Here is a 57,671-nt window from a genome sequence, read left to right on the forward strand (position 1 = left end):
CCGTGTTCGAGCAACACAGCATAAGCCATTTCCAAAGGATTGGTTTCGACACGCATCGCCATGATGGGCATACTCCTTTCTCGAAGTCATGGCGTCAGACCGAGCGCCGCGCGCTTCCTGCCATAGGCGCTAAACGGAATTTACAGAAAGGATGGTACACAACCCACCCACACCGACGGTATCGTTTTTGGTCGACCTCAATCGTCGGGTACAACAAGACATCGCTTATACGATCCGTCTCGAACCGGGTGTACAGACACCAGAGGAAACGCTGGCCCTGGCTTCGGGTTCCTGCCGTGATTCGGCCTGGTTGATGGTGCAGCTGCTGCGCCATTTGGGTCTGGCAGCGCGCTTCGTCTCTGGATATCTGATCCAGCTCAAACCCGACGTCAAGAGCCTGGACGGCCCTTCGGGACCGGAAGAAGATTTCACCGATTTGCACGCCTGGTGCGAGGTCTATCTACCCGGAGCAGGCTGGGTGGGACTCGATCCGACGTCGGGCCTGTTCGCCGATGAAGGACACCTTCCGCTCGCCTGTACGCCAGAACCCTCTTCGGCTGCACCGATCACCGGTTTGGTCGACCCGTGTGAAGTCGAATTCGACCATACGATGACGATCACCCGTATCCTCGAAGCGCCCAGGGTCACCAAACCCTATACCGAGGAGCAGTGGTCGCGCATCGAAGAAGTAGGCTGGGAGATAGACGCCACGTTGGAACGGTTGGACGTACGCCTGACGATGGGTGGAGAACCGACTTTCGTCTCCATGGACGACCGGGACGGGGAAGAGTGGAATACCGCGGCGATGGGACCGACCAAGCGTCGCCATGCGGATCGGCTCATGCGCGAACTCAAGGGTCATTATGCTCCCCAAGGCTTGATCCATCTCGGCCAGGGAAAATGGTATCCAGGCGAGCAGCTGCCGCGCTGGAGTCTCAACTGCTTCTGGCGCAGCGACGGCGAACCGATGTGGGCAGATCCGGCGCTTTTGGCCGACGAGGAAACGACCTATGGCGTGAGCGAAGCCGATGCGCAGCGTTTTCTGATCGAGGTGGCGCGTCGTCTCGGGCTCGATCCGCGCCATGTCTTTCCTGGCTACGAGGATACGCTCTATTACCTCTGGCGCGAACGGCGCTTGCCGGTCAACCTCGACCCCTTCGATGCCCGTCTCGACGATCCCCTCGAACGCGAGCGTCTGCGCCGCGTGTTCACCCAAGGACTGTCGACGCCCACGGGCCATGTCTTGCCCGTACGCAAAGACCCGGAAGCAGGGGCATGGCGCACGGGGCCGTGGTTCCTGCGCGAAGAGCGCTGCTACCTCATTCCGGGCGATTCGCCGATGGGTTATCGTTTGCCGCTCGATTCCCTGCCCTGGGTGGCGCCGCTCGATTATCCCTACATCCATCCCCTCGATCCGGCGAACCCTTTTCCTTCCTTGCCCTCACACGCCACTCTGAAGCACCAGTGGGAGAGCGTGAAGCCCTCGGGACCGGTCGATACCACGCCCCCCAAACCCTTCGCCTCGGCGGCCAACGTGGTGCGTCTTGCGATGTGTGCCGAACCGCGTGAAGGTCGGTTGTACATTTTCATGCCCCCCACCGCGACACTGGAAGAGTACCTCGAATTGCTCGCGGCGGTCGAGGCGACGGCTGCACAGCTGAACCTGCCGGTGGTCATCGAAGGATATGAACCGCCGCTCGACCCCCGTCTGTCCCATTTTCGCATCACGCCCGACCCCGGCGTCCTCGAAGTCAACATTCATCCGGCAAGCAACTGGGCAGAACTCGTCGAACACACCACCTTCCTCTATGAAGCCGCGCATCGCTGCCGGTTGACCACCGAGAAATTCATGCTCGATGGTCGCCATACCGGTACCGGCGGCGGAAATCATTTCGTGCTCGGCGGGCCAATGCCGCTCGAATCTCCTTTTCTGCGCCGTCCCGACCTGTTACGTAGTCTGGTGGCCTATTGGATCAACCATCCCAGCCTATCGTATCTCTTCTCCGGTCTCTTCATCGGCCCCACGAGTCAAGCCCCCCGCGTCGACGAAGCGCGCAACGACAGTCTCTACGAACTCGAGATCGCGTTCCGGCAGATTCCCGAACCCGGCGGAGAGGTGCCACCATGGCTCGTCGACCGGATTTTCCGTAACCTGCTGATCGACGTCACCGGCAACACCCACCGGGCGGAATTTTGTATCGACAAACTCTACGCCCCCGAAGGGCCAGCCGGACGGCGCGGGCTGCTCGAGCTGCGCGCATTCGAGATGCCGCCGCACGCCCGCATGAGTCTGACGCAGCAGCTGCTGCTGCGCGCCTTGATCGCCCGATTTTGGGACGAGCCGTATCGGCCGACCCGACTCGTGCGCTGGGGTACCGAATTGCACGACCGCTTCATGCTGCCGCGCTTCGTCGAATACGACTTCCGTGACGTGCTCTCCGAACTGCAGCAGGCCGGTTTCCCCTTGGAGTTCTCCTGGTTCGCGCCACATTTCGAATTTCGCTTCCCCAAGTATGGGGATTTGGCCGTCGGTGGAATCGAACTAGAGTTGCGCCAGGCCCTGGAGCCATGGCACGTGATGGGCGAGGAAGGAACGAGCGGAGGAACGGCGCGCTACGTCGATTCTTCGGTGGAACGCCTACAAGTGTTGATCACCGGTATGGCACCGGAGCGCTACGTCCTCACCTGCAACGGCATTGCCGTACCCTTGCAGCCGACGGGACGGCGCGGTGAATTCGTTGCCGGCGTACGTTATCGCGCCTGGCAACCGGCTTCGTCCCTGCACCCTTTGATCGGCGTGCACAGCCCCTTGACTTTCGATCTGGTCGATACCTGGATGCAGCGTTCGATCGCCGGCTGCCAATACCATGTGGCGCATCCGGGCGGACGGAATTTCCAGACCTTGCCGGTCAATGCCTTCGAGGCGGAAAGCCGGCGCCTGGCGAGATTCTTCCGCATGGGGCACACGCCGGGACAGATGCGGGTCTCACCTCCGGTGGTGGACGCCGAGCATCCTTTCACCTTGGACCTGCGCCAGCATCTTTGGTCCTGACGATGCATCCCCGAAGAAGGACAGGATAGAATGGCAACGATCTAGGTCTTGGGATGCGGCCGCATGTCGACCTCTGTAAATGCCCCGCTCGAGCTGTATCCTCTCCATCTCGGGCGTTATGATGAATCGCGCGATGTCACAGGCCGGATGCGAGCCGGTTGGCGTGATCTCCTGACACGGCTGCAGAACATGGCGCCGAAGGCGCTGAACCAGCGCCTAGCCTGGATCGATCACAGTCTGCAGGAAAACGGAGTGATCTTCCGGCCGCACGGCGAAACCGAGTCCCATCCGTGGCTCCTCGATCCTCTACCGCTCATCCTATCGTCCAAGGAATGGGGCGTGCTCGCGCAAGCGGTGGCCCAGCGCGCCCGCCTCTTCGATGCAATCCTCGCCGATCTCTACGGGCCCCAGCGCTTGCTGACACAAGGCTTGTTACCCCCTGCCCTTATATTCGGGCAACACGGTTTCCTCTGGCCCTGTTTCGGTCTGCGCCCCGTCGCTGGCGTCTTCTTGCACCGCTACGCGGTCGACCTCGTACGCTCCCCCGACGGACGGTGGTGGGCGATCGCCGATCACACCCAGAGCCCGGTCGGTCTGGGTTATGCTCTGGAAAATCGTCTCCTCGTCTCGCGGGTATTCTCCGAGGCGTTTCGCGAATTACAGGTCCAACGGCTGGCTGGCTTCTTTCGGGAGATGCAGCAGTCGATGGCAACCTGGGCACCCGTTGAGCCGGGCGAGCAACCTTTCGCGGTCATGCTCACCAACGGCCCCAGCGATCCGACCTATTTCGAACAAGCCTACCTGGCACGCTACCTCGGCTATCCCTTGGTCGAAGGACAAGACCTCACGGTGCGCGCCGAAACGGTCTTCCTCAAGACCCTAAATGGGCTCAAACGCGTGCACACCATCGCGCGCCGCGTACCCGATGAAAACTGTGACCCCCTGGAATTGCGTTCCGAGTCGCTGAGTGGAATCCCCGGGCTGCTCACGGCGCTGCGCGCCCAGCGGGTGATGGTGGCCAACGTCCCGGGCAGCGGCGTCCTGGAATCGACGGCACTCATGGGCTTCCTGCCAGCGATCGCAACGAGTCTCCTGGGTGAACCCCTGAAATTGCCCTCGGTGGCGACTTGGTGGTGTGGCGAAGCACCTGCGCTCGACTACGTGTGCAAGCACTTGGATTCGCTGGTACTCAAGCCCGCCTATCCAGGACAGGACTTTCCAACGACTTTCGGACCGGCTCTCGGCGAAACCGAGCGGGCGCGCCTGCTCGAACGCATCGCGGCGCAGCCCCATGCCTACGTGGCCCAGGAATTGATCACACCCTCGCTCGCACCCGTGTTCGATCGACGCAACAAGGGACGCCTCGAACCCTGGCAGGTCGGTCTGAGGCTCTTTGCCATCGCCACACCGCAAGGTTATCGCGTCATGCCCGGAGGATTGACACGGGTAGGACCGATAGAGCGGCTGCCCTTGATTCCGATGCGTCGCGGAGGGGCGACCAAGGATACGTGGGTGCTCACCGAGGGCATGGTCGAATCGCTCACCTTGATCAAGAATCGCCTAGGGCCGGTCGATCTGGTACGCAGTGGCAAGAATCTTTCCTCGCGCGTGGTGGAAAATCTCTTTTGGTTCGGACGTTACTGCGAACGCATGGATGTGGCCGCCCGGCTGCTGCGCCTGATGCTGCTGCGCGTGGTCGATGTCGATGAAGTGCATGACCACGAGATCGAGTCTCTGGCACGCATCGGTGTCGAACTCGAGATCCTCGCTCCAACACAGGCAGACCGCCCCCTCCTCCAGCGCATGCTCGATACACTCTTCGGGCTCGAGGAAGAGAACGGCGTATTGCGCTCGATCCAGAACGTCTTGCGCACCGCGGGCCAGATGCGCGAGCGATTTTCCGCCGATCACTGGCATTCACTCAATCGCCTTCAGCGCAGCCTGCAGGTTCGTCGCGACGACCTCAGCGACGTCCTGGAAGGGCTGGATCGCGTTGTAATGCTTTCGGCATCCATTGCGGGTTATTCGTTCGACAACATGACTCGAGACCCTGGATGGCATTTTCTCGTCATCGGACGGCGTCTGGAGCGCCTGACCCACTTGTGCCGCACGCTGGCAAGGATCCTGGACGATCCCGACTCGGGACGACTGGGAGGACTGGACTGGCTGCTCGAACTCACTGACAGCCTCATCACTTACCGTTCCCGCTACTCTCGACAAGCGGAATGGCTGCCGTTGCTGGATTTGATCCTCTTCGACGCGACCAACCCACACGCCATGGCATTCCAAGTGCGTTCCATCGGCCGTTACCTGTCGGTCCTCGATGCGGAAGTCCCCTTGGGACCGGAAGTAGGCGAGACGGCGCTGCCAAACTTGGAGCGGATCGCCGCACGTATCCTCGCCTTCGACCCGATGCGGCTCATCGCTCTCGATCGGGAAAGCGCCGTGGCGTTACGCACCGAGTTGGAGGCTCTGCTCCAGGCTGCCTATGCGCTCTCCGATGCGCTGAGCCGAAAATTCTTCAGCCACATCGAAGCACACGGGCACCAGACGTTGGGAATTTGACCATGGTCCGCTATCGAGTAGAACACACGACGCGGTACGAATACGGTGGAAGCGTCATCCTGTCGCAGCAGCTCGCCCATCCCAGCCCTCGCGCGTGGCCCTGGCAAGAAACTTTAAACGCATGCTGGCAGCTGGAGCCGGAGCCTTCTTGGCGACACCGCGGTTTCGATGCCTTCGACAACCCGGTCGAATGGTTTGCCTACTACCTGCCGCACACCGAGTTACACGTGCACCTGAGTCTCGACGTGGCCGTGCATGCCCATCGCCCCCCCTGTCTCGAAGGGGGGATCGACGTGCACACGCTGCGCGAGCGCCTGAGTTATCACGGCACACAGCCTCTACCCGAAGACGTGGTGGCCCAGCGCTATGCTTTCGAATCGCCACACATTCGCATCAAACGGGAGTTGGCAGCCTATGCCGCCGAGTGTTGCCCCCCCGATGTTCCAGTGGCACTGGCGGCCGCCGCGCTGATGCACAAAATTCACGAAGAATTCACCTTCGACCCCACCGCGACCACGGTCTCGACGCCCGTCATGGAGGTTCTGGCGCAGAAACGCGGAGTCTGCCAGGATTTCGCCCATCTGATGATCGCCTGCCTGCGCAGTCTGGGGATTCCGGCGCGCTACATGAGCGGCTATCTGCTCACTCAGCCACCGCCGGGTCAGCCTCGCCTGGTCGGCGCAGATGCTACGCACGCCTGGGTGGCCGTATATGCACCTGGCGTATGCGACCACGACTGGATCGAATTCGACCCGACCAACGACCTGCTGCCCGATACTGAACACATCGCCATGGCCTATGGGCGAGATTTCTCCGATGTCTCCCCCTTGCGCGGCATCATCCTGGGCGGAGGTGACCATCGACCGCATGTGGCAGTGACGGTCACCCCATGGTCCGATTTCTCAGAAGAAGGTCCTGATATCTCTGGATGATCTCTGGATGATTTCCTGGCCGGGCCCTACCCCGGTGCGGCTTGCGGACGCAAAATCCCGCTTCATGGTCCCGTCACAAACGCATCTTCGGATCGGTCCGATCGAGGCGGGCAAACTCCAGTATCCATTTCGAATAGAGTCGCGGCAAGGCCGAAACCTCGTCGAGCGCGCGTATTTCTTCCTCGGTCAGCGTCCATTGCACCGTCGCAAGGCTGTCCTGCAGCTGCGCGGGCTGGGTTGCGCCGATGATGACCGAACTCACGGCCGGTTTGCGCAGCATCGAGAAACGAAACGATTCATCCATCGGGGTGGTGGTTGATATATACTTTACGGTAATTTGTATATTGCCTGAAACCCTAACAAGGAAGCTGGATCCATGGACGAGACGATGCGTCGCAAAGGATTTTCTCCCTATGGTCCATCCAAGGTGGCCGTGGAATCCGAAACCGCCATCTGGGCTCAAGACCTCGCGGACACCGGCGTCACCGTCAATGCGCCGCTCCCCGGCGGCGAGAGCGCTACGGGCATGATCCCGCCCGACGTGCCCGAAGCGATCCAGGCCCAACTATTGCCGCCCGAGATCATGGTTCCGCCTCTACTTTGGCTCGTCTCGCGGGCGGCCGACCAGGTCACCGGCAAGCGGGTGATCGCACGGCAATGGACGCCGTACGCACCCAAGGACGCACTCGCAGACGCAGGATGGGAACTGAGATGAACGGCTTGTCTCAACGGGCACCGGCCCTGCACGGTTTGCTCTTCGTCGCCCTCTTCGCCCTAGCGGCGTTGCAGATGGCACAATTCCCCGCCATATCCCGCCTAGGTCTCAGTCCGCTCATCGTCGGCATCCTCTTGGGCATGGTCTACGCCAACACCCTACGACGCCACTTGCCCGAATCCTGGGTGCCCGGCGTCCTCTTCAGTTCCAAACATCTGCTGCGCGCGGCCATCATCCTCTACGGCTTTCGCGTCACCTTCCAGCAGATTGCCGCCGTGGGCTGGGCCGGCCTGGGCGTGTCGGTGACCATGGTGGTGAGCACCCTCGCTCTCGGCGTATGGATGGGTACCCGCCTCTTCAAGCTCGACCGGGATACCGCCATTCTGACGGCAGCCGGCAGCGCCATCTGCGGCGCGGCGGCGGTCGTGGCCACCGAGTCCGTCTTGGAATCCAATCCTGCCAAGAGCGCCGTGGCGGTGGGAACCGTCGTCCTCTTCGGCACCCTCTCCATGTTTCTTTACCCCGCCGTCTATGCCACGGGACTGCTGCATCTCACACCCCAGATCTTCGGCCTCTATAGCGGGGGCACCATCCACGAGGTGGCGCAAGTGGTCGCGGCCACCGGCGGGATCGCCGGGGCTGGGGAAGTTGCCGTGATCGTCAAAATGGTGCGGGTGATGCTGATCGCCCCCGTGCTGCTCGCTCTGGGTTGGCTCACCCTGCGTCACAAAACCAAGACGGAAAACGCCGGCGTTCGACTCGTCATTCCTTGGTTCGCCGTCTGGTTCGTCGTTGCCAGCGCCATCAATTCGCTCGGTGTGCTACCCAATTGGCTGGTGCAAGATCTGATCGGGGTCGACAATTTCCTCCTCACGATGGCGATGACGGCCATCGGCATGGAAACGAACGTGGTCAAGTTTCGCCAGGTCGGCCCCGGACCGCTCTACCTCGCCGCCGCGCTCTTCCTCTGGCTCGTGTTCGGCGGCTACGGCGTCACCCGTGTTTTTGCGGCAATGCTGGGATAAGCTGTACGGCAACGAAAAACGCTGCGCGAGAACACCCATGCCGAACGATGCCTGTTTGCCCCTGCATCGAACCAAAGAAAAAGGACGCAACCGGGTCGTGGTGGAGGCCAAAGCCTGGCAGAAGTAATCTACCGCTGGCCCCCCTGATCGACCTCAGGTCTCCAGCGGATCCACCTCCAGACGCCAGCGCAACGAACGCGGATGGGGCAAGCCCCGCAGCGCCTCGACCCAGCGCTCGAGGAAAGCGTGCAGCGCAGGACGGCGACCCCCTTCGACGAGCAGCTGGGCCCGTTCGCGGCGCGCGAGGCGCACGAGGCGCATCGGGACCGGATCGAACACCTTCACCGGCCAACCTTCCCGGCCCGCAATCTCACGCCCCGTGGTGCGCGCCGCCTCCAGGAAAGCGAGCGCCGGCTCCAGCGCCTCGTCGTCGGCGCGCAACAACGCCTGAAAAGCGAAAGGCGGCAGCCGCAGCGCCCGACGCTCGGCGAGCGTCCTCGCGGCGAAGGCGGCATAGTCGTGCGCCGCGAGCTCGCGAAAGAGCGGATGCTGGGGAAACTCCGTCTGCACCAGCACCCGACCTGGCGCGCCCGCCCGACCGGCCCTGCCGGCCACCTGTATCAGCTGCTGGAACATCCGCTCCGTGGCGCGCACCTCGGCGGCGTAGAGCCCGGCATCGGCCCCGATCACGCCGACGAGCGTGAGCGACGGAAAATCATGCCCCTTGGCCATCATCTGCGTGCCCACGAGCAGGTCGTAGCGTCCCGCGCGCACCTCCTCGAGCAGCGTTTCCCATTGAGCCAGGGTCCTCACCGCGTCGCGGTCGATGCGCGCGATCCGCGCCTGGGGAAACAGCGCCTGCAACCGCTCCTCCAGCCGCTGCGTGCCCCGGCCGACGGGCTGCAGGTCGAGCGCGCCGCACTCGGGACAGGACCGCGGCGGGGTCTCGCGATAACCGCAGTGATGGCAGTGCATCCGGCCGTCGTCGCGATGGAAGACGAGATTGACCGAACAGTTCGGGCAGCGGCTCACCCAGCCGCAATGGCCGCAGCGTACCACCGGCGCGTAACCCCGGCGGTTGAGGAAAACGAGCGCCTGCTCGCCGCGCGCGAGCGTGGCTTCGATCGCCTGGGCGAGCGGCGCGCTCACCCCCTCCTCGGCCGGCGTCTGCGCCGTGTCGATGAGCTCTATCGTCGGCAAGGGTTGGCCGCTCGCGCGGGCGGACAAAGCCACGCGGCGATAGCGGCCCGCCTCGCAGGACGCCCAGCTCTCGAGCGAGGGCGTGGCCGAACCGAGCACGATCGGCACGTTCCAACGGCGAGCCCGCCAGACCGCCAGGTCGCGCGCCGAGTAGGGCACCCCTTCGAACTGCTTGTAGGATGGATCGTGCTCCTCGTCCACCACCACCAGCCCCAGCCGCACGAAAGGCGCGAACACGGCGAGCCGCGTGCCGAGCACGACGTCGATCTCGCCGCGCATCGCCGCCACGAAGGCCGCGGAGCGCTCGCCGGCAGGCGCCTCGGAATGCAGGCACACGATGCGGGCCGAAGGAAAACGGGCATGCACCCGCTCGGTGAGCTGCGGCGTGAGGGCGATCTCGGGCACCAGGAGCAGCGCCTGCCGCCCCTGGGCGAGGCACTCCGCCACCAGGCGTAGATAGACCTCCGTCTTCCCGCTGCCGGTGATGCCGTGCAGCAAGGTTGCCGAAAATCCGTCCCGCGGCACCGCCTCGAGCGCTGCCCTTTGCCCTTCCGTGAGTTCGGGTAGCGGCCCGGCCGGCTCGGTGGCCCCCTCCTCGCCCCTTCCCTTGCTCCGGGGTTCGCGCTTGCGCCGGCGCAGCGCCGGAGGCAACATCGCCGCCACGACCTCGCCGAGCGGGGCAAGGTAATAGCGGGCGGTGAATTCGAGCAACTCCCGGTCCGCCTCGGGTAGCGGCGGCAGGCCCTCCCAGATCGCATCCACCGGTTTGATCCGCTCGTCCGGGACGGACGGATCCGCCTTAAGCGACCAGACGATGCCCAGCTTCGCCCCCCGGCCGAAGGGCACACGCACGATCTGCCCGGGAACGACCGCTTCGGGAACCCAGTAATCGAAAAGGCCTTCACCAGGGAACGGCAGTAGCACCTGGGCCCGGCGCATCCCCTCGCTCATGCCTTCTGGTGATATTTCACGCTCTCGGTCTGGACGGCGTGGACCAGCGCCGCCACGTGCTCCGGCGGCGTATGCTGCGAAATGCCGTGCCCCAGGTTGAAGACATGCCCCGAACCGTGGCCGAAGGCTTCGAGCACCTTGCAGGCCTCGCGCACCACCACGTCGGGCGGCGCAAAGAGAATCGCCGGATCGAGATTGCCCTGCAGCGCCACCCGGTCACCGACCAAGGTCCGCGCCCGGCCGATGTCCATCGTCCAATCCAGCCCCACGGCATCGGCGCCGATACTGGCCAAATCTTCCAGCCACACGCCACCCCCCTTGGTGAAAACGATGGAGGGGACGATCCGGCCTTCCGCCTCGCGGCGCAAGCCCGCGACGATGCGTGCCAGATACGGCAGGGAAAACGTCTTGAAGGCTTCCTCGGCGAGCACCCCGCCCCAGGAATCGAAGAGCATCACCGCCTGCGCCCCCGCCTCGATCTGGGCATTGAGGTAATCGATCACCGCCTGCGTCGTCACTTCGAGGATGCGGTGCATCAGGTCGGGGCGCGTGTAGAGCAGCGTCTTGACCGTGCGGTAATCCTCGCTCGCTCCCCCCTCGACCATGTAGCAGGCGAGCGTCCAGGGGCTGCCGGAGAAGCCGATGAGGGGCACCGAACCGTCGAGCGCCCGCCGGATCTGGCGCACCGCATCGAGCACGTAGGCAAGCTCCACCGTCGGATCGGGGGCCGAGAGATTGCGGATCTCCCATTCGCTGCGCAGCGGCCGCTCGAACTTTGGCCCTTCTCCTTCGACGAAATACAGCCCCAGGCCCATCGCATCGGGCACCGTCAGGATGTCGGAAAAGAGGATCGCCGCATCGAGCCCGAAACGCGCGATCGGCTGTAAGGTCACTTCGGTGGCGAGCGCCGGATCCTTGCACAAGGCAAGGAAACTACCAGCCCGTCGGCGCGTCTCGCGGTATTCGGGCAGATAGCGCCCGGCCTGCCGCATCAACCAGATCGGCGTGCGATCCACGGGCTGGCGCAGCAGCGCCCGCAGGAGACGGTCGTTTTGCAAAGAGGGCATGAGAGGGCGACTCCGTAAGGCGACAGGACAGCCGCCATTATACGGAGCTCAGTCGGCATCCTGGACGCGCTTGAGCGACAGGCCGAGCTGCTTGATCTTGCGGTAGAGGTGGGTGCGTTCCAGACCGGCGAGTTCCGCCACCCGGCTCATGGGCAAGGCTTCACGCTCGAGCAGGCGCTCGAAGTACATGCGCTCGAAGGCTTCGCGCGCCTCGCGCAGCGGCAGGGTGAGCAGACGCTCCAGCGTGGGCTGATCCGGCAGGCCGAAGATGCGCTCGATCGCTGCCTGGGGCACGACGCCGTCCTCCTGGGCGTCCAGCAAGGCTTCGGCCAGGCCGAAGAGGTCGAGCTCGGCCGGCAGCATCCCTTTGGGCATGCGCGTCAGGCCACTCGGCGGAAGCTGGGGTACGGCCGCATCGCCGTGCCGCTGCGCCACCTCGGCAAGCGCCAGCGGCATGAGGGTGTCGAGCGCACGCAAGGCTTCATCCCGCTGCGGTACCTCGACGCGGCATTGGGCGAAATCAGCCACGAGCGTCTCGGGCCATCCATCCTGTTCCAAGACTTCCGTCTTCACCGCACTGAAGACGATCACACGGGCGGAATATTCTCCCCGGCGTTCGATGGCGAAGCAAAGGTTTTTTTGCTGCAAGCGGGTCAGGTTCTGCAGTTCGTATACATACCAATGCCCGCCGCGCGCCCGCTGCAGCTTGTCGAGCGAAAGCGGCTGGGTTTCGGCACCGAGATCGAGCCTCGGCCCATCCCCCAAGCTCAAGGCATGCGCCAGAGCCTGGACGAGAAAAGAGTCGCTCACCTGAAAGTAGAGGAGTCCCTGGCGCTGCAGATGGTTTTTGGCCCGGTCCAACACCGGCGCAAGCAGGGGATGCTCTCCCAGACGGCCGATCGCCACCTCGCTGGGCGCCTTCGCCTGCCGGGATCGCGCCACCGCCTCCTTGATGGCCGGCAGCAGTTTCTGCATCGAAATCGGTTTTTCGAGAAAATCGATCGCGCCGATGCGCGTGGCCTCTACCGCCGTGTCGATCGTGGCGTGCCCCGACATCATGATCACCGGGGGTGCCGGCGGCTGCCGTCCCATCCACTGCCGCAAGAGGGTAATGCCGTCGACATCGGGCATCCAGATGTCGAGGAGGATGACGTCGGGCCGCTCCGCCTCCAGGCGCTCGTTCGCCTGCAGGCCGTTCTCGGCCGTCTCGACGGCATAGCCCTCGTCTTCGAGGATCTCGCGCAGCAGCTCACGGATGCCGACTTCGTCGTCGACGATGAGCACTTTAGCCATCGCGGCCTCCTTCACGCACCTCGTCGCCGAGCGGGAATTCGATCTCTACCATCGCCCCTCCTTCGGCCCGGTTGACCAAACGCACCCGCGCCCCATGGTCGTCGAGGATCTTCTTGATCACAGCCAGTCCCAGCCCCGTTCCCTTGGGTTTGGTCGTGAAATAGGGCTCGAATGCGTGGCGCAGCAGCTCCGGAGGAAACCCGGGGCCATTGTCGAGGACGCGCAGGATCAGCGTGTCGGCATTGCGCCGGACCTCGATGCGGATCATACCGTCCTGCCGCCCCTCCAGCGCATCCTGGGCATTCTGGATGAGATTATGCAACACCTGCCGCATTTGGGAAGCGTCGGCCCGCAACGCCGGCAAAGGCTCTTGCGGCAAGTCGAGCTCCAGGCGCGCCGGAGAGGATTCGTACAAGACCAGCACGCTGCGAAGCAGCGCCTGCAGTTCGATCCAATCTTTCTTCGGCGCGGGCAGGCGGGCATAGTCGCGGAAGGCGTTGACGAGGTTTTTCATCGCCTCCACCTGATCGATGATCGTCTGCGTGGCGCGTTCGAGCATCTGACGCTCCTCGGGGCCCAGACGGTCGGCAAGCTTGTAGCGCAAGCGCTCGGCCGAGAGCTGGATCGGGGTGAGCGGATTCTTGATCTCGTGCGCCAGGCGCCGGGCCACTTCGCCCCAGGCCGCAGTGCGCTGCGCCTGCACCAGGTCGGTGACGTCGTCGAATACGACCAGACGGCCGCTGCCGTGACGCGTCGGTAGAGAAGCCACGTGCAGCAGCAGCACCTGGGTATGTCCGTCGGCGCAGCGACGGCGCCACTCGGTGGGGCCCACCGGCTCGCGACCGATGAGCTCGGTGATCAAGGTGGCAAATTCCGGCTCCATCGTCCAGCAGGAAGGGGGCTGGCCCGTGCACCCTTGCAGATCGATTTCGAGGATACGTGACGCCGCGGCATTGGCGATCGTCAACTTCCCCTCCGTGTCGAACGCCAGCACGCCGGTGCTCAGGTTGGCGAGGATCGTCTCCAGGTAGGCGCGTGCCGCCTCGATCTGGGCGTGGGATTCTTCCGCCGCCTGCCTCGCCTGGGCGAGCTGCTGCGTCATCGCGTCGAACGAGCGCGTCAGCACCCCAAGTTCGTCGCGGGCCGCGATCGGCGCAAGCGGCCGGTAATCGCCGGCCGCCACCGCCCGCGTTCCTTCCGCGAGCACCATCAGCGGTGCGATGAACTTGCGCGACAGGTACATCGCCAGCGCGAGTGCCGCCAGCAAAGACAGCAGGACGGTGATGGTGAGCGTGAGCGCATAAATGCGCTGCAGACCTTCCTTGCCGACCACGATCTGCTGGTAGTCGCGATAGGCCGTCTGCACCGCCTCGATCTGCTCGACGATGTTCGCCGGTACCCGTTGCACCAGCTGCAGGTAGGCCGCATCCGTCGTACTGCCCGGCATCGTCGCGCCGAGCACGGCGATCACCCGGATCACCGGAACCCCCTCAGGAGAGGTATCGACCCGGTGAAAAAGCCCCGTACTGCGGGCCGCCTGCAATTCGATTGCGGTGGGCAACACCGAGCTCAACCAGCGATCGTCCGGGCTCACCGTCACCAGTGGCGTTCCCTTGGCGTTGAGCACGGTGATGGAGCTCACCCCCAGATTCTCGCGCAGGGGCGTGAGTGTGGCGATGTCCACTGCCCCTGCCTGAGCGAGCTGCCCCCGCAGCGTCTCCGCATCGTGCCGCGCCTTCAGCACCAGGTTGTCGAGCGTGTTGCGCGCGAGCGCCACCCCGCTCTCCAGCGCCCGCTCGACCCGGATGTCGAACCAGGTCTCGATCGAACGCACCACGAAGAAGATCGAGACGAGATAGAGGATCACCGCCGGGATCAGGGCCATGGCGGTGAACATGAGCGTGAGCCGCACGCGCAGACGCGTGCCGAATTTCCGGCGCCGATACTGCCGGTAGAGATGCCAGGCCTGACGGCCAAGCAGCACGCCGAGTCCGGCCACCACCGCTGCATTGAGCGTCAGGAAATAAGGAAAGGCGGAACCAAAGACGTCGGTGTTGCTGCTGGCAGTGGCGAGCAGGAAGATCGAGATCGCCACTACCGCCAGGATCACCACCACCAGGCCGCGGTTCATCGCTTCCTCCAGGGATACCAGCGATAAGGCCCCACCTCCCAGGCATAGGCGTCGTTCCCCAACGCACTCGCGCGCAGAGTCTGCGGCAATTGCGACAGATCGACACTCAGCCGCAATTCGGCCCGTACGTCCGACAACGGGTTGAACACGTCAGCGGCCACCGGCCAGCCGCGGATCGAACGCAAGGATTGCAGCAAGGTCTCCCGGTCGTAGAAAACGTGCGTCGCATCTCCCACCGTCAACAGCCAATCCTGCGTCACCGGCTGGTGCCGTATGGTGATGCGCCAGAATTTGCCGAAGACCAGCTGATCGCTCCAGTACCAGCGCTCGCGGTAGAGCATCAGCTCCAGGCGCAGGGGCATGGCGATGCCGCGCTGCAGCAGATCTTCCCATACGGCGGGAAAGCGCTCGAACCCCAGATCGGCGTCGAGAAACCAGTTCCCCTCACCGTCGCGCCACAGTCGCGCCCGTGATGCGGCATCGGCCACCGCCGTCCCGTCATTGGTCAGCAAGCCCAAAGCGCCCAAGGGGAGCGCGCCCAAGGCAAACAGCAGTCGCCGGCGCAGTGGATCAAGCGGTTTTGCGCAGCAGCGCGTAGAAGAACCCATCGTGCGTCTCGTCAGGAAGCAATGCGAGCGTCTCGCGCTCGCCATCGAGGGGAACGAGCCGGGCGTCGCGATGGCGCTTCACGAACACCCGCACCTGTTCCTCGTTTTCTTCGGCGAAGATCGAGCAGGTCGCGTACAAAAGCCGTCCGCCCGGTTTGAGCAGCGGCCACAGGCCATCGAGGATCTCGCGCTGCTGCTGGGCGAAGCCGGCGACGTCCTCGGTGCGGCGCAGCCATTTGATGTCGGGGTGGCGCCGCGCCACGCCGCTGCCCGAGCAGGGCACGTCGGCAAGGATCGCATCGAATGGCCGGCCATCCCACCAGCGGGCCGGATGGCGCGCATCGCCGCGCAGCACCTTCGCCGCTACGCCCAGCCGCGCCAGAGCACGGCGCAGTGGCGCAAGCCTCGTCTCCTCGACGTCGATGGCGGTGAGTTCGATGTCGGCCAATTCCAGCAGATGGGCGCTCTTGCCACCGGGAGCAGCGCAGGCGTCGAGCACGCGCTCGCCGTCGAGCGGAGCGAGCAGCCGCGCCGCGAGCTGGGCCCCCACGTCTTGGGGCGAGACCCAACCCTCGGCAATGCCGGGGGCTTTGGCCACGGGCATCGGTCGCTCCAGCAGCAGCGCCATCGGACCCACCTGACGCACGGCGATGCCGGCCGCGGCAAACCGCGCGAGCGCCTCGGCTTCATCGATGCGGCGGCGGTTGAGCCGCAACCCCATCGGCGGATGGGTGTTGCCCGCATGCAGGATTCGCTCCCAGTCGAGCGGATGCTGCGCGCGCACCTTGTCGATCCACCAGCGCGGATGGCGGAAATGCGCCACGGCGGCATCCTGTACCTCCGGCATGGAGGCGGGCACGGAGGCACTCGCACGCGCCGCCTCGGCGAGCGCCTCGGGATGCAGCGCCTCACGCTCACGCAGGAAAGTGCGCAGCAGGGCATTGGCGAATCCCGCCAAGCGTTCTTGCCTCAGACGCACGCAGCTCACGCTCTGGTGCGTGAGCGCATGCGCATCGCGCGGGCCGTCGCGCAGCGCCGACAGCGCCACCAGCAAAGGCGCGAGCACCGGCTCGGGCACGCCGCGCGGCGCGAGCCGCGCCAGCACCCAGCGCCCCCAGCCGTAATCGCGCAGCGCGCTCCAGGCCAGGTCCCGCACCCGCCCCCAGGCCCCAGGCTCGGTCACGGGATGCGCCGCACGCAAGGCGTGATAATGCTCCAGCGCATTGTGTCCCGCGACGACCTGGTCGATGACCTGCGCCGCGAGTTCGATCGCGCCGGCCAGGGTACGCGGATCGACTTCGGCTTCGCGAGTCGCCTCGCCTCTTCCGTGCCGGGCGCTCGATCCTTCCCGCGCGCGCGAGGGTTTGTCGCGGCGACCCGATGTTTCACGTGAAACATTCCTGTCGGTCGAAGCGCGCGGTCGCTCGTTCACGGCTGCACGATCTCCCGCAGATAGCGCGGCAGCACCAGGCGCGCCCGATAGGTTTCCCCATCGAGGTAGCGCAGCTCGCCCAGCCCCCGCTCGGCGATGCGCGCGTCCACCGTCGCCGGATCGAGCGACACCGGATCGAGCGCGTCGGAGGCGCAGGCAAGCATCCAGTTCGCCCCGTAGAGCGGGATGTAGTGCAGATGCGGCCGAACGCAGGCGAAGACCGCACGCAGGCGCCGCAGCAGCTCGCGCACCCGCTCGGGCTGATGGTCTGGCGCCCCCACGTGCAGCGACAGCGCTCCCCCCTCGGTGAGCAGCGCTTTGCACGCGCGGAAGAACTCTTCCTGGTAGAGTGCGGCCGCCGGCCCCACCGGATCGGTGAGGTCGAGCACGACGAGATCGAATTTCCTTCCCTCGGCCGGGGCCACGCGGCGCACGTAGTCCATCCCGTCCTGCACCCGCAGCTCCAGACGCGGATCGTCGAGGGCACCGCGATGCACCGCGGGGAAATACTTGCGCGCGAGCTCGATCACCTTCTCGTCGAGCTCGACGAGCACCACCTGCTGCATCGTGCGGTACTTGAAGAGCTCCTCGGCCGAGCCACCGTCGCCCCCGCCAATGACGAGCGCCGAGCGCGGCCCTGCATGCGCGAGCCCCGGCACGTGGATGAGATTCTCGTGATAGATGAACTCATCGGCCTCGCTCGTCATCGCGCAGCCGTCGAGGCGGAACATGCGTCCGAAGAGCGGCGAATGCCACACCTCGTATTCCTGGTAACGGCTACGGCCGCGTTCCAGGCACTCGGTCACGTCGAAATAATAGCCGCTCCAGCTGCTCAAGGACTCCCACAGCCGCGTCGTCCGTTCGCTCATCGCCTCACTCCCGCGGCGCGATCTTGCCGCGCACCACCGAATGGCTCACTACCTCCATCGGGTTGAGCGTCTCGATCACGCGGCGAAAAACCCGCCGCGCGAGCTCGGAGTTGTCCTTGGAAAAATTGCACACGTACACGTCCAAGGTGACGTTGCCCGTTTCGGGCCAGGTATGGATGGCCAGGTGAGACTCGGCCAGCACCACGGTACCGGTGACGCCGGCATTCTCGCCGTTGTCGTGTCGGAACTGGTAGAAATAAGCGCCCAGCGGCGTCAGTCCTGCCTCACGGCATTCCTGCACGCACAAGGTCTCCAACCGTTCCCGGTCGGTGAGCAGAGCGACATCGCAGCGGCAATCATAGAGATCCGCAATCAGATGAAGACCGTTCATCTCCACTTCTCCCGGCCAGCCATGGAAAACCGAAAATTATACAACGAACTGCACGAAAACCGTTCGCTGCCCCAACCGCGGGGACCCGCAATCAGAACAAATATGGGGACACTTGTTCCCAACTCAAGCGCGCGATCAACACCGCCACCACGACGAGAAAGAGCTTGCGCACGAAACCGGAACCATGACGCAGCGCCAGGCCGCTGCCCACGCGCGAACCCAGCACGTTGCACAGCGCCAACCACCCCCCCAAAGCCCAGGCGATGTGCGCATGGCCCCAGAAATAGGCGATGGCCGCGAGGTTGGTCGCCACGTTGCCAACCTTGGCCAGGGCCGACGCATGGAGAAAATCCAATCGCAACAGACGCACGAACGCGAAGATGAAAAAACTGCCCGTGCCGGGGCCGAAGAATCCGTCGTAGAAGCCGATGACCAAACCGATACCCAGCGCCCGCGCCAGATCGGCCCGTCCCCAAGCCGCGGTGCGGGCATGCAGGCCGAACTCCTTCTTGGCAAAGGTATAGACCGCGACCAGGCTCAACAGCACCAGCACCAGCGGACGGGCCCACTCACGCGGGAAATGCGTCACCGCACTCGCCCCGAACCAGCTACCCATCGCGGCCGCGCCAGCCACCGTCGCCAACAGTACGCCCGGCAGAGCGATGCGCCGAAGATATTGCCGCGCCGCTGCCGCCGTTCCCACCACGGAAGCGACCTTGTTCGTCCCGAAGAGATCGGCGAGCGGCGCCTGCGGGAAAGCGAGCAGCAGGGCGGGCACCTGGATGAGGCCACCTCCCCCCACCGCCGCATCGATGAGCCCCGCGAGAAAGGCCGCCCCACCCAGGACGAGCCATATCCAGCTCAAATCTTCGAGCCCCATTGCTCCTCCTTGCCAATGTTCCACGTGGAACATTCCGGCGATATTCTCATTTGCCGATGCAGAAGCGGCTGAAGATCTCGCCGAGCAAGTCCTCTATGTCATATTCTCCAAGGATTCTGCCGAGCGCCCGGTGTGCGGCGCGCAGCTCTTCGGCCAAAAGCTCCAGCGCCTCGCCCGTCTCCAGTGCCGCCTCCAGCGCCCGGCGCGCCTCGCGCAGCGCCTCCAGATGGCGTTCGCGCGCGAGCACCACGTCTTCACCGTGGGCGTGCCAGCCGGCCACCTCCAGCAGCGCCGCCCGCAGCAGCTCCAGCCCCTCGCCGGTGCGCGCCGACAGCCACACGCGTTCGCGAATGCGTCCGTCCTCCCCCGCCTCGCGTCGCGGCGCCTCGCCCGTCAAGTCGATCTTGTTGACCACTTCGATCACCGGCACCTCGGGTGGCGCGAGCGCCAATACCTCCTTGAGCGGGGCCGCCTCGGGGCGATCGAGCGCGCGCAGCGCCAGCACCGCATCGGCCTGGGAAATCGCCTCGCGCGTACGCGCCACGCCGATGCGCTCCACCGGATCGTCGGTGGCTCGCAGCCCCGCCGTATCGATCACGTAGAGCGGAATGCCTTCGATCTGGATCGCCTCGCGCAACACGTCGCGGGTGGTACCGGCGATGTCGGTGACGATCGCCCGCTCCTCGCCCATCAAGGCGTTGAGCAGGCTCGACTTGCCGACATTGGGCGCCCCGGCGATCACCACGTGCAGACCCCGGCGCAGCAACGCCCCCTGACGCGCATTTTCCAGCAGCCGATCGAGGGCGGACAAGGTCTCACCCACCTTCTCGCGGATACGCGCGGCGGCGATGAGCTCCAGATCCTCTTCGGGAAAATCGAGCGACGCCTCGACCCACATGCGCGCCTCGATCAGGCGCTCCTGCAGCGCGCGCACCGCGCGGGAAAATTCCCCCGTGAGCGAACGCGCCGCCCCTCGGGCCGCCGCTCGGGTGGAGGCGTCGATCAGATCGGCCACGGCCTCCGCCTGTGCCAGGTCGATCTTGCCGGAAAGAAAGGCGCGCTCGGTAAACTCGCCGGGACGGGCGAGCCGCGCGCCCAGCCCGAGGCAGCGCTCGAGCAGAAGCTGCAGCACCACAGGCCCGCCGTGCCCGTGCAGCTCCAGCACGTCTTCGCCGGTAAACGAATGCGGCGCAGGGAAGAAGAGCGCCAGCCCCTCGTCGATCACCGCCCCATGGGCGTCGTGAAAGCGTGCGAACGTGGCCATCCGCGGCGCCGGCACCCGCCCGAGCAGCGCCTCGACGAATGCTGCGAGCGACGGTCCCGAGACCCGCACCACGCCGATGCCGCCGCGCCCCGGCGCAGTGGCAATCGCCGCGATCACCTCGCGCGGCGCCTCCCCTTTCTGCACCCCGCTCACGCCACCCACCCTCCAGTACCAGGTAGCGCTACGATCCGCTGGCGCAACCGATCTTTCGCCAGACCCTTCACTTTCCTGCCTTGGCCGGCTCCATCTGGCGCGTGATCCACCACTGCTGGGCGATCGACAGCACGTTGTTCGTGAGCCAGTAGAGCACCAGACCGGAGGGGAACCACAGGAACATCACCGTGAACACGATGGGCATGGCGAGCATCAGCTTCGCCTGCATCGGATCGACCGGCTGTGGATTGAGCTTCATCTGCACCAGCATCGACGCACCCATGAGGATGGGCAGCACGAAGTAGGGATCACGCATCGACAGATCCTGGATCCACAGGATCCACGGCGCCTGGCGCATCTCCACGCTGTTGAGCAGCACCCAGTAGAGCGCGATGAAGACCGGGATCTGCACCAGGATCGGCAGGCAGCCGCCCAGCGGATTGACCTTCTCCTCCTGGTAGATGCGCATCATCTCCTGCTGCATGCGCGCCTTGTCGTCGCCGTAGAGCTCCTTGAGGCGCTGCAAGCGCGGGGTGAGCGCGCGCATCTTGGCCATCGAACGGTAGCTCGCCGCCGACAAGGGGAAGAAGATCGCCTTGAGCAGCACGGTCACCAGCACGATCGCCCAGCCCCAGTTCCCCGTGAGCTTATGGAGCCAGGACAGCACCCAGAAAAGCGGCGCGGCGATCACCGTGAGCCAACCGTAATCGACCACCAGGTCGAACCCCGGTGCGAGCGAACCCAGCACGCTCTGCGTCTGCGGCCCTGCATAGAGACGGACGGATCCTTCCTTCGCCTCTCCCGGCGCCACCGCCCCCAGCGGCAGGATCACCCCCATCTGGAACAATCCTCCCTCCACCGGCCGGACATAGAACTCGCGCTGCACCCCCTCCTGCGGCAACCAGGCCGCGACGAAGTAATGCTGCACCATGGCGATCCAGCCATCCTGCGCGAGCCGCGGAAACTCCGCCTTGCCCTTGAGCACGTCCTCGAAATTGATCTTCTTGTACTTGCTCTCGGCGGTATAGACTGCCGGACCGGTGAACGTGCGAACCCCGAAGAGCGAGTGCTCCTCGGCCGGCAAACCATCGCGCAGGAATTGATAATAGGTCGACGCTTCGATCGGTTCCGTGCCCGCGTTGGCAACCTCGTGGCGCACCTCGACCAGATATTCACCGCGCTTGAAGCGCAGCACTTTGGTCACGAGCGCTCCATTGTCCGCCTGGGCCGTGAGCCGAACCTCCAGCACGTCCTGCCCTGGCGCAAGCCGCACGGCCTCGGCCGGCAGCTGCCATTGCGAACGATGGTTCGGCAGGCCCGCGCCGATCAGCCCCGACTGCACGCGATAGACGTGGCCGGCACGGCCATCGTCGAAGAGCACGAAGGGTTTGCTGCGGTCTTCGCGCGCGGCGTAGTCCTTGAACGCGAGGAAGACGATGTCGCCGCCACGCTCCGAGATCTCCGCGGTGAAGCGGTCGGTCTCGACCACCATGCGCCGCGCCTGCGCCTCTTCGAGCGCCCCGGAAGCCGGAGCGACGGCGGCCCGCTGCGACTGTGGCACCTCGCCCAGACCGGCCCCTTGCTGCGTTGCGACGGCTCGCTCGGCCTGCGGCTGCGGCACCGGCTGGTTGTGACGCAACCAGGCCTCCCACAGCATCACCAGCGAGAACAGAAACACCAACAACGGGATCAGGCGGCGTTGTTCCATGGAACCATCCTGGGAAAACGGGCAAAAGAATCGGCGAATTATGGCACAGGGTCGTGCCCGCCGGGATGAAAGGGATGGCAGCGCAACACCCGTCGCAGCCCCAGCCACAGGCCCTTCAGGGCCCCGTGGCGCTCGATCGCCTCCAGCGTATACTGCGAGCAGGTGGGATGGAAACGGCAGTTGCGCCCCAGCCAGGGGCTGATCGCCAGCTGATAACCGCGAATGAGCGCCATCAGGAGGCGGCGCATTTCCCTGCCTCCCGCACGAGCCGATCAAAGCAGGAAAGGAGATCCTCGCGCAGCATCCGGCGGGTGACCGCGACGATCGGCGCGCTCAGCCGCACCACCAGGTCGCAGGCCGGCAGCCGCCCCTTCTCGAGGCGAAAGGTCTCGCGCGCGATGCGCTTGACGAGATTGCGCTGATGCGCGCGCCGCACAAGTTTCTTCGCCACCACCAGCCCCAGGCGCGGGCGACCCAGCTCGTTGGGATTCCAGTGAACGGCAAAAAACCGCCCGCGGATCACCCGCCGCGCCGTGAAGACGCGCGAGAACTCGGACGGCTGGAGAAGGCGGTCGGCGCGACGAAAGCGCGCCCCCGCCTCGGACAGGATCTCGCCGCTCAAACGGCCAGGCGATGACGGCCCTTGGCCCGACGCGCCCGGATCACAGAGCGGCCGCCGCGGGTGCGCATACGCACGAGGAAACCATGGGTACGCTTGCGGCGGATCTTGGAGGGTTGATAGGTGCGTTTCATGGGATCACCTCGAACGGGAAAATCTCGTTATTTAACAGACAAGCGGAGGACATGTCAAGAAAAATCACAGAAGGCGAATCGGTTACACTGCGAGCATCCTGCACCTTTCTCCCCTATGCCCACTCCACCCTTACCCGCTCTCCCTCCCCTCACCGGCCTCATCCTCGCCGGCGGCCGCGGCACGCGCTTGGGTGGCGTCGACAAAGGACTGGTCGAACTGCACGGGCGACCACTCGTCGAGTACGTGCTCGAGCGGCTGCGGCCGCAGACCGGGGCAATTCTCATCAACGCCAACCGTCACCACGAGCGTTACGCCGCCTACGGCGTGCCGGTAATTCCGGACCTCGAAGGCGGGTTCGCCGGGCCGCTCGCCGGCATCGCCGCGGGACTCGCCACCGCCCGCACCGACTGGGTGGTCGTCGTCCCCTGCGATTGCCCCTTGCTGCCGTCCGACCTCGTCGCTCGGCTGTGGCAGGCGCGCTGCACCGCCGAGGCCGACGTGGCCGTCGCCCAAGCCGCGGGGCGGCTGCAGCCTGTCTTCGCACTCGTACCGGTCACGGCGCGCGCCGAGCTCGAACGCCGCCTGCGCGCGGGCGAGCGCAAGGTCGAAGCCTGGCTCAAGGCGCAACGCTTGGCCATCGCCGATTTTTCCGACGAAGCCGAAGCCTTCGTCAACGTGAATACCGAGGAAGAACGGCGTGCGCTGGAAGCGCGCCTTGTCTCGTTTCCTCGCCCTTTGCTATAGTGAGCCGACACGACCCCCTCAGGCCCACTCTCCATGCCGCCGTTTTTTCATAGGCTCAGTTTCCGCCTCCCGGCCATCTTCATTGCCTTCTCCTTGCTCGTCGCGCTGGCCAACGCATTCACTTTGTACGTTTCCTGGCAGCTCCAAGGTAGCGCCGCGGCGATCAACGACTTGGGCAGCGAACGCATGCGTTCATACCGCATTGCCTTTCTACTAACCCAGCGCGAACCCGGCGAAGGCAATGGCGAGAATCTCAGCGACCAGATCAGGGAAGAGATCGCCCGATTCGAAGAAGTTCTGAGTCGTCTCGAAGTCGGCGATCAGAGCCGGCCGCTGTTCGTACCGCCACGACCCACCATCCGACGGCAGTTGGCAGACATCCAAACCGCCTGGTCGGGGGAAATCCGTCCCGCCTTCGAATCACTCCTTACTATCCCTGCCGACCAGAGGCTCCACTACCTGCCGCGCTTGCGCCGTGCGCTCGACGGATTCGTCGGACGCATCGATGCGCTCGTCACCGATATTGAGCAGGCGAGTTCCCGCAACACGGCACTGCTCGGTAGCCTGCAACTGGGGCTCCTGGGCCTGGCGATCGGAGGGAGCGTCGCGCTCGTCTATCTCATCATTCTGCTCGTCGTCCGCCCCGTGCTCAGCCTGCAAGAAGGGGTGCAGCGCATGGAGCAGGAAGATTTTTCCGCCCGAGTACCGGTGGAGAGCGAGGATGAATTCGGCGATCTCGCCCGCGGTTTCAACCGCATGGCCGCCCACTTGCAAGATCTTTATGCCACGCTGGAGCAGCGCGTCGAGGAAAAGACGAGGCATCTAGAAAAAAGGACCCGCGAACTGACCCTGCTCTACGGCGTCTCTTCCTTTCTCGAGGAACCCAGTAACATCGAGACCCTATGCCGCGGTTTTCTGCAGGCTGTCCTGCCCGCCATGGGGGCCGACGCTGCTTCGATACGAATGATCGACCCTCAGACGCAGCAAATCCACCTGTTCGTACATGAAGGACTGCAGCCGGGGTTCGTTGCCAAGGAACGCTGTCTCGCACAAGGGGAATGCCTATGCGGCGCCAGCGCCTGGACGGGGCAAACGCTCGTCCAGTCTTTTCCGGCCCAGGGCGAACTCCCCTATGCCTGTGAGGCCGCTGGTTATCGTTCCGTATGGATACTACCCATCGCGGTGCAAAAACAGCGGCTGGGGCTCTTCAATCTCTATTTCCGCGAAGCAAGCGAACTCTCGCCCCAAGAACGGCGCCTGCTCGAAACATTAGTGCAGCATCTGGGAATCGCCATCGAAAACCGCCAGCTCGTCTCGCGCGAACGCGAACTCGCTGTGTCCGAGGAACGCAATCTCCTCGCCCAAGAACTGCACGATTCGATTGCCCAATCGCTCGCCTTCCTTAACTTGCAGGCCCAAATGTTGCGCCGATCAATCGAGAGCGGCGAGCGAGAACAGGCGCTCACCGAGCTGGCCCAGATCCGCGAAGGCATCCAGGAGAGCTATGACGACGTGCGTGAGCTCCTCGTCCATTTCCGCCTTCGCCCTGGTGCCAGTGAATTCGAGGAAACGGTGCGCTCGGCCCTCGAAAAATTCGAGGGTCAGACAGGGATCCACACCAATCTGCGGATTTCCGGCGCGGGCATGCCGCTCACCGCCGAGCAGCAGCTGCAGGTCCTGCACATCGTGCAAGAAGCGTTGTCCAATGTACGCAAGCACGCCGCTGCCAATGAAGTCACCGTGGAGATCCAGCGCGGCGAAACGTACCGCATCGAGGTTCGCGACGATGGTTGCGGCATCGATCCCCGAAGGCTGGAAGATGGTGAGGGCCACGTCGGGCTGAAGATCATGCGCGAGCGAGCGCATCGCATCGGTGCCACGCTGGACATCCTCTCGACACCGTCTGAAGGAACCTGCGTACGGCTGTTGCTGCCGTTACTTCAAAAGGAGGCTGCATGACGAAAAAGATCGGCGTCTTGCTCATCGACGACCACGCGCTTTTTCGCAGCGGCGTCAAGGCGCTTCTTTCCCGTCAGCCTGACATCGAGGTTGTCGGCGAAGCAGCCGACGGACTCGAAGGCATCAAGCGCTGCGCTCAGCTCCAGCCCGACCTCGTGCTGCTAGACCTGAACCTTCCTGGCCTGAGTGGGCGCGACACCCTCGCTTTGCTGCTCGAGGAGCATCCATCTTTGCCGATCGTCATATTGACAGTCTCGGAGGAATCGTCCGACCTGATGGACTGCCTCAAGTCGGGGGCCAAGGGCTATCTGCTCAAAAACATCGAAATAGACCAGCTCATCGACGGCATCCGACGTGCGGTGCGTGGCGAAGCCGTGATGTCACCGCAAATGACCGGCAAGCTCGTCGAAGGCATCCGGTACACCACGGCCAGAACGACCGCACCGCAGGCGGAACACGAAAAACTCAGTCCGCGCGAACGCGAGATTCTCGCCTTTCTTGCCCGTGGAGCGAGCAACAAAGAGATCGCCCGAGCCCTTGATCTCGCCGAGAGCACCGTCAAGATCCACGTGCAGCACATTTTACGCAAGCTGAATTTGTCCAGCCGGGTTCAAGCTGCCGTCTACGCCGTCGAACAGGGTCTGGCGGCCAAAGACCGAGCCTAGTCCTTTCGGCGTATCCCTTATCCTCCTTTTGCCTCGCCCTCTTTCACCTTCCGTGGAATGGAAGAGCCGAGCGCCGCACCCTACACTGCCTTCGTCGCTTGCATGATCGTCTTTTCCTTTCGGAACGGCGATTTCCACCACGGAGGCAGATCATGGCATCGCAAACCTACAAGCAGATCTCGGTCCTGAGCGCGAGTACCTTCGCTTTCACGATCTGCTTTGCCGTCTGGGTGATGTTCTCAATCATCGGGATTCCCATCAAGGAGACGCTGGGGCTCAACGAAACCGAATTTGGCTTGCTCGCCGCCACCCCCGTGCTCACCGGCTCACTGATCCGGCTGCCCCTGGGGATGCTCACAGATAAGTACGGTGGCCGCCCCGTCTTCATGGTGCTCATGCTCGTCACGGTAATCCCGATCTACCTGATCAGCCAAGCGACCGAGCTGTGGCAGTACCTCGTACTGGGGTTGTTCATGGGCTTGGCCGGCGGTTCCTTCTCGGTCGGCATCGCTTACGTGGCGCGCTGGTTCGACAAGAGCCGGCAGGGTTTGGCGATGGGCATTTTCGGGGCGGGCAACTCCGGCGCTGCGCTCACGAAGTTCGTCGCCCCCTCGCTGGTCGTCGCCTACGGTTGGCAGTCCGTGCCCAAGGTATACGCGGTTGCGATGCTCGTCACCGCCATCCTCTTCTGGTGTTTCACCTACACCGATCCTTCTCACCGGGTTCAATCGAGCATCACCTTCCGCGACCAGCTGCGTGCCCTCAAGGATCCGACCGTCTGGAAACTGTGCCAGTATTATTCCATCGTCTTTGGTGGCTATGTCGGCCTCAGTCTGTGGCTGACAAAGTATTACATCAATGAATATGGGTTCGACATCCGTACCGCCGCACTGCTGGCTTCCACCTTCGTGCTTCCGGCCGGCGTCATCCGTGCGCTCGGCGGCTGGCTCTCCGACCGTTACGGTGCTCACCCCGTCACCTGGTGGGTGCTTCTCATCTCCTGGGTGTGCCTTTTTTTCATGTCCTACCCTCAGACGGAGATGACGGTGCAGACGGTGAAAGGGCCACTGACGCTGCACATCGGGCTCAATCCGTGGGTTTTCACGATGCTGCTCATCGTGCTTGGCTTTGCTTGGGGCATCGGCAAGGCCTCGGTCTTCAAATACATCTCCGACCAATATCCCGAAAACATCGGCGTCATCTCCGGCATTGTTGGCCTCATCGGCGGATTGGGTGGATTCCTGCTGCCGATCCTCTTCGGGGTGCTGGTCGACCTTACCGGCTTGCGCTCGAGCATCTTCATGTTGCTGTGGGGCATCACGCTCGTGTCGCTCGTTTGGATGTATTGGACCGAGATCGTCCCTCGTCGGCGTAGCGAATCTTCCTTCACACCAACCCCTTCCTCCCGCTGAGCCTTTCAGGAGACTCCCATGACTTCGCGCGTATTGACCAACTGGAACCCGGAAGACCCGGTGTTCTGGCAACGGCAGGGCAGACGCATCGCGATCCGCAACCTGTGCATCTCCATTCCGGCCCTGTTACTCGCCTTCGCCATCTGGATGGTATGGAGCGTGGTGATCGTAAATCTGCCGCACATCGGTTTTCACTTCACCACCAACCAGCTCTTCTGGCTCGCTTCGGTGCCCGGGATTTCCGGTGCAACGTTGCGCATCTTTTACTCCTTCATGGTCCCCATCTTCGGCGGGCGTCTGTGGACGGCGCTGTCGACCGCCTCGCTGGCGATTCCGGCGCTGTGGATGGGCATTGCCGTACAGGATCCTTCCACCTCCTACGTGACCTTCTTGGTGATTGCGCTGCTGTGCGGCTTCGGCGGCGGCAACTTCGCCTCCAGCATGGCCAACATCAGCTTCTTCTTCCCCAAGTCGCTGCAGGGTACGGCGCTCGGGCTCAACGCCGGCTTGGGAAATCTCGGCGTGTCAGTGGCTCAGTTCGTCGTGCCGCTCGTCATCACTACCGCCGTGTTCGGAGCGCTCGGCGGCGGGCCGCAAACCTGGGTCAAAGGGGATGAGACGAAACTCATCTGGCTACAGAACGCAGGCTTCATCTGGGTGCCCTTCATCCTCGCCACGGTGATCGCGGCCTGGTTCGGCATGAACGACATCGCCTCGGCCAGAGCTTCCTTCGCCGAACAAGCTGTGATCTTCCGCCGCAAGCACAACTGGCTGATGTGTTGGCTCTATCTGGGCACCTTTGGCTCCTTCATCGGCTATTCGGCCGGATTCCCCATGCTCATCAAGACGCAGTTCCCCGGTGTCGACCCTCTGCAATATGCCTATCTCGGCCCGCTGGTGGGCGCCTCGAGCCGTCCGCTGGGCGGCTGGATCGCCGATAAGGTCGGCGGTGCCCGCGTCACCTTCTGGAATTTCATTATCATGACCATCGCTGGGCTCGGTGTGCTCGTCTTCCTGCCCAAAGGCTCGGCCAATGCTTTCGCCCTGCCCTGGGGACCGACCGAAGGCAGTTTCGCCGGATTCTTCACCATGTTCATGCTGCTCTTCTTCACTTCCGGCATTGGCAACGGTTCCACATTCCGCATGATTCCAGTGATCTTCCGTACCCTGCACGAACGCTGGAGCGCCGGCCAAGGAGAGCAAGCCAAGGCACAGGCAATGCGAAACGCAAGCAAGGAGGCGGCGGCAGTGCTCGGCTTCACTTCAGCGGTGGCCGCCTATGGTGCCTTCTTTATCCCAAAATCCTATGGTACCTCCATCTACCTCACCGGCGGAGCCGAGGCTGCTCTATGGCTCTTCATCCTCTTCTACTTAACTTGCATCGTCGTGACTTGGTGGTTCTATTCGCGCAAGAACGCTGAGATTCCCTGCTGACCCCTGTTTTTCGGAGAAACCCATGAGCCATTTTCTCGACCGACTGAAATATTTCACCCAAGAGCGCCCTGTCTTCGCCGACGGTCATGGCCAGGTGCGGGAGGAAGACCGGGCGTGGGAAGACGCCTACCGCATGCGTTGGCAGCACGACAAGATCGTGCGCTCGACCCATGGGGTCAATTGCACCGGTTCGTGCAGTTGGAAAATTTACGTGAAAGGCGGCATCGTCACCTGGGAGACCCAGCAGACCGACTATCCGCGCACACGGCCGGACATGCCCAACCACGAACCGCGCGGCTGTCCCCGCGGGGCGAGCTATTCGTGGTATCTCTATAGCGGCAACCGGCTGAAGTATCCCATGGTGCGCGGGCGGCTCATGAGGCTGTGGCGCGAGGCGCGGGAGAAGCTTGGTCCCGTGGAGGCCTGGGCGAGCATCGTCGAGGACCCGGTCAAGTCGCGGGCCTTCAAGTCGGTGCGCGGTCTCGGCGGATTCGTGCGGGCCACCTGGGACGAAGTGAACGAGATCATCGCCGCGGCCAACATCTATACGATCAAGAAATACGGCCCCGATCGCGTCGCTGGTTTTTCGCCGATCCCGGCCATGTCCATGGTCTCCTACGCCGCCGGCAGCCGTTATTTGTCGCTCATCGGCGGGGTGTGCCTGAGTTTCTACGATTGGTACTGCGACCTCCCCCCCTCCAGTCCTCAGACCTGGGGAGAGCAGACCGACGTACCGGAATCGGCAGATTGGTACAACTCGAGCTACCTCATCGCCTGGGGCTCGAACGTGCCACAAACACGCACTCCCGATGCCCACTTCTTCACCGAGGTCCGTTACAAGGGAGCGAAGACCGTGGCCATCACTCCCGATTATTCGGAAGTGGCCAAACTCTGTGACCTATGGCTGCCGGCAAAACAAGGTACCGATGCCGCCTTGGCGCTGGCCATGGGACACGTGATCCTCAAAGAGTTCCATCTTTCGGGCAAGAGCGAGTATTTCCGCGACTACGCCCGGCGCTATACCGACCTGCCGTTCCTGGTGCTGCTCAAGAAGAAGGGGGAGAGCTACGTGGCGGACCGGCTGGTGCGGGCTTCCGACTTCGCCGGCAAGCTGGGGCAGGAGAACAACCCGGAATGGAAAACGGTGGCGTTCGACGAATCGAGCGGCGAGCTGGCAGTCCCCCTCGGCAGCATCGGCTTCCGCTGGGGCGAGTCGGGCAAGTGGAACCTAGAGCAGAAGGACGCCCGCACCGGCAACGATATCAGCGCCCGGCTCACGCTGCTGGGGTGGCATGATGCGGTGGTGCCGGTGGCGTTCCCCTACTTCGGCGGGCGTCCCCACGAGCACTTCCCTCATAACCCGAACGACGAGGTGCTGCTGCGCAATCTCCCGGCGAAGCGGGTTGAGCTGGCCGACGGCGAGGCGCTGGTGGCCACGGTCTACGATCTCATGATGGCCAACTACGGCCTGGACCGGGGCCTCGGCGGCGCAAATGTGGCGACCTCCTACGACGACGACGTGCCCTACACGCCGGCATGGCAGGAGCGGATCACCGGCATCCCTCGCGACCGGGTGATCCAGGTGGCCCGGGAGTTCGCCGACAACGCCAACAAGACCCGGGGCAAGTCCATGATCATCATCGGCGCGGCCATGAACCACTGGTACCACATGGACATGAATTACCGAGCGGTCATCAACATGCTGGTGTTCTGCGGCTGCGTCGGACAGTCGGGGGGCGGCTGGGCCCACTACGTGGGCCAGGAGAAGCTGCGGCCCCAGACCGGTTGGACCGCGCTGGCGTTCGCCCTCGATTGGAACCGGCCGCCGCGACACATGAACTCCACGTCCTTCTTCTACGCCCACACCGACCAGTGGCGCTACGAGAAGCTCAAGGTGTCCGAGATCCTGTCGCCCCTCGCCAGCCCGGAGCAATACCGCGGCAGCCTCATCGATTTCAACGTGCGGGCCGAGCGCATGGGCTGGCTGCCCTCCGCTCCACAGCTTGCAGCGAATCCGCTGGAGGTCACCAAGGCTGCTGCAGCAGCGGGGATGGATCCCAAGGATTACGCGGTGAAGGCCCTTAAAGAAGGCAGCCTCAAGCTTTCCTGCGAGGACCCGGACAATCCGGTGAACTTCCCGAGGAACCTCTTCGTCTGGCGCTCCAACCTCCTGGGCTCTTCGGGCAAGGGGCACGAGTACTTCCTCAAGCATTTGCTGGGTACCCAGCACGGGGTGCAGGGCAAGGATCTGGGCCAGATGGACGAGGAAAAGCCGCAGGAAGTGGTGTGGCACGACCAGGCGCCCGAAGGCAAGCTGGACCTGTTGGTGACCCTGGACTTCCGCATGTCCACCACCTGCCTGTATTCCGACATCGTGCTGCCCACCGCCACCTGGTACGAGAAGAACGACCTCAACACTTCAGACATGCACCCCTTCATCCATCCCCTGTCGGCAGCGGTGGACCCGGCGTGGCAGGCCCGCAGCGACTGGGAGATCTACAAGGGCATCGCCCGCAGGTTCTCCGAGCTGGCGGTGGGGCACCTGGAGGTGGAAAAGGACCTGGTGCTTACGCCGCTCCTGCACGACACGCCAGCGGAGCTGGCCCAGCCCTTGGAGGTCAAGGATTGGAAGAAGGGCGAGGCGGACCTGATCCCGGGGAAGACCGGGCCGCAAATGACGGTGGTGGAGCGGGACTATCCCAATACCTACAAGAAATTCACCGCCCTGGGGCCCCTCATGGCCAGGTTAGGCAACGGCGGCAAGGGCATCGGCTGGAACACCGAGCAGGAGGTGAAAGGGCTGGCGGAGCTCAACTCCACGGTGGCCGAGGAGGGGGTGTCCAAGGGGCTGCCCCGGATCGAGAGCGACATCGACGCGGCGGAGGTGATCCTGTACCTCGCCCCCGAAACCAACGGGGAAGTGGCGGTGAAGGCCTGGGAGGCCCTGTCCAAGATCACCGGACGCAACCACACCCATCTGGCTCGCGGCAGGGAGGAGGACAAGATCCGGTTCCGCGACATCCAGGCCCAGCCGCGCAAGATCATCTCCTCGCCCACTTGGTCCGGCCTGGAGAGCGAGCACGTGTCTTACAACGCCGGCTATACCAACGTGCACGAGCTGATTCCCTGGCGCACCCTCACCGGGCGCCAGCAGCTCTACCAGGACCATCCGTGGATGCGGGCTTTCGGCGAGGCGCTGGTCGCTTACAAGCCGCCCATCGACACCAAGACGGTGCGCGAGCTCCTGGGCAAGCGGGGCAATGGCCATCCCGAGGTGGTGCTCAACTTCATCACGCCCCACCAGAAGTGGGGCATCCACTCTACCTACACCGACAACCTGCTGATGCTGACCCTGTCTCGGGGCGGCCCCATCGTGTGGATCTCGGAGGCCGACGCCCGCAGGGCCGGCATCGAGGACAACGACTGGATCGAGGCCTACAACTTGAACGGGGCGCTCACCGCCCGGGCGGTGGTGTCCCAGCGGGTGCCGCAGGGCATGGTCCTCATGTACCACGCCCAGGAGAAGATCGTGAACACCCCGGGTTCGGAAGTGACCGGCCTGCGGGGCGGCATCCACAACTCGGTGACTCGGGTGTGCCCCAAGCCCACCCACATGATCGGTGGCTACGCCCAGCAAAGCTACGGCTTCAACTACTACGGCACCGTGGGCTCTAACCGGGACGAGTTCATCATCGTGCGCAAGATGGCCAAGGTGGATTGGCTCGACCGGCCCCTTGCCGACGAAACCGCCTAAGGAGATCTCCATGAAAGTCAGAGCTCAGATCGGGATGGTGCTCAACCTAGACAAATGCATCGGTTGCCATACCTGTTCCGTCACGTGCAAGAACGTCTGGACCTCGAGGCCCGGTGTCGAATATGCCTGGTTCAACAACGTCGAGACCAAGCCCGGCGTCGGTTATCCCAAGGAATGGGAGAACCAGGACAAATGGCAAGGCGGCTGGAAGCTCGCCGAGGACGGCACACTTACGCCACGCATCGGTGGGCGCCTGCGTGTGCTCGCATCACTGTTCGCCAACCCCAACCTGCCGGAGATCGACGACTACTACGAACCTTTCACCTTCGATTACGAGCACTTGCAACAGGCACCCCTGTCGCAGACCTCACCCGTGGCCCGACCGCGCTCGCTACTTACCGGCCAGCGCATGGAGAAGATCAAGGGAGGGCCGAACTGGGAAGAATTGCTCGGCGGTGAATTCAGCATCCGCGCTCGCGACCGGAATTTCGCTGCGGTCCAGAAAGAAATCTACGGGCAGTTCGAAAACACCTTCATGATGTATTTGCCGCGCCTATGCGAACACTGCCTCAATCCTACCTGCGTTGCCTCCTGCCCCTCCGGCTCCATCTACAAGCGTGAGGAAGACGGGATCGTCCTCATCGACCAGAACAAGTGCCGCGGCTGGCGCATGTGCATCTCCGGCTGTCCGTACAAGAAGATCTATTTCAACTGGCAGACGAGCAAGGCGGAGAAATGCATTTTCTGCTATCCGCGTATCGAATCAGGCCAGCCGACGGTGTGCTCCGAGACCTGCGTCGGCCGCATCCGCTATCTGGGCGTGCTGCTCTACGACGCCGACCGGATCAAGGAGGCCGCTAGTTCCGCCGAAAAGGATCTCTATCCAGCGCAGCTCGGTGTCTTCCTCGATCCCTTCGACCCCAAGGTGATCGAACAGTCCCGCGCCGACGGGATCCCCGACGACTGGATCCGCGCCGCCCAAGCTTCGCCCGTCTATAAGATGGCCGTGCAATGGCAAGTAGCACTCCCCCTGCATCCCGAATACCGCACGCTACCGATGGTGTGGTACGTACCGCCGCTGTCTCCCATCCAGTCGGCCGCCAACAGCGGCCTGCTGCCGGACGATGGCCTGCTGCCAGACGTGTCGCGGCTGCGCATCCCGTTGCGCTATCTCGCCAACCTGCTCACCGCCGGCGATGTCGCCCCCGTGCAGCGCGCACTCGAGCGCCTGCTCGCCATGCGTGCCTACATGCGGGGCAAGACGGTCGAGGGCAAGGCCGATGCCGCGCTGCTGGAGCGTGTCACGCTCACCGAACCCCAGGTACAGGAGATGTACCGCATCCTTGCCATCGCGAATTACGAAGACCGTTTCGTGATCCCCACCACGCACCGCGAATACGCCGAGGATGCCTACGATCTGCGCGCTTCGTGCGGATTCAGCTTCGGCGACGGCTGTAGCGGCGGTCCCGACAAACCGAGCCTCTTCGGCGGGAAAAAACGGGTGATTCCTCTCAAGGAGATCAGCAAATGAAAACCTATCGCGCACTCGCCGCCCTGCTCGATTACCCCGATGAAGCGCTCCTCGAGGCACTGCCCGAACTCGCCGAGACGATAGAGAGCGAAGCGATCGTGCCATCTGCCGAGCGGGCGCGGCTCCTTGCCTTCCTCGGCCAACTGCAAGGCAGCGATCTGATGGCCCTGCAGGAACACTATGTCGAGCTTTTCGATCGCAGCCGGGCATTGTCGCTGCACCTCTTCGAGCACATCCACGGCGAATCCCGGGATCGAGGTCAGGCGATGGTCGAACTCAAACAGATCTATGCCAGTAAAGGGCTCGAGCTCTCTGCCCGGGAACTGCCGGACTACCTGCCGGTGCTGCTCGAATACCTCTCGCTGTGCAAACCTCGAGAAGCCGCCAAGCTCTTGGGGGAAACTGCCCACGTGCTGGTCATGATCCACGCCGCACTTGCGCGTCGCCGAAGTTACTATACCAATGTATTCGCTGCGCTCCTGGCCGCCGCGGGCTTGGAGGCGCCGGAGGAAGAAATGGAAGCGACCTCGCCCGACGACACTCCCGAAGCGCTCGATGCCGCATGGGCCGAAACCCCCGCCTTCGGCCCACGAGCCGGTGCGGCACTCTGCGGTGCCCCTTCCAGCTGGCAATCGCCTTCCCCTCGTCCCCCCGCCGGTTGCTGATCGCTCCTCAAGGAGAAGACCATGAGCTCTCTACACCAATTCCTGTTCGGCACTTATCCTTATATCGCCTCGGCAATCTTCCTGTTCGGAAGCCTCGTGCGCTTCGATTATGCCCAATACACGTGGAAGAGCGACTCCTCGCAGCTGCTCAAACGCGGTCAATTGCGCTGGGGCAGCAACCTCTTCCACCTCGGCATCCTCTTTCTCTTTCTCGGCCACCTCGTCGGTCTGCTCACACCCCATTGGGTCTATGAACCCTTCCTCGAGCCAGCGCACAAGCAGCTGCTGGCGATGGTCTCTGGAGGAATCGCCGGGACGATGTGCATGATCGGGTTACTTCTTCTGATCCATCGGCGCCTGACCGAGCCGCGCATCCGCGCCAACAGCAAGACGATGGACTTCGTCATCCTCTTCTGGATCCTCTTGACGCTCTCGCTGGGGCTCACGAGCATCTACGTCTCGGCCGGGCATTCCGACGGCAGTGTGATGCTGGCGCTTTCCGACTGGGCACAGCGCATCGTCACCTTTCGTCCCGGGGCCGCTGCGGCAATCGCCGAAGCCCCATTCGTGTTCAAGCTTCACCTTTTCTGCGGCATGACGCTGTTCCTGCTCTTCCCCTTCTCCCGCCTCGTACACATCTGGAGCGGATTTGGCTCCGTCGCCTACCTCGTCCGCCCCTACCAGATCGTGCGCACCCGCCGCCTCGGTCGAGAGGAAACGCAGTGAGCATTTCCTATGCGAGGCGGTTTTCGCCTCGCTCACCCCTGCCGCTGCCACGTCCCCGAGCGCCCGCCGCTTTTGTGGACCAAACCGACGTCGGTGATGCGCATTCCCTTGTCGATCGCCTTGCACATGTCGTAGACCGTGAGGAGCGCCACCTGCACTGCCGTGAGCGCTTCCATTTCCACGCCGGTGCGCTCGCGCGTCTCGGCCCGGGCGCGGCAGCGCACCGCTACGCGATCCGGTACCGGCTCCACCTCCACTTCCAGGTGCGTGAGCGCCACCGGATGGCACAGCGGCACCAATTCCCAAGTGCGTTTCGCGGCCATGATCCCGGCGATGCGCGCCGCCGCCAGTGCGTCACCTTTTTTCAGGTTGCCCGCTACGAGCGCCGCGAGCGCTTCCGGCGACATTTCGAGGTATCCTTCGGCAATCGCGACCCGATGCGTCTTCTCCTTCTCCCCGACGTCCACCATGTGGGCGGCGCCGGTGGCAGTGAGGTGCGGCAAATCGGCCATGACAACTCCCAAAACGCGATGTTCGTGACCCCACGATGATACAGGAGCCGCCGCGATGGACACCCGAGCCCCGGCCACCCCGCCCCTGATCGACCGCTTCGGCCGACACGTCACCTACGTGCGCCTGTCGGTGACGGACCGCTGCGACCTGCGCTGCGTCTACTGCATGAACGAGCAGATGACGTTCCTGCCCAAGGCGCGCATCCTCACCTTGGAAGAGATGGCGCTGATCGGCCGCGCCTTCGTCGAGCTGGGCGTGACGAAACTGCGCATCACCGGAGGCGAGCCCCTGGTGCGGCAAAACGTGCTTTCGCTCTTCGCCGAACTGGGCAAACTCCCCGGTCTGAAGGAACTCACGCTCACGACCAATGGCTCCCAGCTCGCCCGCCACGCCGCCGCGCTGCGCGAGGCCGGCGTGCGCCGCATCAACGTGAGTCTCGACAGCCTGCGCCCCGAGCGCTTCCGCGCCATCTCGCGCGTGGGCAGCCTCGACAAGGTGCTCGAAGGAATCGAAGCCGCCCGGCGCGCCGGATTCGAAGCGATCAAACTCAACGCCGTGCCGATGCGCGGCATCAACGACGACGAGATCCTCGATCTGGTCGAATTCGCCGCCGAGCGCGACTTCACTGTCTGTTTCATCGAGGAAATGCCGCTCGGCGAGATCGACGGGCACGATCGGCGCACGAGCTGCGTGCCCAGCGACGAAGTGCGCGCGCGCATCTCGGAGCGTTACACGCTGCTGCCCACCGTCGAGCACACCGGCGGCCCGGCGCGCTACGAGCGCATCGCCGAGACCGGCACCCTCGTCGGCTTCATTTCGCCGCACAGCCACAACTTCTGCGACAGCTGCAACCGCGTGCGCGTCACCACCGAAGGGCGGCTCCTGCTGTGCCTGGGGCAAGAGCACTCGGTCGACCTGCGCCGGGTGCTGCGTACCCACCCCGGAGCACTCGAACCGCTCAAGGAAGCCATCGTTGCCGCGATGGCGATCAAACCCAAGGGGCACGAGTTCGATCTCACCGCCAAGCCCGTCCTCTTCCGCCACATGAACGCCACCGGCGGCTGACGAAGGGGGATCTCCAATGAGCGAACGAGCAACCGAGCTCCTCGAAGCGCTGGGCGCCCGGCGCGGCATCCTCGCCGCCGTTGGCGCAGGCGGCAAGAAGACCTCGCTCTACCAGATCTTCGCCGCCCACCCGGGACGCGTGGCCCTCACCACCACCACCTTCATCACCTCCTTCGGCCCGGAACTGGGTGCTGAGATCCTCGTCGCCCCCGAAGACGAACTCGAAGAAAAGGTACGCGCAAGCCGCGGGCGGAAAGTGGCCTATGCCACGCCCTCGGACAAGCCGGGGCGGGTAGCAGCGGTGTCCGGTGCGCGCATCGACCGGCTGCACCGCGAAGGCAGGTTCGATCTCACGCTGGTGAAGGCCGACGGCGCCCGCTCGCGGCTCCTCAAGGCCCCGGCGCCGCACGAACCGAGCCTGCCCGAAGCGACCGACACGGTGCTCCTCGTCCTCTCGCTCCAGGCGCTGGGACAGCCCCTCTCCGAGGCGATCGCGCATCGCCCCGAGCGCGTCTCCGCCCTCACCGGACGCGCCCTCGGCGAGCCGGTGACCATCGCCGACTTCGTCGCGCTCTACACGCATGAAAACGGGCTATTGCAAGGCACATCGGGAAAACGCGTGATCCCCGTGCTCAACATGGTCGACGACGATCGCCTCCTGCCCGCTGCCCGCGCGATCGCCGCGGCGACGCTTGCCGCCTGTCCGCGTTTCGAGCGCTTCGTGCTCACGAGCCTCAAACAGCCCGGCTACCTCGTGGAGGTCGTGCTGCGCTGAAACGCCTCACTTCAAATTCCCCGAAAGGAACTGCTGCAGCCGCTCGCTGCGCGGGCGCGCCAGCACTTCGCGCGGGTTGCCCTCTTCCTCGACCAGCCCCTGGTGCAGGAACATGACGTGCGTGGACACCTCGCGCGCGAAGCCCATCTCGTGCGTGACCACGATCATGGTGCGGCCCTCCTGCGCGAGGTCGCGCATCACTTTGAGCACCTCGCCGACGAGCTCGGGGTCCAGCGCCGAGGTCGGCTCGTCGAAGAGCATCACCTCTGGCTCCACTGCCAGCGCCCGGGCGATCGCCACGCGCTGCTGCTCGCCGCCGGACATGTGCGAGGGATAGGCGTTCTTGCGGTGCGCCACGCCGACCTTGGCGAGGTAATGCTCGGCGCGCTCGATCGCCTCCTTTTTTGGCACGCCCAGCACGTGTACCGGCACCTCGATCACGTTCTCCAGCGCGGTCATGTGCGACCACAGGTTGAAATGCTGGAAGACCATGGCCAGGCGCGAGCGGATGCGCTGCAGCTGCTTGCGATCGGCCGCGCGCAGGGTGCCGTCCTTGGCCGGCACGAGCCGCAATTCTTCGCCGTCGAGCACGATGCGCCCGGCGTTGGGCTGCTCGAGCAGGTTGATGCAGCGCAGCAGGGTGCTCTTGCCCGAACCGCTCGAGCCGATGACGCTGATGACGTCGCCGGCGTCGGCCTTGAGCGAAACCCCTTTGAGGACTTCGTGCGCCCCATAGCGCTTGTGCAAATCGTCGACTTCGAGTTTGACCATGAATGGTTCGCCTTGCGGATCGGGTCTGGCGACAGGAAAATGGTTCAGCGACGCTGCGGCCGCAGGTGGGCGAGCCAGCGGCGCTCGGCGGCCTTGAAGAGCTGCAGCAACAGGAACGTGAGCACGAGATAGAAGGCGCCGGCGGTGAGGTAAGCCTCGAAGGGCAGGAAATACTGCGCGCTGATCGTGCGCGCCACGCCGGTGATGTCGGCGAGCGTCACGAGCGAAGCCATGCTGGTGGCGTGCAGCATCATCACCACTTCGTTGCTGTACTGCGGCAGCGCCCGGCGCAGCGCCGAAGGCAGGAGGATACGCCGGTACATCTGCAGGCGCGACATGCCGGCGGCGCGCGCCGCCTCGATCTCACCCGGCGGGGTGGTCTTGAGGCAACCGGCGATGATCTCCGCGGTGTAGCCGGAAGTGTTGATGGCGAACGCCAGGCAGGCGCAGAAAGTGGCGTCCGACAGCCAAGGCCAGAAAAGGCTCGCGCGCACGGCCTCGAACTGCGCCACGCCGTAATAGAGCAGGAAGAGCTGCACGAGCATGGGCGTGCCGCGGATCACGTAGGTATAGAACCAGACGGGCAGGTTGAGCCAGGGCGAACCCGACACCCGCATCAGCGCAAGCGGCACCGCCCAGACGAAGCCCACGGCGAGCGACACGAAGAGCAGCTGCAGCGTGACGCCCACGCCGTGCAGGAACTGGGGCAGATTCTCCCAGATGACGGAAAAATCGAGGATCACAGCTGCACTTCCCGTACGCCCAGGGAGAACCGCTTCTCGATCACGCGCAGTGCGAGCAGCGACACGCTAGTGATCGCCAGGTAGAGCGCCCCGGCGAGCAGCAGATAGGTGAAGGGCTGGCGCGTGGCGTCCCCCGCCTGCTTGGCGTGGAACATCATGTCCGGCAGGCCCAGCACCGACACGAGGGCGGTGGACTTGATGAGCACCAGCCAGTTGTTGGCGATGCCGGGAATCGACAGGCGCACCGTCTCCGGCCACAGGATGCGGCGGAACACCTGCCAGCGACTCATGCCGTAGGCGAATCCGGCCTCCACCTGCCCTTTGGGGATGGAGAGGAAGGCTCCGCGGAAGGTCTCCGACAGATAGGCACCGAAGATGAATCCCAGGGTGGCCACGCCGGCGGCGAACGGGTCGATGTCGATGTAGTCTTCGTGACCGACGAGCGCCGCGGCGCGATTGACGAGATCCTGACCGCCAAAATAGACCAAAAGAATCATCACCAGATCCGGGATGCCGCGGATCACGGTGGCGTAGGCTTCACCGAGCCAGGCAAGCGGGCGCAGCGGCGAGAGCCGCGCTCCCGCCCCCGCGAGCCCCAGCGCCACGGCCAGCGCCATGGAGCCCAGCGCCAGGTGCAGCGTCAGCCAGCTGCCTTCGACGATGGTGAGCCAATAGCCGCCGCTCATCGCCCATCTCCCATGGGCTCATTCGCCATAGATGTCGAAATCGAAGTATTTCTTCGCGATTTGCTGGTACTTGCCGTTGGCGCGGATCGCGTCGATGGCGGCGTTGAATTTCTCCACCAGCGCCGTGTCGCCCTTGCGCACCGCCACGCCGATACCCTCGCCGAAATACTTCCGGTCGGTGAAGGCCGGCCCCACCGTGGCGAACCCTTTACCGGCATCGGTTTGGAGAAAGCCGAACTGGATGCTCACCGCGTCGGCGAGCGAAGCGTCGATGCGCCCGGCGACGAGGTCGAGGAAGACTTCTTCCTGCGATGCGTAGCGCACCACCTCGATGCCGGCCGGGGCGAAGACGTCGGTGGCATAGCGGTCGAAAATGGTGGCGCGCTGCACGCCGACTTTCTTGCCCTTCAGATCGACCAGGGGATCCTTCACCTCACTGCCCGCCTTCATCACCAGGCGGCCGGGGGTGTAGTAGTATTTCTTGCTGAAATCGACCGATTTCTTGCGCTCGTCGGTGATCGACATCGAAGAGATCACCGCGTCGATCTTGCGCACCTTCAGCGCAGGGATCAGGCCGTCGAACTCCTGCTCGATCCACTGGCACTTGACCTTCATCTCCTCGCACAGGGCGTTGCCGATGTCGTAGTCGAAACCGGCGAGCTTGCCCTCGGGCGTCTTGTAGGCGAAGGGGGGATAGGCGGCTTCGATGCCGATGCGCAAGGGCTTGTCCTCGGCCATCGCCGCACCCGAAGCGAGCGAGCATAAGAGCGCGCCGAACAACAAGAAGAGCTTTTTCATGACCGGCTCCTTCACAGGGAGGTGTGGAAAAAACGCATCGATGCATCGATCGATGTCACGCCCGTAAGTTTCCCGCCGTCGGCCGAAGAAGGGCCTCAGGGGATAAAGGCCGCTCATTTTACCAATACCTTGGCTTGGGCTGCTGCGTGCGCCGCGATTTCGCCCATCCTGTGGATAACTCCCCTTTCGGCGTGGACGGGTTAGAATACCCCCTCGAGCATCGTCAATCCATCCAGAGGGCTTTCCTTGAGTCACGAAGCGTGGACCGCCTGCTGCGAGCGTCTGCGTGCCTCGCTGCCGGCGCAGCAATTCAACACCTGGATCCGCGCCTTGAGCGCCGAACCCGAGGAAGGCGGCGAAGGGGTGCGGCTGCGCGTGCTCGCCCCCAACCGCTTCATCCTGCAGTGGGTGCGCGAGCGCTATTGGCCCAAGATCGCCGAGCATCTCGCCGAGCTCGGCATCGCCCAGGCCGAACTGCAGCTGGGCGCGGCGACCAAAGGGGGAACGCCGCCGCGCCCCTCCCGTGCCGCATCCGCCGAAGTCCCTTCATCGACCGACGCGACCGAGACGCCCGCGGCGGCGGCTCAGGAATCCCCCCCTGCTGCGTCGCCGGCAGAGGAGAGTTCCACCGAACCCAAGCCCAGGCCCGGTCGCAGCGCCCCGAAACGCCGCCCTCTGCCGCTTGCCGAGGACGTCGCTCCTTCCTCGACCCTCGAAGCCCTCTACGAGCGCACGCGGCTCAACCCGGCGGCGACCTTCGACACCCTGGTGACCGGCCGCGCCAACGATCTGGCCCGCGCCGCGGCCATGCAGGTGGCGCACAATCCGGGCGCCTCCTACAACCCCCTTTTCGTCTACGGCGGCGTCGGCCTGGGCAAGACCCACCTCATCCATGCCATCGGCAATGCCATTTTCCGCACCGACCCGCGCGTGGTGATCCGCTACGTGCACGCGGAAGATTACTATGCCGACGTGGTGCGCGCCTACCAGCAGAAGAGCTTCGACGCCTTCAAGCGCTACTACCGTTCGCTCGACGTGCTGCTCATCGACGACATCCAGTTCTTCCAGAACAAGGCGCGCACGCAGGAAGAGTTCTTCCACGCCTTCAACGCCCTCACCGAGGCGCACAAGCAGATCGTCATCACCTGCGACACCTACCCCAAAGACATCCAAGGGCTGGAAGACCGGCTCATCTCGCGCTTCGACTGGGGCCTGACGGTGCAGATCGAACCGCCCGAGCTCGAGATGCGGGTGGCCATCGTGCAGAAGAAGGCGCAACTGCTGGGCGTGCAGGTGGGCGACGACGTGGCCTTCCTGATCGCCAAGAACCTGCGCTCGAACGTGCGCGAGCTCGAAGGCGCGCTCAACAAGGTGGTGGCCTTCGCCAACTTCCACAGCCAGCCGATCACGCTGGAGCTGGCCAAGGAGGCGCTCAAGGACATCCTGCACGCCTACAACCGCCAGCTCAGCGTCGAGCACATCCAGAAGACGGTGGCCGACTACTACAAGACCAAGGTCGCCGACATGCACTCGAAGAAGCGCACGCGCGCGGTGGCGCGGCCGCGCCAGGTGGCGATGTGGCTCGCCAAGGAGCTCACGCCGCTGTCGCTGCCGGCCATCGGCGAGGCCTTCGGCGGGCGCGACCACACGACGGTGCTGCACGCCTACCGCACGATCAACGAGCTGCGGCTGACCGACCCCCAGCTCAACCACGACGTCCACGTGCTGCTGCAGGTGCTGCGCGGCTGAAGACTTTCATTGCAGGAGAGAGACCGAATGCTTTTTCTCGAATCGACCCGCGACCAGCTGCTGCAACCGCTGCTGGCCGCGAGCGGCGTGGTCGAAAAACGCCAGACGATGCCCATCCTCGCCAACGTGCTGCTCGAGCGCGACGCCGGCCGCCTCGGCCTCACCGCCACCGACGGCGAGATGCAGCTCGCCGTACGCATCGACGCGAGCGAGCTGCCGGGTGAAGAGGGAAGGCTCACCGTCAATGCGAAGAAGCTGCTCGACATCCTGCGCAGCCTGCCCGAAGGCGCGGTGATACGGCTCGAGCGCGACGGCGACAGCCGCCTGGTGCTGCGCTGCGGCCGCAGCCGCTTCACGCTGCAGGCGCTGCCGGCCGAAGAATTCCCCCGCCTGGTGGCACCGCAGGGAGAAGACGCGCCGATGCGGCTCACCCAGCGCGAGCTGCGGCGGCTGATCGCGCTCACTTCCTACGCCATGGCGCAGCAGGACATCCGCTATTACCTCGTCGGCATGCTCTTTGCCGCCGAGGGCGACCGGCTCGACGTGGTCACCACCGACAGCCACCGCCTCGCCCACTGCGCCCAGCCGCTCTCCGAGCCCCTGTCTGGCGCACGCGAAGCCATCGTACCGCGCAAGGCGGTGGGCGAACTGCAGCGGCTGCTCGCCGACAGCGACGAGACGGTGGAAGTGCGCATCGCCGACAAACAGATCGTGTTTCGTTTCAAGGACACCGAATTCCTCAGCAAGATCATCGACGGGCGCTTCCCCGACTTCCGCCGCGTCATTCCCAAGGATCACCCCATCCGCGTCTCCTTCGTGCGTACCGAGCTGCAGCAGTCCTTGCAGCGCGTGGCGATCCTTGCCAGCGACAAGATCCGCCCGGTCAAACTCTCCTTCTCCCCGGGCCTGGTGCGCCTGTCGAGCCACAACGCCGAGCAGGAAGAGGCGGTCGAGGAGATCGAGATCGCCTACGACGGCCAACCGCTGGAAATCGGCTTCAACGTCGGCTATCTGCTCGACGTGCTGGGGGCGCTCACCAACGAGGTCGTGCATCTGTCGCTCAAGGACGGCAACGCCGCCACGCTCATCACCGTCCCCGAGGACGAAGGCTTCGAATACGTCGTGATGCCGATGCGCCTGTAGAACCGCAGCAAGAAAAATCTGTCAGACATTTCATCGATACGAGGAAAGAATTTCCGTCATGAGCCGAGACGTGCAGAAAACTCCCAGCGAAACCTACGACGAATCCGCCATCCAGCAGCTCGAAGGGCTGGAGGCCGTGCGCAAGCGTCCCGGCATGTACATCGGCGATACCTCCGACGGCACCGGTCTGCACCACATGGTGTTCGAGGTGGTCGACAACGCCATCGACGAGGCGCTGGCCGGTTACTGCGACGAGATCGTGGTGACGATCCACGCCGACAACTCCGTGTCGGTGATCGACAACGGCCGCGGCATCCCGGTGGGCATCAAGTGGGACGACAAACACGAGCCCAAGCGCAGCGCCGCCGAAATCGTCATGTGCGTGCTGCACGCCGGCGGCAAGTTCAACCAGAACAGCTACAAGGTCTCCGGCGGGCTGCACGGCGTGGGTGTGTCCTGCGTCAACGCGCTCTCCAAGTGGCTGCGGCTCACGGTGCGGCGCGACGGCAAGAAGTACTTCATGGAGTTCCACCGCGGCGTACCGGCCGTGTTCGACGAGGAAGTGATCGACGGCATCCCGGTGCGCAAGATGCGCGAACTGGGGCCGACCACCAAGCGCGGCACCGAGGTGCATTGGCTCGCCGACGAGGAAATCTTCGGCACCGTCGAATACCATTACGACATCCTCGCCAAACGCCTGCGCGAGCTCTCCTTCCTCAACAATGGCGTGCGCATCAAGCTCATCGACCAGCGCACCGGCAAGGAGGAGGATTTCGCCTTCTCCGGCGGGGTGCGCGGCTACGTCGAATACCTCAACCGCAACAAGCAGCCCATCCATCCCCACATCTTCCACGCCCAGGGGGTGGTGAAAGTGCCGCAGGACGTGGGGCACGAAGTGGAGATCGCCGTCGAGGTGGCGATGCAGTGGAACGACAGCTACCAGGAACAGGTGCTGTGCTACACCAACAACATCCCGCAGCCCGACGGCGGCACGCACCTCACGGGGCTGCGCGCCGCGCTCACGCGCGTCATCAACCGCTACATCGAAGAGCAGGAGATCGCGAAGAAGGCCAAGGTCGAGATCACGGGCGATGACATGCGCGAGGGCCTTGCCTGTGTCCTGTCGGTGAAGATGCCCGACCCTAAGTTCGCGAGCCAGACGAAGATGAAGCTCGTCTCCTCCGAGGCGCGCCCGGCGGTCGAAGAGATCGTCTCGGCCAAGCTCGCCGAATTCCTGCTGGAAAACCCCAACGACGCCAAGACGATCTGCGGCAAGATCGTAGAGGCGGCGCGGGCGCGCGAGGCGGCGCGCAAGGCGCGTGAAATGACGCGGCGCAAGGGTTTGCTCGACGGCGTGGGGCTTCCCGGCAAGCTCGCCGACTGCCAGGAAAAGGATCCGGCGCTGTGCGAGCTCTTCCTCGTCGAAGGGGATTCGGCCGGCGGCTCGGCCAAGCAGGGGCGCGACCGCAAATTCCAGGCCATCCTGCCGCTCAAGGGCAAGATCCTCAACGTGGAGAAGGCGCGCTTCGACAAGCTGCTGCAAAGCCAGGAGATCGCCACCCTCATCACGGCGCTGGGCACCGGCATCGGCAAGGACGAATACAAGCCGGAGAAGCTGCGCTACCACCGCATCATCATCATGACGGACGCCGACGTCGATGGCGCCCACATCCGTACCCTGCTGCTCACCTTCTTCTACCGGCAGATGCCCGAGCTCGTCGAGCGCGGCCACATCTACATCGCCCAGCCGCCGCTCTACAAGATCAAGCACGGCAAGACCGAGCTCTACCTCAAGGACGACCAGGAGCTGCAGCAGCACCTGCTCAGGCTCGCCCTCGACGGAGCGGAACTGCTGCCGCGCGAAGGAGCCGAACCGCTGCGTGACGAGACGCTCGCCGGTCTGGCGCGCCAGTATCTGCTGGCCGAATCGCTCATCTCCCGTCACGCCGCGCGCATCGACGCGCAGGCGCTGCGCACGCTTCTCGCCAACGACGTCGCCCTCGACCTCTCCAGCCAGGAAGCGGCCTTGGCCAGTGCCGAGCGGCTGCGCGCCGTGCTCGAGGGAGCGCTGGAAGTCGAAGCCGTGTTCGACGAAGAGAGCGAGGAGTGGGTGCTGGAGCTCACGCGCATGCACCACGGCAACGCCCGGCGCTCGCGCATCGACCCCGATTTCCTCGCCTCGCACGACTGGCGCCTCATCCGCGAGGCCGCCCGGACGCTGGCCGATCTCGTCGGTCCGGGGGCGCAGGTGCGCCGCGGCGAAAAAAGCCAGCCGGTGGGCAGTTTCGCCGAGGCGGTGCAGTGGCTCCTCGCCGAAGTCGAGCGCAACCTCGTCAAGCAGCGCTACAAAGGACTGGGCGAGATGAACCCCGAGCAGCTGTGGGAGACGACCATGGACCCGGCGGTGCGGCGGCTGCTGCGCGTGCAGATCGAGGACGCCATCACTGCCGACGAGATCTTCACCACCCTGATGGGCGAGCAGGTCGAGCCGCGGCGCGCCTTCATCGAGACGAACGCGCTCTACGCCCGCAACATCGACGTGTGAGACCGGCGACGGCGCCTCATTCGAGGCTTGCCGTCGCGAGCTTCATCCCGAAGGCGACGAAGAGCGCCCCCACCGCGCCGGTGCCGCCGATGGCGAGCCGCCGGCGTCGGCGGAAGGCCGCGGCGAGTTTGGCGCCGGCGAGCACCAGGGTGGCGAGATAGGTCATGCTGCACAGCTGCACCGACACCCCCAGCACCAGGAAGGCGAGGAGCGGATACTCCGCCTGAGGGTCCACGAACTGGATGAAGAAGGAAAAGAAAAAGAGAATGGCCTTGGGGTTCATCAGGCTGATGAGCAAGGCCGAACGGAAGGGGTGCAAAGCCCCCGTGCGCACTTCTTCTTCGGGCGTGGCGATCGCCTCGCCGCGGCGCAAGGCTTGGCTCGCCCGCCAGGCGGCGCGCATCAGCTGCAGGCCGATCCAGCACAAATAAACCGCCCCCGCGAGCCGCAGACCGAGAAAGAGCGCCGGCACGAGCTTCAAGAGCGAGGCGGCGCCGAACACCGCCGCGAACATCAGCACAGTATCCCCCACAAGTACGCCGAGCGCCGCCCGGGCGCCGGCGCGCGCGCCATGGCGCGAGGCCGTGGTCATCACGTAGAGCGAATTGGGCCCCGGCAGCAAAATGATGAAGATGGTGCCGATCAGAAAGGTGGAATAGTCGACGATACCGAGCGACATGGTTCGATCCGCAAGAAATTCCGACGACGCTCATGCTAACCGATCTCGCCGCCGTCGGGTAAGACCACAGGCGTCGTCTAAAAAACGCGGTGGCGCTTGACCGCCCCCAGCAGTGCTGCTAAAAAGAGAACCTGAGCCGGCGCCAGACCGGCCCGATCATCGACCAGAGGAGGAAGACCATGGGTGCGATCCGTCACCTCATCGCTGCGCTGGCGCTGTGCACTTGCGCTGCCGTGGCCCAGGCGCAGACCTACATCACCGTGCTCACCGGCGGCACGAGCGGCGTCTATTACCCGCTGGGGGTGGCCCTTTCCAAGATCTACAGTGAAGCCATTCCCGGCGCCAAGACGAGTGTGCAGGCGACCAAGGCGAGCGCCGAGAATCTCAACCTGCTGCAGGCCGGCCGCGGCGAAGTGGGCTTCTCGCTGGGCGATGCCGTCACCCAAGCATGGACGGGGAACGAGGAAGCCGGTTTCAAACAGAAGCTCGACAAGCTGCGGGCGCTGGCGGCGATCTATCCAAACTATATCCAGATCGTGGCGAGCAAGGAATCCGGCATCCGTACCCTGCAGGATCTGCGCGGCAAGCGCCTGTCGGTGGGAGCGCCGCGCTCCGGCACCGAGCTCAATGCGCGCGCCGTCCTCGCCGCCGCGGGACTGTCCTACGCCGATCTCGGCAAGGTGGAATACCTCCCCTTTGGCGAATCGGTCGAACTGATGAAGAACCGCCAGCTCGACGCCACCTTGCAGTCGGCCGGCTTGGGCGTTTCTTCGATCCGTGACCTGGCGACCAATGTGCCCATCGTCGTCGTCCCGGTGCCGCCGGAGGTCGTGACCAAGATCGGCGATCCGGCCTACCAGCCGGCGGTGATCCCGGCCGGTACCTACAGCGGGCAGGATCAGGACGTCCCGACGGTGGCGGTGCGCAACATTCTGGTGACGCACAGCGGGGTGCCGGAAGAGGTGGTCTATCGCATAACGAAGTCGATGTTCGAGCATCTCGACGAGCTCGTGGCCGCCCATACCGCAGCCAAGGGAATCAAGCTCGAAGAGGCCACCAAGGGTCTGCCGATCCCGCTGCATCCGGGGGCGGAGCGCTATTACCGTGAAGTCGGCCTGATCCGTTGAAGGAGGGGCACCATGCACGAAGGCGTCGGCCAAGCGGCGGAAGACGAGAGGGGGGTTGCTTCACGCCTGCTTTTTCTCATCGCGGTGGCTTTCTCCCTTTTTCAACTCTACACGGCGGCCTTCACGCCTTTCTCTTCCCTGGTCACGCGCGCCGTGCATGTGGGTTTTCTGCTCACGCTCACTTTCGGCTTCCTCGCGCGCGACGGTCTGGCCAAGGGCAAGAGGCTCGTTCCGCTGCTGTTCCTCGCCTGCGCGCTGCTCGCCGCGGGGGTGGCCGCCTATCAGTGGGTGTTCGAGCATGAACTGATGCTGCGCTCGGGCGAGCCGACCTCGCTCGATCTGTGGATTGGCATCACGCTCATGGTGCTCGTCTTCCTCGCCACGCAGCGCATGATGGGCTGGGCCTTGCCGCTCATCTGCGGCGTGCTCGTGCTCTATGCGGTCTATGGGCGCTGGCTACCGGAGCCCTTGAATCACCGTGGTTACCCATGGGAGCAGGTGATCGAGCACCTCTCCTTCGGCACCGAAGGCATCTACGGCATTCCGATCTACGTCAGTTCGAGCTACATCTTCCTTTTCATCCTCTTCGGCGCTTTTCTCGAGCGCGCCGGCATGCTCAAGCTCTTCACCGATTTCGCTCTGGGACTCGTCGGACACACCCAAGGCGGGCCGGCGAAGGTGGCGGTGGTCGCGTCGGCCCTCATGGGGACGATCAACGGCAGCGGCGTGGCCAACGTGGTGACGACCGGCCAGTTCACCATCCGTCTGATGAAGCAGTTCGGCTACCGTGCCGAGTTTGCCGGCGGGGTGGAGGCCACGGCCAGCATGGGCGGACAGATCATGCCGCCGGTGATGGGGGCGGTGGCCTTCATCATGGCCGAGACGATCGGGGTGGAATACGTGGAAGTGGCGCGCGCGGCGCTCATCCCGGCCATCCTCTACTTCGTGACGGCGTTTTGGGTGGTGCATCTGGAGGCAGGGCGACTGGGCCTGACCGGCATGCCCAAGGAGAGCCTGCCCAATCCGTGGCGCGCGGTGCGCGAGCGCTGGCATCTGGTACTGCCGCTGGCGGTGCTGGTCTATCTGCTCTTTTCCGGCTACACGCCGCTCTTCGCCGGCCTCGTCGGCCTGCTACTCACCGTGGTGCTGATCCTGGGCGCGAGCCTGTCGGAGGCGGCATTGAGGGGCGCGATTCGCACCCTTTTCTGGATCGTACTGGGGCTGATCTGCGCCGCCTTCTTCCGCTGGGGGATCGCGCCGGTGCTGGTGCTCATCGCCGTCCTGGTGCTCGCCTGCGCATTCCTCCCGAAGAGCCGGCCTACTCTGCCGGATCTGGTCGCGGCCTTGGCCGAGGGGGCGCGGCAGGCGCTGCCGGTGGGGATCGCCTGCGCCCAGGTCGGCGTCATCATCGGCGTGATGACGCTCACCGGGGCGGCCTCGAGCTTTGCCAACGCGGTGCTCGCCGTGGGGCAGCACAGCCTCTTCCTGTCGCTGCTGCTCACCATGCTCGTGTGCCTGGTGCTGGGCATGGGTATCCCGACGATTCCCAACTACATCATCACCAGCTCGCTCGCCGCCCCGGCCCTGTTGCACCTGGGTGTGCCGCTCATCGTCAGCCACATGTTCGTCTTCTATTTCGGCATCATGGCCGATCTCACGCCTCCGGTGGCGCTGGCCTGTTTCGCCGCTGCACCCATCGCCGGGGCCTCGGGCCTGGCCATCAGCCTGCAGGCGATCCGCGTGGCGGTGGCCGGCTTCATCATCCCCTTCATGGCGGTATACGCCCCGGCGCTGATGCTGCAGGGCGATCCAGGATGGCTGGAGGTGGCCTACGTCGTCTTCAAGGCACTGCTGGCCATCTGGCTGTGGGGCTGCACGGCGATCGGCTACTGGCTCGGTCCCATGTCCTGGTTAGAGCGGCTGTGGGCTTTCGTGGCCGCAGCCCTGCTCGTTGCCGCCGTACCGCTCACCGACGAGTTGGGGTTCCTTGCCAGCGCTGCCTTCCTTTTCTGGCATGTCTGGCGTCATCGTCGCAGCCCGGCGCCAACATGAGCGGTCTGTGCCTGAGCGCGCTGGGAACGACGGTCTTCCTGCCCGTGGGCGTCTTCACCTTGAGCTGGCAGCATTCGATCGAGAAGACGCCGTGGGAAGAGCGCTGGCGCATCGAGGAGGGGGTGCCGGCCCGGCTCGTTTTCGTCGAAGGGCGCATCCGCGGCTCGGGCGCCGGCATGGAGCCCCCGCCGCAGGCGAGGCTGGAGGACGGCGTGTGGGTCTATCACGCGGATCTGCGCCTTCCTGCCTTGCATCTGACGCACTCGCCCTTTGCGCCGGAATACCGCCTGTGCCTCGAAGAGGGATGTCATGCGCTCGATGCCTGGCTGCCGGCTTTGCCGGAGATCGGGGAAGTCGAGCTCTTTCCCTGCTCGCCGTCTTCGGCGGGCTCTCCTCCACGCGCCGCCGACAGCGCCGGCAGCATGGCGCGCAGCGTTTCGGCGAAGAGGTAGAACCGCCCCTCGAAGCGCTCGCGGGCGTCGCGCGCTTCGCCCGCCGTCTCGTCCTCCGCGTCGGTGCGCGCGAGGCGTTTGAGCGCTCCATCGGCGGTGAGCGCGAAACTCAGCCGGTCGGCATAGGCGAGCGCGAGCCGCGTCGGGCGCTTGCCGGCCGCCAGGTGGGCGCGGATCTCGGCGGCGACTTTTTCCTCCTGCAGGGGAAGCCGCGCGTAGCGCACGAGCGCACGGCTGTCGTCCTGCGCTTCGAGCTGCACTTCGTCTTCGAGCGAGAAGGGGCCGGGTGCCTCGCCGGCGAGCAGCCAGTCGGCCATCGCCGAGGCGGGCGCGAGCCGGGTGCGCCAGGGCTTCAAGGGGAAACGTTCGGCGCTGGCGCGCAGGGTGTCGATCACCCGTTCGGCAAGGGCGAGGCTGCCGGCATCGACGGCGAACCACCCTTCGCGCGGATCGATCCACACCGGCACGCGCCGGCGCCGGGTGAAGGCGCGCGGCAACCATTCGGCGCGGATGGCCTCGCGCAGGTCACGCAGTTCCTTGCGCGAGAGGGGATAGCCCCGCTCCTCGGCGATCGCCTCGGCGCGCTGTTCGGCCTCGGCCTTGACCACGCTCGCCGGCAGGATACGCTCCTCGCGCACCCAATGCGCCAGCCAGTGCCCCCCTATGTCCGCTATGGCCTCGTCGTCGCCGAAGGGCGGCGCCCAGCCTTCGCTCGTCTCGTTCTGCGGCCCCACCGGCAGGAAGGGACTGCGGAGGAAGAGCTCGTTCCAGTAGGTGCGCCCTTCCGGACCATCCCAGCGGTAGAGGCGCAGGTTCTTGAATTCGATCATGCTTTTCCTCGTTTCTTTCGCGCGATCGCGACGATGCACGCCATGGTGTCGGCATCGGCCGCAGCATAGGCCTGGGCAAGCCACTCGGCCACGGGCCGGCCGTCGGGCGCAAGCAGCGCTTCGTCCAGGGTGGTGTCATAGCGGAAATTCAGCCCGAGGCGTTCGCCTTCGATGATGAGCGAGATCTCCAGCGTTCCGCCGGGCCGGCCGTCCTGGGGTTCAACGACGAAGCGCAGACGTTTTCCCTCTTCCCACTCGACACGATCGCGGTAGCTGTCGTGGCCAAAGTGCAGCCGGCGCAGCACGTGCGCCGGGCCTCGCTCCAGGATGTCGCAGCCGGTCAGCCCCAGGACGAATTCCTGCGGATGCTCGATGCGCGTCGCCAGGCCCTGCCAGACCTCGATGGCATCGAGTGCTTCTTCCGGAGCGAAGAAAAGGCGGTGTTCGAAGTGCACGGCGAGGTCCTCTCGAAGGCTGCAGCGAAGTCTAGGGGGAAGGGACGGCGAGGGCAAGGGGCAAGGGACGGTGGGGCGAAGCCGCAGCGATGGGTAGTTGTACACAGATCTTTTATAAAAACTTTTAGTGTTTACTATGCTCGAGGAGGATCTGTGGAAAACCAAAGAAACACGTTGATAACATTGAAGTTTCCTTGATGGTGATCCCGTGGGCGCATGGGCTTGCAAGCAGTGCGGCGTAGACGAATGCTTTCTCCGATGCGGAAAAAACGGCAAGTTTTCCCCAAACTTTCCCACGCTTTCCCTCGTCCTTGTTCACTGTGGCGGGTTTGCCACAGCAAGAAACCATAAAAAATTTACGGTCTTTAAAAAGACCTTTCTGTATGAATGGTCATTTGCGGCGACATGGGTTGGTAAACAATTTGAAGTAGTAAACAAAAAACCATGTAAACAACGTTCATCCCAAATCTGTGGATAACTTTGTAGCTTCCGCAGGATTTGAGCGTTTCCCCGTCGGGAAAACTTCGGGAAAAACCTGGGAGCGGCGGTGGAGGAATTGGGGATGGAATCCAGTGCCGGGTAAATATTCTCATTGATCCACAAACGATTACCGGAGAATCCCTGTGTTCATGCACGGTCTGGAACCGTTTGGAAGGGAACAGGGAAAGCGCGGACAGGGATGGGGGTAGGCTTGTGGATAATTCTGTGAAAAGGGCGCAGCGTGATGAATCCGTTCAAGGACTTGCCCGCGTTTCTTCACGATCGACTGGAAGAGGGGAGAAGAAGGGATGGCGTTGACATCGCGCGCCGCGGCGGTGTATCTTGCCCTTGCTTCGGGTGCTCGCTCCGATGTCTTGGGAGCGGGTGAAACGGGAAGCCGGTGAAGCGGGCATCGCCCCGCCATTCCGACGCAGCCCCCGCTGCTGTGAGCCTGACGGGAAGCGCATCGGCCACTGTGCCTTCGAGGGCATGGGAAGGCGCGCGGACCGGATGACGGCGAGCCAGAAGACCGGCCCGGAGTGCGTAGTTGGTGCGAGCCCCGGGGTGTGGGTTTGGCTGACGGTCCGGGGCGGTTTTTTTTCCTCTTCCCCTCTCCCGTAGGCCCTTTCTCCTCGTGCGGCTCGTCTTGGCGAAACGTTCGCAAAGGAGACGGGTCATGCATATCGAACCAGGCGTCGTCACGGGCGCCAAACTGTTGCTGGGTCATGCCACCGCGGCCGCGAGCCTGGGGGCGGCGTTCTTGCTCTCGGCCAAGGTGGTGAAAAAGGACGGCTTGCCGGCGCTCGCGCTGCGCGCGTTCGTGGCGTCCTTGCTCGTGTTCTGTTTCTTCGAGGTTCTGCCCCACCAGCCGGTGGGCGTGTCCGAGGTCCACCTCATCCTGGGTTCCACCCTACTGCTGCTCTTCGGCCCCGCGGCGGCGGCTCTGGGTCTGGCGGCAGGCTTGCTCATGCAAGGGCTCTTCTTCGCCCCGGCCGATCTGCCGCAGTTCGGCATGAACGTGACCACGCTCCTCGTGCCGCTCTTTGCCACGGCGCTCCTGGCGCGGCGCATCGTGCCGCCGCATACTCCTTACGTCGATCTGCGCTATCGCGATGTGCTGCGCCTGTCGCTTGCCTATCAGGGGGGCGTGGTGTCGTGGGTGGCGTTCTGGGCGCTCTACGGCCAGGGGATCGGCGCGGAGAATCTCGCCCAGGTGGCTTCATTCGGCGCGGCCTACCTCGCGGTGGTGCTCGTCGAGCCGCTCATCGACCTGGCGGTGCTCGCGGCGGCCAAGGCTTGGCATGGCGGCGGGGAATCCCTGTTGCTGCAGCGGCGCCTCTTCGCAGGTCGGGTCTGATGCCAGGAACGGTGTGGTTCGTCGGGGCTGGCCCCGGCGATCCGGAGCTCCTCACCGTCAAGGGCAAGGGGCTGCTCGAGCGTGCCGGGGCGGTGCTCTTCGCCGGGTCGCTGGTGGATGCGGCGGTGACGCGCCATGCGCCGCGCGGCTGCCTCATCCGCGATTCCAAGGACATGACGCTCGAAGAGATGACCGAGTGGCTGGTGGACGCGGCGAAGGCGCACGAGACGGTGGTGCGCCTGCAGACGGGCGACCCTACCCTCTACGGGGCGCTCATCGAGCTCACCCGGCCGCTCACGGCGGCGGGCGTTCCTTGGAAAGTGGTGCCGGGGGTGTCGTCGGCGATGGCGGCGATGGCGGCCGCGGGCGAGTCGATGACTCTGCCCGAGGTGACGCAGACGGTGATCCTCACCCGGGTGGCCGGGCGCACACCCATGCCGCCGGGCGAGGAGCTGGAGGCGCTGGCGGCGCACCGCAGCACGATCTGCCTCTTTCTCTCGATCACGCGCCTTGCCGAAGTCGAGCGCGGGCTGCGCGCGGCCGGCTGGCCGGAAGAGTCGCCGGTGCTGGTGGTGCACAAGGCAAGCTGGCCGGGCGAAGAGCGCATCGTGCGCACCACGCTCGGCGAATTGCGCCGGGCGTGCCGCGAGGCGGGGATCGTGAGCCAGGCGATGATCGTGGTCGGCCCCACCCTGGGGGCGGCGTCGTGGCCGAAACTGGCGCGCAGCAAGCTCTACGATCCCTCTTTTACCCATCGCTGGCGGCGGGCGAAGACGAAGGAAAGCGACACATGAACGAACGGACGGTGCTGGTGGTGGCGCACGGCTCGCGCGAGACGTCGGGCAACGCCGAGACCGCGGAATTCGTGGCGCGCTGGCGGCAGATGCGGCCGCAGTGGCGCATCGAGCTGTGCTTCATCGAGCATGCCGAAATCCTGCTCGACGAAGGGCTCGATCGGGCGGCAGAAGGCGCGCGCGAGGTGGTGGTGCTGCCGCTCATCCTCAACGCGGCCGGGCACGTGAAGATGGAGCTTCCCGAGGCGATCGAGCGGGCGCGGGCGCGCCACCCGCAGGTGCGCTTCGTGGCGCGCCGGCATCTGGGCATGGGAGCGGAGCTTTTTTCGCTCATCCAGCAGCGGCTGCAGGAGGCGCTGGGGGAACTGGACGTGCCCGATCCGGCCACCACCGGCGTGATTTTGCTCGGACGCGGTTCGTCGGATCCGGGAGGGAACGCCGAGCTCGCAAAAATGGCGCGCTGGGTGTTCGAGGCCAATGACCACGAGCTGGTCGATCTGGCGTTTACCGGTATCACTTGGCCGCGGCTGGAGACGGTGGTGGCGCGGCAAGTGAGGCTCGGCATGATGCAGATCGCGATCGTTCCCGTCTATCTCTTCACCGGGGTGCTGATCGAGCGCATCGGGGCGCAGGTGGAGCGCCTGCGGCGGCAGTATCCCCGGGTGGCGTTCGCGCTGGCGCGCCATTTCGGCTTCGACGAGCGCCTCGTCGCCTTGCTGGAAGCACGGGTGGGGGAGGAAGGACGAGAGGGGATGCTCGAGTGCGACGGCTGCAAATACCGCGCCGCCGCGGCCCACGAGCATGCTCACGCGCATCATCACGGATGAGGAAAAGAAGCATGACAGCGATCACGGAGCAGCTCACGGCCTTGGGGCGCGCCATCGAGCACGATTCTTTCGCCCTCATCGACGCCGAAGTGGGCGATGCGCATTCCTATTCGGCGTCGCAGTGGCCGGTGGTGCGGCGCATGATCCACGCGAGCGCCGATTTCGAGTTCAACGGACTGACGTTCTTTCACCCCGGGGCGATCGAGGCGGGCATCGCGGCGATCCGGCGCGGCGCGCCGGTGGTGGCCGACGTGGAGATGATCTGCGTGGGGCTGTCGCGGCCGCGCTTGGCGCACTTCGGCATGAAGGCGCATCAGTTCATTTCCGACGAGGACGTGATCGCGGCGGCGAAGGCGAATGGCGGAACCCGGGCGATCGAGGCGATGCGCAAGGCGCACCGTCTGGGCTTGCTCGAAGGGTCGATCGTGGCCGTCGGCAATGCCCCGACCGCGCTGATCGAGGTGGTTCGACTCATCGAGGAAGAGGGCGTGCGGCCGGCACTGGTACTGGGTATGCCGGTGGGGTTCGTCTCGGCCGCCGAATCCAAGGAGCGGCTCATGGCGCAGCAGGAAGTGCCGTGGATCGCCATTCGCGGGCGCAAGGGGGGATCCACCCTCGCCGTGGCGGCGCTGCACGCCTTGCTCGCGCTCGCCGAAGAGGGTAAGGAGTGAGCGAGGAGAAGATCCGCAAGAGCGTGCCGAAGAAGCGCGGCAACCGCACCGGCTTTACCACCGGGGCGTGTGCGGCGGCGGCGGCGAAGGCGGCGACCATGGCGCTCGTCACGGGCGAGCCGCCCAGCGAGATCGAGTGCCGCCTGCCCAACGGGCAGATCGTGCGCTTTCCCGTGCATGAGGCCCGGTTCCTCGATGCCGATGCGTGCCGCGCGGTGGTGGTGAAGGACGCGGGCGACGATCCCGACGCCACCCACGGCGCGCACCTGACGGTCGAGGTGCGGCGCCTGCCCGGGCGCGCCGGCGTGATCGAACTGCGGGGCGGGGAAGGCGTGGGCGTGGTGACCAAGCCGGGGCTGGGGCTGGAAGTGGGTGGGCCGGCGATCAATCCGGTGCCGCGGCGCAATATTACCGAGAACGTGCAGGCGGCGGCGGGCGAGCTCTTGCGCACCGACGGGCTGGAGGTGAGGGTGTCGGTGCCCGGAGGCGAGGAGATGGCAAAGAAGACGCTCAACGCCCGCCTGGGGATCCTGGGCGGCATCTCCATTCTCGGCACCACCGGCATCGTTCGTCCCTATTCGACGGCGGCGTTTCGCGCGAGCGTGGTGCAGGCCGTGGACGTGGCAGTGGCGCAGGGTTGCGAGGCCGTGGTCTTCACCACCGGCGGGCGCACCGAGAAATTCGCCATGCGCCAGTTGCCGCATCTGCCCGAAGCGGCTTTCGTGCAGATGGGCGACTTCGTCAAGGCGGCCTTTCGCGCGGCGATCGCGCGGCGCGTGCGCCACATCTACGTGGGGGCGATGATCGGCAAGCTCACCAAGATGTGTCAGGGTCTGGCGGTGACGCACGCATGGAAGGCCGAGGTCGACCGCGATCTGCTCGCCGAGGCCGCGCGCGAGGTGGGCGCGCCCGAGGCGGTGGTGGAAGAGATCCGCGCTGCCGAGACGGCGCGTTTTGGCGCCGAACGGCTGGCCGAGCTGGGTCTGGCGGTGCCATTTCACCGCGCCGTGGCCCAGCGCGCCATCCGCCGTCTGAAGGCGGATCATCCGGGCGAATACCGCCTCACGGTGCTGGTGTGCGATTTCGAAGGGCAGGCGATCTGCCGGGTGGAAGAAGATGAATGTCCCTGAACGTTGTGCCGTGATCGGCATCCTCGACGACGGCTGGAAAGGTCTGGGAGAGGAGTCCCGCCGCTGCCTGCACGAGGCCGAACTCGTGATCGGCGCGGAGCGCACCCTCGCCCTCATGCGCCCGCACCTGCCGGAAGGCCGCGAATGGC

The 57,671-nt window shown here is 64.7% G+C and carries 49 protein-coding genes, 2 pseudogenes and 1 riboswitch (1 of these 52 running past the window's edge); of the genes and pseudogenes, 28 read left to right on the plus strand and 23 right to left on the minus strand.

Annotation, left to right across the window (positions count from 1 at the left end):
- Positions 1-178: 178 nt before the first annotated feature.
- The 3 genes and pseudogenes from EPD82_RS08625 to EPD82_RS08635 form a co-directional block, all read left to right on the plus strand.
- A pseudogene (locus tag EPD82_RS08625) lies at positions 179-3,052 on the plus strand (transglutaminase family protein); the annotation flags it as partial.
- A 189-nt stretch (positions 3,053-3,241) separates the two neighbouring features.
- Positions 3,242-5,617: a circularly permuted type 2 ATP-grasp protein gene (locus EPD82_RS08630; RefSeq protein WP_170210814.1), complete on the plus strand. Its 2,376-nt coding sequence runs from the start codon at positions 3,242-3,244 to the stop codon at positions 5,615-5,617.
- A gap of 2 nt (positions 5,618-5,619) precedes the next feature.
- Positions 5,620-6,549, plus strand: a complete 930-nt coding sequence (locus EPD82_RS08635) for a transglutaminase family protein (RefSeq protein ID WP_141056424.1) — start codon at positions 5,620-5,622, stop codon at positions 6,547-6,549.
- A 73-nt stretch (positions 6,550-6,622) separates the two neighbouring features.
- Here EPD82_RS08635 and EPD82_RS08640 read toward each other — a convergent pair whose 3' ends face one another.
- The gene (locus tag EPD82_RS08640; RefSeq protein WP_141056425.1) at positions 6,623-6,853 is read right to left on the minus strand and encodes an aldo/keto reductase; all 231 of its coding nucleotides are present in this window, start codon (positions 6,851-6,853) and stop codon (positions 6,623-6,625) included.
- 72 nt (positions 6,854-6,925) lie between these two features.
- On the opposite strand from EPD82_RS08640, the gene EPD82_RS08645 reads away from it, so the two are divergent.
- On the plus strand, positions 6,926-7,264 hold the full coding sequence (locus EPD82_RS08645; RefSeq protein WP_141056426.1) for a Rossmann-fold NAD(P)-binding domain-containing protein: 339 nt from the start codon (positions 6,926-6,928) through the stop codon (positions 7,262-7,264).
- Positions 7,261-8,289, plus strand: coding sequence for a YeiH family protein (locus EPD82_RS08650; RefSeq protein ID WP_141056427.1), 1,029 nt, complete (start codon positions 7,261-7,263; stop codon positions 8,287-8,289). The genes EPD82_RS08645 and EPD82_RS08650 overlap by 4 nt, the downstream gene beginning before the upstream one ends.
- A gap of 153 nt (positions 8,290-8,442) precedes the next feature.
- On the opposite strand, the gene EPD82_RS08655 is transcribed toward EPD82_RS08650, so the two are convergent.
- The 14 genes from EPD82_RS08655 to rpmH all read right to left on the minus strand — a co-directional run bounded on the left by EPD82_RS08655 (position 8,443) and on the right by rpmH (position 22,989).
- Entirely contained in the window at positions 8,443-10,440 is a 1,998-nt protein-coding gene (locus EPD82_RS08655; RefSeq protein WP_206202256.1) for a primosomal protein N', read from the minus strand.
- Positions 10,437-11,507, minus strand: a complete 1,071-nt coding sequence (hemE, locus tag EPD82_RS08660) for a uroporphyrinogen decarboxylase (protein WP_141056428.1) — start codon at positions 11,505-11,507, stop codon at positions 10,437-10,439. Before hemE ends, EPD82_RS08655 begins: the two co-directional genes overlap by 4 nt.
- Before the next feature lie 48 nt (positions 11,508-11,555).
- Positions 11,556-12,800, minus strand: coding sequence for a sigma-54-dependent Fis family transcriptional regulator (locus EPD82_RS12280; RefSeq protein WP_141056429.1), 1,245 nt, complete (start codon positions 12,798-12,800; stop codon positions 11,556-11,558).
- Positions 12,793-14,931 (minus strand): sensor histidine kinase, encoded by a 2,139-nt coding sequence (locus tag EPD82_RS08670; protein ID WP_141056430.1) that lies wholly within the window; start codon positions 14,929-14,931, stop codon positions 12,793-12,795. The genes EPD82_RS12280 and EPD82_RS08670 overlap by 8 nt, the downstream gene beginning before the upstream one ends.
- Positions 14,928-15,539 carry a DUF4390 domain-containing protein gene (locus EPD82_RS08675; RefSeq protein WP_055423073.1) on the minus strand — a complete coding sequence of 204 codons (612 nt, stop codon included), beginning with the start codon at positions 15,537-15,539 and terminating at the stop codon, positions 14,928-14,930. The genes EPD82_RS08670 and EPD82_RS08675 overlap by 4 nt, the downstream gene beginning before the upstream one ends.
- Positions 15,502-16,971, minus strand: coding sequence for a 16S rRNA (cytosine(967)-C(5))-methyltransferase RsmB (gene rsmB, locus EPD82_RS08680; protein WP_206202257.1), 1,470 nt, complete (start codon positions 16,969-16,971; stop codon positions 15,502-15,504). Before rsmB ends, EPD82_RS08675 begins: the two co-directional genes overlap by 38 nt.
- Positions 16,968-17,840 carry a polyamine aminopropyltransferase gene (gene speE, locus EPD82_RS08685; protein WP_141056431.1) on the minus strand — a complete coding sequence of 291 codons (873 nt, stop codon included), beginning with the start codon at positions 17,838-17,840 and terminating at the stop codon, positions 16,968-16,970. Before speE ends, rsmB begins: the two co-directional genes overlap by 4 nt.
- 4 nt (positions 17,841-17,844) lie before the next feature.
- Entirely contained in the window at positions 17,845-18,231 is a 387-nt protein-coding gene (speD, locus tag EPD82_RS08690; protein WP_055423071.1) for an adenosylmethionine decarboxylase, read from the minus strand.
- 91 nt (positions 18,232-18,322) lie between these two features.
- Positions 18,323-19,111, minus strand: a complete 789-nt coding sequence (locus EPD82_RS08695; RefSeq protein ID WP_141056432.1) for a sulfite exporter TauE/SafE family protein — start codon at positions 19,109-19,111, stop codon at positions 18,323-18,325.
- A 46-nt stretch (positions 19,112-19,157) separates the two neighbouring features.
- Complete coding sequence (gene mnmE / locus EPD82_RS08700; RefSeq protein ID WP_141056468.1) at positions 19,158-20,519, minus strand: tRNA uridine-5-carboxymethylaminomethyl(34) synthesis GTPase MnmE; 1,362 nt, start codon at positions 20,517-20,519, stop codon at positions 19,158-19,160.
- Positions 20,520-20,595: 76 nt separating this feature from the next.
- Positions 20,596-22,236 (minus strand): membrane protein insertase YidC, encoded by a 1,641-nt coding sequence (gene yidC, locus EPD82_RS08705; protein ID WP_055423069.1) that lies wholly within the window; start codon positions 22,234-22,236, stop codon positions 20,596-20,598.
- Positions 22,237-22,274: 38 nt separating this feature from the next.
- Complete coding sequence (gene yidD, locus EPD82_RS08710) at positions 22,275-22,484, minus strand: membrane protein insertion efficiency factor YidD (protein ID WP_055423068.1); 210 nt, start codon at positions 22,482-22,484, stop codon at positions 22,275-22,277.
- Positions 22,469-22,858 (minus strand): ribonuclease P protein component, encoded by a 390-nt coding sequence (gene rnpA, locus EPD82_RS08715; RefSeq protein ID WP_206202258.1) that lies wholly within the window; start codon positions 22,856-22,858, stop codon positions 22,469-22,471. Before rnpA ends, yidD begins: the two co-directional genes overlap by 16 nt.
- On the minus strand, positions 22,855-22,989 hold the full coding sequence (gene rpmH / locus EPD82_RS08720) for a 50S ribosomal protein L34 (RefSeq protein WP_028875239.1): 135 nt from the start codon (positions 22,987-22,989) through the stop codon (positions 22,855-22,857). The genes rnpA and rpmH overlap by 4 nt, the downstream gene beginning before the upstream one ends.
- Before the next feature lie 115 nt (positions 22,990-23,104).
- Here rpmH and mobA point away from each other — a divergent pair, with 115 nt between their 5' ends.
- The 9 genes from mobA (at position 23,105) to narI (ending at position 35,880) form a co-directional block, all read left to right on the plus strand.
- Entirely contained in the window at positions 23,105-23,734 is a 630-nt protein-coding gene (gene mobA / locus EPD82_RS08725) for a molybdenum cofactor guanylyltransferase MobA (protein WP_141056433.1), read from the plus strand.
- A gap of 33 nt (positions 23,735-23,767) precedes the next feature.
- Complete coding sequence (locus tag EPD82_RS08730; RefSeq protein ID WP_141056434.1) at positions 23,768-25,693, plus strand: type IV pili methyl-accepting chemotaxis transducer N-terminal domain-containing protein; 1,926 nt, start codon at positions 23,768-23,770, stop codon at positions 25,691-25,693.
- The gene (locus tag EPD82_RS08735) at positions 25,690-26,358 is read left to right on the plus strand and encodes a response regulator (protein WP_055423065.1); all 669 of its coding nucleotides are present in this window, start codon (positions 25,690-25,692) and stop codon (positions 26,356-26,358) included. Before EPD82_RS08730 ends, EPD82_RS08735 begins: the two co-directional genes overlap by 4 nt.
- 152 nt (positions 26,359-26,510) lie before the next feature.
- The gene (locus EPD82_RS08740) at positions 26,511-27,770 is read left to right on the plus strand and encodes an MFS transporter (RefSeq protein WP_141056435.1); all 1,260 of its coding nucleotides are present in this window, start codon (positions 26,511-26,513) and stop codon (positions 27,768-27,770) included.
- Positions 27,771-27,788: 18 nt separating this feature from the next.
- Positions 27,789-29,204, plus strand: a complete 1,416-nt coding sequence (locus EPD82_RS08745; protein ID WP_141056436.1) for a NarK family nitrate/nitrite MFS transporter — start codon at positions 27,789-27,791, stop codon at positions 29,202-29,204.
- A gap of 22 nt (positions 29,205-29,226) precedes the next feature.
- The gene (locus EPD82_RS08750; RefSeq protein ID WP_055423062.1) at positions 29,227-32,958 is read left to right on the plus strand and encodes a nitrate reductase subunit alpha; all 3,732 of its coding nucleotides are present in this window, start codon (positions 29,227-29,229) and stop codon (positions 32,956-32,958) included.
- Between the two features lie 10 nt (positions 32,959-32,968).
- A complete protein-coding gene (gene narH, locus EPD82_RS08755; protein WP_055423061.1) occupies positions 32,969-34,489 on the plus strand; it encodes a nitrate reductase subunit beta in 1,521 nt (506 codons plus the stop codon).
- On the plus strand, positions 34,486-35,154 hold the full coding sequence (narJ, locus tag EPD82_RS08760; protein ID WP_072247912.1) for a nitrate reductase molybdenum cofactor assembly chaperone: 669 nt from the start codon (positions 34,486-34,488) through the stop codon (positions 35,152-35,154). The genes narH and narJ overlap by 4 nt, the downstream gene beginning before the upstream one ends.
- 21 nt (positions 35,155-35,175) lie before the next feature.
- The gene (narI, locus tag EPD82_RS08765) at positions 35,176-35,880 is read left to right on the plus strand and encodes a respiratory nitrate reductase subunit gamma (protein WP_055423060.1); all 705 of its coding nucleotides are present in this window, start codon (positions 35,176-35,178) and stop codon (positions 35,878-35,880) included.
- A gap of 32 nt (positions 35,881-35,912) precedes the next feature.
- On the opposite strand, the gene moaC is transcribed toward narI, so the two are convergent.
- A complete protein-coding gene (gene moaC / locus EPD82_RS08770; protein WP_141056437.1) occupies positions 35,913-36,392 on the minus strand; it encodes a cyclic pyranopterin monophosphate synthase MoaC in 480 nt (159 codons plus the stop codon).
- Positions 36,393-36,447: 55 nt separating this feature from the next.
- Between moaC and moaA the strand changes: the two genes are divergently transcribed.
- Entirely contained in the window at positions 36,448-37,458 is a 1,011-nt protein-coding gene (moaA, locus tag EPD82_RS08775; protein ID WP_141056438.1) for a GTP 3',8-cyclase MoaA, read from the plus strand.
- Positions 37,459-37,474: 16 nt separating this feature from the next.
- The gene (gene yqeC, locus EPD82_RS08780) at positions 37,475-38,233 is read left to right on the plus strand and encodes a selenium cofactor biosynthesis protein YqeC (protein WP_141056439.1); all 759 of its coding nucleotides are present in this window, start codon (positions 37,475-37,477) and stop codon (positions 38,231-38,233) included.
- A 6-nt stretch (positions 38,234-38,239) separates the two neighbouring features.
- On the opposite strand, the gene EPD82_RS08785 is transcribed toward yqeC, so the two are convergent.
- The 4 genes from EPD82_RS08785 to EPD82_RS08800 are packed head-to-tail and all read right to left on the minus strand — an operon-like array spanning position 38,240 to position 41,231.
- Positions 38,240-39,004 carry an ABC transporter ATP-binding protein gene (locus tag EPD82_RS08785; RefSeq protein WP_028875250.1) on the minus strand — a complete coding sequence of 255 codons (765 nt, stop codon included), beginning with the start codon at positions 39,002-39,004 and terminating at the stop codon, positions 38,240-38,242.
- A 44-nt stretch (positions 39,005-39,048) separates the two neighbouring features.
- Complete coding sequence (locus EPD82_RS08790; protein ID WP_141056440.1) at positions 39,049-39,747, minus strand: ABC transporter permease; 699 nt, start codon at positions 39,745-39,747, stop codon at positions 39,049-39,051.
- The gene (locus tag EPD82_RS08795) at positions 39,744-40,433 is read right to left on the minus strand and encodes an ABC transporter permease (RefSeq protein WP_055423054.1); all 690 of its coding nucleotides are present in this window, start codon (positions 40,431-40,433) and stop codon (positions 39,744-39,746) included. Before EPD82_RS08795 ends, EPD82_RS08790 begins: the two co-directional genes overlap by 4 nt.
- A gap of 18 nt (positions 40,434-40,451) precedes the next feature.
- Positions 40,452-41,231, minus strand: a complete 780-nt coding sequence (locus EPD82_RS08800) for an ABC transporter substrate-binding protein (protein ID WP_055423053.1) — start codon at positions 41,229-41,231, stop codon at positions 40,452-40,454.
- Positions 41,232-41,477: 246 nt separating this feature from the next.
- On the opposite strand from EPD82_RS08800, the gene dnaA reads away from it, so the two are divergent.
- From dnaA to gyrB, 3 genes are read left to right on the plus strand one after another with little or no spacing between them, the layout of a single operon-like run.
- Positions 41,478-42,980 (plus strand): chromosomal replication initiator protein DnaA, encoded by a 1,503-nt coding sequence (gene dnaA, locus EPD82_RS08805; protein WP_055423052.1) that lies wholly within the window; start codon positions 41,478-41,480, stop codon positions 42,978-42,980.
- Positions 42,981-43,007: 27 nt separating this feature from the next.
- Entirely contained in the window at positions 43,008-44,123 is a 1,116-nt protein-coding gene (dnaN, locus tag EPD82_RS08810) for a DNA polymerase III subunit beta (protein ID WP_055423051.1), read from the plus strand.
- A 58-nt stretch (positions 44,124-44,181) separates the two neighbouring features.
- Complete coding sequence (gyrB, locus tag EPD82_RS08815) at positions 44,182-46,668, plus strand: DNA topoisomerase (ATP-hydrolyzing) subunit B (RefSeq protein WP_141056441.1); 2,487 nt, start codon at positions 44,182-44,184, stop codon at positions 46,666-46,668.
- 16 nt (positions 46,669-46,684) lie between these two features.
- On the opposite strand, the gene leuE is transcribed toward gyrB, so the two are convergent.
- A complete protein-coding gene (leuE, locus tag EPD82_RS08820; protein ID WP_055423049.1) occupies positions 46,685-47,347 on the minus strand; it encodes a leucine efflux protein LeuE in 663 nt (220 codons plus the stop codon).
- A 179-nt stretch (positions 47,348-47,526) separates the two neighbouring features.
- Here leuE and EPD82_RS08825 point away from each other — a divergent pair, with 179 nt between their 5' ends.
- The 3 genes from EPD82_RS08825 to EPD82_RS12195 are packed head-to-tail and all read left to right on the plus strand — an operon-like array spanning position 47,527 to position 50,978.
- Positions 47,527-48,474, plus strand: coding sequence for a TAXI family TRAP transporter solute-binding subunit (locus EPD82_RS08825; RefSeq protein ID WP_141056442.1), 948 nt, complete (start codon positions 47,527-47,529; stop codon positions 48,472-48,474).
- Between the two features lie 12 nt (positions 48,475-48,486).
- Positions 48,487-50,526: a TRAP transporter permease gene (locus EPD82_RS08830; RefSeq protein ID WP_141056443.1), complete on the plus strand. Its 2,040-nt coding sequence runs from the start codon at positions 48,487-48,489 to the stop codon at positions 50,524-50,526.
- Positions 50,523-50,978 (plus strand): DUF1850 domain-containing protein, encoded by a 456-nt coding sequence (locus EPD82_RS12195; protein WP_141056444.1) that lies wholly within the window; start codon positions 50,523-50,525, stop codon positions 50,976-50,978. Before EPD82_RS08830 ends, EPD82_RS12195 begins: the two co-directional genes overlap by 4 nt.
- Here EPD82_RS12195 and EPD82_RS12075 read toward each other — a convergent pair.
- Both EPD82_RS12075 and EPD82_RS11940 read right to left on the minus strand, forming a co-directional pair.
- Positions 50,978-51,808: pseudogene (locus EPD82_RS12075) on the minus strand (recombination-associated protein RdgC); the annotation flags it as partial. The gene EPD82_RS12195 and the pseudogene EPD82_RS12075 sit on opposite strands and share 1 nt — an antisense overlap.
- Complete coding sequence (locus EPD82_RS11940; protein ID WP_170210815.1) at positions 51,805-52,263, minus strand: AtaL-like protein; 459 nt, start codon at positions 52,261-52,263, stop codon at positions 51,805-51,807. The gene EPD82_RS11940 and the pseudogene EPD82_RS12075, both read right to left, overlap by 4 nt.
- 818 nt (positions 52,264-53,081) lie before the next feature.
- Positions 53,082-53,295, plus strand: a riboswitch (cobalamin riboswitch).
- 124 nt (positions 53,296-53,419) lie between these two features.
- Between EPD82_RS11940 and EPD82_RS08850 the strand changes: the two genes are divergently transcribed.
- The 6 genes in view from EPD82_RS08850 to EPD82_RS08875 are tightly spaced (at most 11 nt apart) and all read left to right on the plus strand, a layout consistent with a single transcriptional unit that may run on beyond the window.
- The gene (locus EPD82_RS08850) at positions 53,420-54,100 is read left to right on the plus strand and encodes an energy-coupling factor ABC transporter permease (protein WP_055423045.1); all 681 of its coding nucleotides are present in this window, start codon (positions 53,420-53,422) and stop codon (positions 54,098-54,100) included.
- Positions 54,100-54,894, plus strand: coding sequence for a precorrin-4 C(11)-methyltransferase (gene cobM, locus EPD82_RS08855; protein WP_141056447.1), 795 nt, complete (start codon positions 54,100-54,102; stop codon positions 54,892-54,894). Before EPD82_RS08850 ends, cobM begins: the two co-directional genes overlap by 1 nt.
- A complete protein-coding gene (locus EPD82_RS08860) occupies positions 54,891-55,721 on the plus strand; it encodes a sirohydrochlorin chelatase (protein WP_141056448.1) in 831 nt (276 codons plus the stop codon). The genes cobM and EPD82_RS08860 overlap by 4 nt, the downstream gene beginning before the upstream one ends.
- 11 nt (positions 55,722-55,732) lie before the next feature.
- Positions 55,733-56,392, plus strand: coding sequence for a precorrin-8X methylmutase (locus EPD82_RS08865; protein WP_198288989.1), 660 nt, complete (start codon positions 55,733-55,735; stop codon positions 56,390-56,392).
- Complete coding sequence (locus tag EPD82_RS08870; RefSeq protein WP_141056449.1) at positions 56,389-57,522, plus strand: cobalt-precorrin-5B (C(1))-methyltransferase; 1,134 nt, start codon at positions 56,389-56,391, stop codon at positions 57,520-57,522. The genes EPD82_RS08865 and EPD82_RS08870 overlap by 4 nt, the downstream gene beginning before the upstream one ends.
- Positions 57,509-57,671: the start of a bifunctional cobalt-precorrin-7 (C(5))-methyltransferase/cobalt-precorrin-6B (C(15))-methyltransferase gene (locus EPD82_RS08875; protein WP_055423040.1), read on the plus strand. 1,121 nt of this gene lie beyond the right edge of the window; only the first 163 of its 1,284 coding nucleotides appear in the window; the start codon lies at positions 57,509-57,511; the stop codon falls past the right edge of the window. The genes EPD82_RS08870 and EPD82_RS08875 overlap by 14 nt, the downstream gene beginning before the upstream one ends.

Source organism: Tepidiphilus succinatimandens, assembly GCF_006503695.1.
GTDB lineage: Bacteria > Pseudomonadota > Gammaproteobacteria > Burkholderiales > Rhodocyclaceae > Tepidiphilus > Tepidiphilus succinatimandens.

Coding starts and splice junctions, on each gene's coding strand:
- EPD82_RS12280 (WP_141056429.1), bottom strand. CDS start 12,800: ATGGCTAAAGTGCTCATCGTCGACGACGAAGTCGGCATCCGTGAGCTG.
- moaA (WP_141056438.1), top strand. CDS start 36,448: ATGGACACCCGAGCCCCGGCCACCCCGCCCCTGATCGACCGCTTCGGC.
- EPD82_RS08795 (WP_055423054.1), bottom strand. CDS start 40,433: ATGAGCGGCGGCTATTGGCTCACCATCGTCGAAGGCAGCTGGCTGACG.
- EPD82_RS08745 (WP_141056436.1), top strand. CDS start 27,789: ATGACTTCGCGCGTATTGACCAACTGGAACCCGGAAGACCCGGTGTTC.
- EPD82_RS08735 (WP_055423065.1), top strand. CDS start 25,690: ATGACGAAAAAGATCGGCGTCTTGCTCATCGACGACCACGCGCTTTTT.
- EPD82_RS08675 (WP_055423073.1), bottom strand. CDS start 15,539: ATGGGTTCTTCTACGCGCTGCTGCGCAAAACCGCTTGATCCACTGCGC.
- EPD82_RS08865 (WP_198288989.1), top strand. CDS start 55,733: ATGACAGCGATCACGGAGCAGCTCACGGCCTTGGGGCGCGCCATCGAG.
- EPD82_RS08695 (WP_141056432.1), bottom strand. CDS start 19,111: ATGGGGCTCGAAGATTTGAGCTGGATATGGCTCGTCCTGGGTGGGGCG.
- hemE (WP_141056428.1), bottom strand. CDS start 11,507: ATGCCCTCTTTGCAAAACGACCGTCTCCTGCGGGCGCTGCTGCGCCAG.
- dnaN (WP_055423051.1), top strand. CDS start 43,008: ATGCTTTTTCTCGAATCGACCCGCGACCAGCTGCTGCAACCGCTGCTG.
- EPD82_RS08630 (WP_170210814.1), top strand. CDS start 3,242: ATGGCGCCGAAGGCGCTGAACCAGCGCCTAGCCTGGATCGATCACAGT.
- leuE (WP_055423049.1), bottom strand. CDS start 47,347: ATGTCGCTCGGTATCGTCGACTATTCCACCTTTCTGATCGGCACCATC.
- EPD82_RS08670 (WP_141056430.1), bottom strand. CDS start 14,931: ATGAACCGCGGCCTGGTGGTGGTGATCCTGGCGGTAGTGGCGATCTCG.
- EPD82_RS08635 (WP_141056424.1), top strand. CDS start 5,620: ATGGTCCGCTATCGAGTAGAACACACGACGCGGTACGAATACGGTGGA.
- rpmH (WP_028875239.1), bottom strand. CDS start 22,989: ATGAAACGCACCTATCAACCCTCCAAGATCCGCCGCAAGCGTACCCAT.
- EPD82_RS08645 (WP_141056426.1), top strand. CDS start 6,926: ATGGACGAGACGATGCGTCGCAAAGGATTTTCTCCCTATGGTCCATCC.
- EPD82_RS08830 (WP_141056443.1), top strand. CDS start 48,487: ATGCACGAAGGCGTCGGCCAAGCGGCGGAAGACGAGAGGGGGGTTGCT.
- EPD82_RS08860 (WP_141056448.1), top strand. CDS start 54,891: ATGAACGAACGGACGGTGCTGGTGGTGGCGCACGGCTCGCGCGAGACG.
- moaC (WP_141056437.1), bottom strand. CDS start 36,392: ATGGCCGATTTGCCGCACCTCACTGCCACCGGCGCCGCCCACATGGTG.
- speE (WP_141056431.1), bottom strand. CDS start 17,840: ATGAGCGAACGGACGACGCGGCTGTGGGAGTCCTTGAGCAGCTGGAGC.
- EPD82_RS08825 (WP_141056442.1), top strand. CDS start 47,527: ATGGGTGCGATCCGTCACCTCATCGCTGCGCTGGCGCTGTGCACTTGC.
- mobA (WP_141056433.1), top strand. CDS start 23,105: ATGCCCACTCCACCCTTACCCGCTCTCCCTCCCCTCACCGGCCTCATC.
- gyrB (WP_141056441.1), top strand. CDS start 44,182: ATGAGCCGAGACGTGCAGAAAACTCCCAGCGAAACCTACGACGAATCC.
- EPD82_RS08850 (WP_055423045.1), top strand. CDS start 53,420: ATGCATATCGAACCAGGCGTCGTCACGGGCGCCAAACTGTTGCTGGGT.
- EPD82_RS08730 (WP_141056434.1), top strand. CDS start 23,768: ATGCCGCCGTTTTTTCATAGGCTCAGTTTCCGCCTCCCGGCCATCTTC.
- yidC (WP_055423069.1), bottom strand. CDS start 22,236: ATGGAACAACGCCGCCTGATCCCGTTGTTGGTGTTTCTGTTCTCGCTG.
- EPD82_RS08655 (WP_206202256.1), bottom strand. CDS start 10,440: ATGAGCGAGGGGATGCGCCGGGCCCAGGTGCTACTGCCGTTCCCTGGT.
- EPD82_RS08650 (WP_141056427.1), top strand. CDS start 7,261: ATGAACGGCTTGTCTCAACGGGCACCGGCCCTGCACGGTTTGCTCTTC.
- EPD82_RS08740 (WP_141056435.1), top strand. CDS start 26,511: ATGGCATCGCAAACCTACAAGCAGATCTCGGTCCTGAGCGCGAGTACC.
- narH (WP_055423061.1), top strand. CDS start 32,969: ATGAAAGTCAGAGCTCAGATCGGGATGGTGCTCAACCTAGACAAATGC.
- narJ (WP_072247912.1), top strand. CDS start 34,486: ATGAAAACCTATCGCGCACTCGCCGCCCTGCTCGATTACCCCGATGAA.
- EPD82_RS08800 (WP_055423053.1), bottom strand. CDS start 41,231: ATGAAAAAGCTCTTCTTGTTGTTCGGCGCGCTCTTATGCTCGCTCGCT.
- EPD82_RS08640 (WP_141056425.1), bottom strand. CDS start 6,853: ATGGATGAATCGTTTCGTTTCTCGATGCTGCGCAAACCGGCCGTGAGT.
- narI (WP_055423060.1), top strand. CDS start 35,176: ATGAGCTCTCTACACCAATTCCTGTTCGGCACTTATCCTTATATCGCC.
- yqeC (WP_141056439.1), top strand. CDS start 37,475: ATGAGCGAACGAGCAACCGAGCTCCTCGAAGCGCTGGGCGCCCGGCGC.
- EPD82_RS08750 (WP_055423062.1), top strand. CDS start 29,227: ATGAGCCATTTTCTCGACCGACTGAAATATTTCACCCAAGAGCGCCCT.
- EPD82_RS12195 (WP_141056444.1), top strand. CDS start 50,523: ATGAGCGGTCTGTGCCTGAGCGCGCTGGGAACGACGGTCTTCCTGCCC.
- cobM (WP_141056447.1), top strand. CDS start 54,100: ATGCCAGGAACGGTGTGGTTCGTCGGGGCTGGCCCCGGCGATCCGGAG.
- speD (WP_055423071.1), bottom strand. CDS start 18,231: ATGAACGGTCTTCATCTGATTGCGGATCTCTATGATTGCCGCTGCGAT.
- yidD (WP_055423068.1), bottom strand. CDS start 22,484: ATGCGCCGCCTCCTGATGGCGCTCATTCGCGGTTATCAGCTGGCGATC.
- EPD82_RS08785 (WP_028875250.1), bottom strand. CDS start 39,004: ATGGTCAAACTCGAAGTCGACGATTTGCACAAGCGCTATGGGGCGCAC.